This window comes from Corynebacterium rouxii (assembly GCF_902702935.1).
GTDB classification, from domain to species: domain Bacteria; phylum Actinomycetota; class Actinomycetes; order Mycobacteriales; family Mycobacteriaceae; genus Corynebacterium; species Corynebacterium rouxii.
In genome coordinates this window covers 1607042-1664712 of sequence record NZ_LR738855.1, presented here as the reverse complement: position 1 = coordinate 1664712, position 57671 = coordinate 1607042, and the positions used below count along the sequence as shown (strand labels likewise).

The window sequence follows — 57671 nt, the reverse complement described above, 5'->3', positions numbered from 1 at the left end:
TTACTGTTGACGTCACCGGATACCAGTGGAACTGGAAGTTCGGATACGCCAAGGTTGCCGGTGAGCTTTCCCCAACCGGTTCCGATTATGTTGGTACCGACGAGAAGCGTCAGGAAGCAGCTGAGAAGACTAAAGTCGATCAGGGCGGCGACAACCCGAACCCAATCAACGGACGTTCCAAGACGGATACCTCCTACCTTCACTTCAATAAGATCGAAACCTTGGGTACCTCTGAAGAAATTCCAGTTTTGGTTCTTCCTTCCAATACTCCGGTTGAATTCGATCTAGCTTCTGCAGACGTATCCCACGCTTTCTGGGTTCCTGAGTTCCTTTTCAAGCGTGACGCCTACAACCACCCAGAGCAGAACAAGCAGCAGCGTAGGTTCCAGATCGAGAAGATTGAAAAGGAAGGCGCATTCGTGGGTCGTTGTGCAGAAATGTGCGGTACCTACCACGCAATGATGAACTTCGAAATCCGCGTTGTATCTCCTGAGAAATTTGCTCAGTACCTCAAGTTCCGTAACGACAACCCACAGGCAACCAACTCGGAGGCTTTGAAGTCGATCGGTGAGGCTCCATACGCAACCAGCACCCACCCATTCAACTCGGAGCGCGCTACGCGTGATGGCGAGAACTTCGACGATACCGCTGCGGCGTAATTAATAAGGAGAAGTAAGAGAACATGAAGGCTACATCAAAGATCATGTACTCGATGGCAACCTTCCTTGCCATCATGGCGATCATTTACCTCTTCGCCACCATGCACGTTGAAGATTCTGGCTACATGGTTGGCTACGAGTGGGCAGGCGGAGTCTGCATGATCTTGGGTACTTTGCTCACGGTCATGCTGGGCGGCTACCTTCACTTCACTGAGAATCGAATTGACGTTCTTCCTGAGGACTGGGAAGAAGCTGAAGTCGCTGATGCGGCAGGCACCTTGGGATTCTTCAGCCCAAGTTCTATCTGGCCATTGGCTATGAGTGGAGCTATTGCGGTGCTTGGTTTCGGTATCGTTTACATGCACTACTGGTTGATTGCGATCGGTGCTGTTTTGTTGATCTACACGACCACCATGCTGAATCTGCAGTACGGAATTCCTAAGGAAAAGCACTAAGAGCTTTTCTTAACGCTAGTTCTGGCTAGTGCTATCCCTGCTAGAGGGTGGCACTAGCCTTTTCTATTTTCGTATAGTGACGAAATAGGGTTAAGAAGTTGCTGTCGGCGGGGTGGTGTAAAAAGTTCCCGGAAACCGGAGAAATATTTCCCACAGTATTTGAATTAGGTATTTACCGGCTATTGGCGATGAGATTTGTGCAGGTGGTGGGGGTTCGATCAAAAGTTGTAGCCGGCCGATAATCCACCCTTCTCGATGTGAGATAACCCACATATGAACTCGTAGATTTTTGCAAAATAATCACACTCAGTTGCATCGGCGGAAGATAGGGGGAACGTTTGTAAAATGTGGACCATAATTCAACCCCTGTGACCTGCGAAAATAGCGCGTCGGATGTTGATGGTAAAAAGTTCCCGGAAATTTCTAAAAAATTTTGAAATCAAGTTTGCATCACTAACAAAATATTGCGCCTACCAGCAAACTAAAGTTGCGGGGGCAAAAAGTGACTTAGGCCAATCAAAAGACCATACTTATTAGCGTGACGAGCGCAATTGGAAATAAAGATATGGCAGCACCACAACGTGTTGCGGCACTTAACCGACCCAATATGGTTAGTGTCGGCACGATTGTGTTCCTGTCTCAGGAATTGATGTTCTTTGCCGGCTTGTTCGCGATGTACTTCACCTCGCGTGCAAACGGTATCGGTAATGGTTCGTGGAAGGAGGGTGCACACCACCTCAACGTTCCTTATGCTTTGGTGATTACAATCATCCTGGTTTCGTCGTCTGTGACGGCTCAGTTTGGTGTGTTCGCAGCAGAGCGTGGTGACGTATTCGGTGTCCGCCGCTGGTTCTCCTTGACCATCCTGTTGGGTGCGATCTTCTTGGTCGGTCAGGCCTATGAGTACTTCCACTTGGTAGAGCACGGTATGACCATCCAGAGTAGTGTCTATGGATCGTCGTTCTTTATCACGACTGGCTTCCACGCGGCACATGTTCTTGCCGGTGCGTTGGCCTTCGTCGTGGTTTTGCTCCGACTGTCTAAGTCAAAGTTTACGCCAGCGCAGGCAACCGCAGCCATGGTTGTCTCTTACTACTGGCATTTCGTTGACGTCGTGTGGATTGGTCTGTTCATCACGATTTACTTCATTCAGTAACTCACCGTTGTTGCAACATCACCTTGCATAACCGCAAGAAAAACTAAGACCCTCAATTTCCGTATTCGAGACTCTAAGGGAAATGATGGAAACCACCCCTAACCCAATCGACTCAGGCGCTGCCGAGAAGTCGATGACCAACGCCAAGAAAGTCAGGGCACGCCGTAAATTCCGTCGTACGGCTGCTGGCGCTATGGCTCTTGCAATCGGTTTGACCGGTGCAGGCATTTTGGTCAACGCAGTAACTCCAGATGCACAGGTTGCCACCGCGCAGCAAGACGAGCAGGCCCTTATCCAAGAAGGTAAGGATCTCTACGACGTTGCGTGTATCACCTGTCACGGTGCAAACCTTCAAGGTGTGAAGGACCGCGGCCCTTCACTCATTGGTGTTGGCTCCGGTGCAACCTATTTCCAGGTTCACTCTGGCCGTATGCCAATGCTCCGTAATGAGGCACAAGCAAAGCGAAAGACTCCTCGATACTCCGAGGCTCAGACTCTAGCGATTGCTGCTTACGTCGAAGCTAATGGTGGCGGCCCATCTATCGTTTACAACAAAGACGGTTCGGTAGCCATGGAGTCACTACGTGGTGCCAACTACAAAGATGGAATCGATCCAGCCGATGTCGCTCGCGGCTCCGATCTCTTCCGTTTGAACTGTGCATCGTGCCACAACTTCACCGGTCGTGGTGGTGCTCTTTCCAGTGGTAAGTACGCCCCGGTTCTAGATCCAGCTAATGAGCAGGAAATCTACCAGGCAATGCTTACCGGTCCGCAAAACATGCCGAAGTTCTCGGATCGCCAGCTTTCTGCAGACGAGAAGAAAGACATCATCGCCTACATCAAGTCGGCAAAAGAAACCCCTAGCCAAGGTGGTTGGAACCTCGGTGGTCTTGGTCCTGTGACCGAGGGCATGATGATGTGGCTTGTTGGAATCGTGGTCTTGGTGGCCGCTGCCATGTGGATTGGATCGCGCTCATGAGCAATAAACCTGAAATGAATTACACCTCCAAAGAATTGGACGCAATGTCGAACGAGGAACTCGCTCGTCTCGGCACTGAACTTGATGGCGTTACCGTTGCTTACCGCAAGGAGCGCTTCCCAGTCGAAGGCGACCCTGCATCTAAGCGTGCCTCTCGCACCGTTGGAATCTGGTTCGGTATTGGCATCGTTTCCGCCCTTGCTTTCCTTGCTGTTTATCTCTTCATGCCATGGGAGTACAAGGGGCTAGGTGAAGATGGCCTGTGGATTTACACCTTCTACACTCCATTGCTTGGTCTTACCTCGGGTCTTGCGATTCTATCGCTAGGCATCGGCGTGATCTTCTACATCAAGAAGATCATTCCTTCTGAGATTTCTGTTCAGCGCCGTCACGATGGTCCATCTGAGGAGATCGACCGCCGCACGATCACGGCTCTGCTGAATGACTCTTGGGAAACCTCCACCTTGGGTCGTCGCAAGGTATTGAAGTCCATGCTCGGCATCGGTGGTGTTCTCGCAGGTCTTACCATTATTGCTCCGCTTGGTGGCATGGTGAAGAACCCTTGGAAGAAGGGTGAGCTCGGTATTCAAGGTGACGGCACCTTGTGGACTTCCGGCTGGACCTTGCATGAAAAAGGCGTCAAGCTTTACCTAGGTCGTGACACCGGCGTTACAGCTGAGAAGCACGAAACGTCTGTTGGTACTCACTACAGCACCCAAGGCGTGTCCCGCTTGGTTCGTATGCGTCCTGAAGATTTGGCTGCAGCGGCTATGGAGACCGTGTTCCCATTGCCAGAAGAATTCGTCAACGATGGTGATAAGTATGATGCCAGCGCTGATGTTTATGAAGAGCAGATGCACTCTATCCACGGCCCACGTAACGCTGTTATGTTGATCCGTTTGCGTAACAGTGACGCAAATAAGGTAATCGAACGTGAGGGACAGGAAGACTTCCACTACGGCGATTACTACGCATACTCAAAGATCTGCACGCACATTGGTTGCCCAACTTCTTTGTACGAAGCTCAAACCAACCGAATTTTGTGCCCGTGCCACCAGTCGCAGTTTGATGCATTGCACTACGGCAAGCCAGTATTCGGCCCAGCCGCACGTGCGTTGCCACAGCTGCCGATTACCGTTGACGAAGAGGGTTACCTCGTCGCCGCAGGCAACTTCATTGAGCCTGTCGGCCCAGCATTCTGGGAGCGTCGTTCATGAGCAACAAACTAGCCGAAATCGGCAACAACATTGATTCGCGTTACACCGCGGCTTCGGGTATCCGTCGACAGATCAACAAGGTTTTCCCAACGCACTGGTCATTCATGCTTGGTGAAATCGCACTGTACAGCTTCATTATTTTGCTGCTGACCGGTGTTTATCTGACCTTGTTCTTCGATCCATCAATCACCAAGGTGATTTACGATGGTGCATACTTGCCACTTAACGGTGTCGAAATGTCTCGTGCCTACGAGACCGCACTGAACCTCTCCTTCGAAGTTCGCGGCGGATTGTTCATCCGTCAGATGCACCACTGGGCAGCGTTGACCTTCATGGTCTCCATGACGGTCCACATGCTTCGCATCTTCTTTACCGGCGCTTTCCGTCGTCCTCGTGAAGCTAACTGGATCATCGGCTGTGTGCTGTTGTTCCTTGGTATGGCTGAGGGTTTCATGGGCTACTCGCTACCAGACGACCTCCTTTCCGGCGTTGGTTTGCGTATTATGTCTGCGATCATTTTGGCTCTGCCAATCATTGGTACGTGGCTCCACTGGCTCATCTTCGGTGGTGACTTCCCATCTGATTTGATGCTGGATCGCTTCTACATCGCCCACGTTCTCATCATTCCAGGCATTATCCTCGGTTTGATCGCAGCTCACTTGGCTCTTGTTTGGTACCAGAAGCACACCCAATTCCCAGGTGCAGGTCGCACTGAGAACAACGTCGTAGGTGTTCGAATTCTCCCAGTCTTCATCCTGGAAACCTCTTCATTCGGATTGGTTACCTTGGGCGTGCTGGCACTGTTGGCTGGTCTTACCTCCATCAACGCTATTTGGAACCTTGGTCCATACAACCCATCCCAGGTTTCTGCTGGTTCCCAGCCAGATATTTACATGCTGTGGACTGACGGCGCTGCTCGTGTCATGCCTGCATGGGAGCTTTACATCGGCCACTACACAATTCCTGGCGCTTTCTGGGTTGCACTTCTCTGTGGTGTTCTGGTTGGTCTGCTGGTCGGATACCCATTCATCGAGAAGAAGATTACTGGCGACGACGCTCACCACAATTTGCTGCAGCGTCCACGTGACGTTCCAGTACGTACTTCGCTCGGTGTGATGGCTATTGTCTTCTACTTCCTGCTCACGCTGTCTGGCGGTAACGACTTGTTCGCTTACCACTTCGAAGTCTCACTGAACGCAATGACCTGGGTCGGCCGTATCGGCTTGATTGTACTGCCTCCATTGGCATACTTCATTACCTACCGTATTTGTCTTGGCTTGCAGCGTTCTGATCGTGAAGTTCTTGAGCACGGTATTGAGACTGGTGTTATCAAGATCATGCCAAACGGTGCATTCGTTGAGGTACACCAGCCACTTGGCCCAGTCGACGAGCACGGTCACCCAGTGCCACTGCCATACGCTGGCGCTCCAGTGCCGAAGCAGCTTAACGACCTCGGCTTTGGTGGCGAACCAGGCCGTGGTGGTTACTTCACCCCAGACAATGACAGCCTCGCCGCTAAGTATGCAGAGATCGAGCACGAAAACCATCTTGAAGAAATGGCAATGTACAAGAATCTGCAGAAGAACAACCGTGCACAAGATGGAGTCGAAGAAGACTAATTCTGTATAGATTGTTTCGCTAGAGTCTCGAAAAAGGGGCGTTGGTGCAAGATTTCACGCAAGTGGAATCCATCAACGCCCCTTCTTTGTATTTTCCTCCTATATATAGGCATGTAGCGTCGTTCTTAGCCGTAGACAGCGCTTCACAAGTGTTCGATCTACTGGCTAGAAATATGTGGCTTCCTTATATATAGGAGACAGTCTCGTCGTGTAAATGAGGAGAATCTCATAGCTGATGAAAACATCAAGTGTTTCTGATGGTAAAAGTGATTCCAATGATGCATCGGAAAGGGAGTCGGTGATGCGTCAAAATCCATCGGAGACCGCGTTGCTATGGGAATGTAATCGTGCGTTATGGCACTGAATTCGAGTAACATTACAAAAATGTGACAGAACGCACATTAACTTATTTTTAGATTGGCGGTAGTGCTGATGGTGGGGACTTTGACGATGGTAGTGTTTGTGTCTCAGTTTTCTGTTTGTGCAGGTCAGTTGGTTAAAAAGGGGGCGGTTTTATAACAAATCGTTACAAAGGGCGAACCACTTATAAAACATTAAGGAAAGTCTCTATTTCTTTAAATTACGGTTTGATAACAGCTCGTTGCGTATTTTTGCTAGACAAGCCCGTTGTACTTTCGTAACCTAATCGAGACATTGAAATTGAGCCCGAACGATGGGCCGCACGACTTAGATAACTTGAAAAGGTCAATACCTCTGATGATTTTAGGATCGTTGGAGGGTCCGCTAAAAAGGACGACCTCGAAGATTGGGAGAATCTCCGTGGCTAAGCATCGCCGTAACGATAACTCAACCGCACGCAAGGCAGTGGCTACTTCCGCTGCAGTTGTAGGTGCCGCAGCTACGCTTTCAATGCCGGCTCAGGCAGCTGAAGTTGTTGTTCCAAACACCGGTATCCGTTTCGAGGTTCCTGGTATTGAAAACGTTCCTGGAATTGCAAACGTTCCTGGTTCTGATCAGTGGATCCCATCCTTGGCAGGCCAGGGTGCGCCTGCTAACTACTCGGCGCTTGTCGGAGCTCCAATAGCGAGCAACGGTCAGGCAGTTGTGGATGCCGCTCGCTCTCGTATCGGCAGCCCTTACGTTTGGGGTGCGGCTGGACCGAACGCTTTCGACTGCTCAGGCTTGACCTCATGGGCTTATGCGCAGGTTGGCAAGAGTATTCCTCGTACCTCCTACGCTCAGGCAGCCGGCGGTATGCAGGTTTCTCGTGAAAATCTTCAGCCAGGCGACATTATCGCTTTCTACTCTGGTGCATCCCATGTGGGTATTTACACTGGCAATGGAACGGTTATCCATGCGTTGACGGAAGGTACCCCTTTGTCGGAAACCCCTATCGATTACATGCCTTTCTATAGCGCAGTGCGTTACTAAAGAAGCAGTTGGATCAAAGGTCTCAGCATATGCTGGGACCTTTATCTTTTATGTAGAACTCTTGGGACTAGCCACAATGATGATGGCATGTCTATAGTGAGAGAATCGCTTAAGATACTTAAGACTGTGTAGATATCGGGGACCGTTCGTGGCTTTTTCAAAAATGACTCATAGGGTCATGCTTTCAACTTTTATGTCGGCTTCGCTGTTATTAGGAGGCACAGCTGAGGTCGTTGCACCACAAGGGATTGCTCAAGCGGATCCCGTGGATGATCTCATCGCATCGATGGGTGACACTTCCCGCCGCGCTAATGAGAAGAACGAAGAAGTTAAGCAGTTAGAGGTAGGGCTGGAAGAAGGACAGGCCAAGCTAGGGGAACTCAATCAGTGGGCGGCTGACCTGACTGCTCAGGCTGAGCAAGCGGCTGCGACCGAACGTGAATCGCGACAGGTAGTTAATCGTTTGGCTCTATCACGTTATCGGGGCGCGCTCACGGATCCGCTTACGAGTGCATTTGCTGCGCGAAATCCCCAGAACGCGATTGATCGCACGGCGTATTTGGCAACGTTGTCTCAGAAGGCAAATGATACGGTGGCTCGCTTGGGTGCAGTCACTAAGGATGCTGCTGATCGTCGTAATGAGGCCACGATGGCGATTGCGGAGTCTAAGTTCAAGCAATCTGAGTTAGAAAAGAAACATCGTCAGTTGGTGCAAGAACAAGAGGAGCTCAAGCGAATCTCTGAGGATCTTCGTCGCCGCGTGGAATCGTTGAACGCCGCGGATCGTCAGCGTTGGATTGATAAGAATGGTCCAGTTGCTTACAACTTGGATGGTGTGGCGGGCTCGCCTTCGGGTATGAGTGCGCTTGAATCGGCTATGTCGAAGCTGGGTTCGCCCTACGGCTGGGGTTCTGCTGGGCCGTCGCAGTTTGATTGCTCTGGGCTAGTGTATTGGTCTTATCAGCAGCAGGGGAAGACACTTCCTCGAACTTCGCAGGCTCAGATGGCTGGTGGCACGCCAGTGTCGATTAATGATCTTCAACCTGGGGACGTTGTTGGTTATTTCCCTGGAGCTACGCACGTGGGTATCTATGCCGGTAATGGCATGTTGGTTCATGCTTCGGATTATGGCATTCCGGTGCAAGTTGTTCCGGTTAATTCTATGCCGATTTATGGGGCGCGTCGTTACTAGCAGTTTGCTACAGTGTTGGCGTGCCAAGGCTGATATTAGTTACCAACGATTTTCCTCCTACTGTGGGAGGTATTCAGTCCTATCTGCGGGATTTTGTGGCTCTTTTGCCGCCTGAAGATGTTGTGGTTTTTGCGTCCACACAAGATCCGGTGGCAGCGCGGGAATTTGATAAGAGCGTTCCTTATAAGGTAGTTCGATACCCGAATAAACTGATGCTGCCGACACCTCAGGTGAAAAAGCTGATGGTCGATCTGATTAAAAGTGAAGGCGTATCGACGGTTTGGTTTGGGGCTGCGGCACCGCTAGCTGTGTTGGCTCCTGCTGCTAGGGCTGCGGGGGCAATTCAAATCATCTCTACTACTCATGGTCATGAGGTTGGGTGGTCGATGGTTCCAGGTGCGCGTAGTGTGTTGCGTTTTATTGGTAAGCATTCCGATGTGGTGACCTATATTTCGGACTACACATTGCGAAGGTTCCGGAGTGCTTTTGGTCAGCATCCGAGATTTGTTCATTTGCCCTCGGGGGTTGATATCGAACGCTTTTATCCTGTGGATGAAAAACTAAAGTTCGGGCTACGTGATCAATTGGGCTGGGCGGAAGAAGACAAGGTGATTGTGTGCACTTCTCGATTGGTGCCGCGTAAAGGCCAAGATACGCTTATCAAGGCGTTCCCAGAGATAGTTCAGCATTGTCCTGATGCGCGACTGGTGATTGTGGGGGAGGGGCGCATGGAAGGGAAACTACGTCGATTAGCGGGGCGTGATCAAAAGGCGGGCTCGCGTATCTCTTTTGAGGGGCGGGTATCTGAGCAAAAAATGGGTATGATCCTGCGTGGTGCTGATGTGTTTGCTATGCCGTGTCGCACTCGCGGAGGTGGGCTTGACGTTGAGGGGCTGGGAATTGTCTTTTTGGAGGCTCAAGCATGTGGGATTCCGGTGATCGCAGGTGATTCTGGGGGAGCACCAGAAACTGTGACGTCTGCATCCGGTGTTGTGGTTAATGGTCGAGATCCGGTCGGGGTAGCTAACTCCATCGTCGACCTTTTGAAGCAGCCAGCTGCGCTTGTGTCGATGGGATGCGCCGGCCGTCAGCATGTAGTTGACCATTGGACTTGGGAGATTATGGGTGCTCGGTTGAAGTCTTTAGTTCTCTAATTGTGATGAATTAGTGCGGCCTCGTGGCTGCTGCGTTGTGAAGTTCTGCCGCGTCGCCGATATACTTGGAAAGCTATGGCTTGTGCCATTGTGGCGACCGCTGTTGTCTACCATTAACGAGGCGAAACAATGACGAATATGTCAGAATCTGTCACTGTCGGATTCGACATCGGTGGAACCAATATGCGAGCAGCGGCGGTGACGGATTCCGGTTTGATCATCGACTCCGTTTCGGTTCCTACCCCTAAAACTTCTGAAGCTCTGGAAAAAGGCATTATCTCTCTGGTAGCTCAATTGCGGGAAAAGTACGAGGTTTCTGCTGTAGGGCTTGCCGTTGCAGGTTTTTTGGATCCTGATTGTGAAATCGTTCGCTTCGCTCCTCATCTGCCGTGGCGTGATCGTCCAGTGCGTGCGGAATTAGAAAACGTGTTGGGACTTCCCGTTCGTCTCGAGCATGATGCGAATTCCGCAGCGTGGGGAGAGTACCGTTTTGGTGCTGCACGTGGTTCGCGCAACTGGGTCTTGTTCGCGGTTGGCACTGGTATCGGTGCCACACTGATGCACGAGGGTGAGATTTACCGCGGTGCTTTTGGTACGGCTCCTGAGTTCGGTCACCTCACAGTTGTTCCTCAAGGTCGGCAATGCTCCTGCGGTAAGAGTGGATGTTTGGAACGTTATTGCTCGGGTACTGCTATTGAAGCGACAGCGCGTGAGCTCCTCGATGCTGATCGTGGTCGTGACTCTATGGTCGCTGCAGCGTATCGATCAGGCACATTGAGCGGGAAAACTGTGACTGAGGCTGCTCGCCAAGGTGATGCTTTTGCCATTGAGGTCTTTGACGATTTTGCAGAATGGATGGGCCGAGCCCTGTCTATCGTGTGTGATGTTTTGGATCCGGGGCAAATTGTGATTGGTGGCGGGTTGTCCACATCAAGCGATTTGTTCTTGGATAAGGCTACCCAGCACATGGCACAGCAGATTGTCGGGGCTGGGTATCGTCCTCTTCCGACGGTGGTGTGTGCCGAATTAGGCGGCGATGCCGGTATGATCGGGGTATCTGATCTGGCTCGGCATCGCGTCTAGCTTGAGTTCATCGTGTTAGCACATTCGGCTCGGAAAAATAAGGATGAAGCCATGCATAACAAATGGTATTGGACGTTTAAGAACATTTTGTGGGGGCCTATTCTTCGGGTGTACAACCGTCCTGAGATTCATGGGCTAGAAAATATTCCCGCTGAGGGCCCAGCTATCCTTTCCTCAAACCATCAGGCTGTTATGGATTCGTTCTATTTGCCATTGATGTCGCCACGGCAGATCACATTTCCCGCCAAGCAGGAGTACTTTACAACTCCTGGATTTATCGGTTCTTTGCAGCGTTGGTTTTTTACTGCGGTGGGGCAGGTTCCTATCGACAGGACGTCGAAAAGCGCTGGTGATGATCTCCTAAAAACGGCGCGTATGGTTCTTAACCGCGGGGATCTTTTTGGAATCTATCCAGAGGGTACTCGATCTCCTGATGGACGTATCTATCGTGGCAAGACGGGAATGGCTCGCATTGCTCTCGACACTGACGTGGTCGTTGTTCCGATCGCGATGATTGGTTCTCGGGATGCGAATCCTATTGGAACGTGGGTACCACGACCGCACAAGGTGATTATTAAAGTTGGTGAGGCTATTAGTCCACGTGCCTTTGTGAGCGATGCTGGTTATGACCCAGATTCCTATGAAGCAATGCGCTTTTTTACGGATCATGTGATGCAGATTCTTGCGGATCTGACAGGTCAGCAGTATGTCGATTTGTATGCGGTCGATGTCAAAAAGTCGCTTGCTGCGGGTAAGGGATACCCTGAAGGCGCTTAGTGGTGTAGGTGTTGGATAGTCTAGGGTCTGAGAGCTATCCAACACCTTTTGTGAATGTGAGCATCTGTGCGGTTTTTTTATGATACTGAGTTTATCGAAGACGGAGAGACGATCGATCTTGTCTCGATTGGAATTGTGTGTGAGGACGGCCGTGAGTATTACGCGGTGTCGACTGACGCAGATCATTCACGTGCGAACAAATGGGTGCGCGACAATGTCTTAGATAAAATGCCTAATCCGTCGAGTTCGTTGTGGAAAAGCAATGCGATAATTCGGCAGGAAGTCTATGAGTTTTTGACTTCTGCACCCGGTAACACTGAGTTGTGGGCATGGGTAGGGGCGTATGACCATGTGGTTCTGGCTCAACTGTGGGGGGATATGCGTGGGTTGCCTAAGGAGCTGCCGCGATATACCCATGAGTTGAAACAGTATTGGGAGATGGCCGGTCGTCCGCACTTGCCTAAGTTGCCGGAGGGAAATCACGACGCGCTTGTCGACGCCCGCCATAATCTGCAAAAGTTCAAGATTTGTGCTGAATCATTGCCATTGAACAAGCGTAATGTAGTTAACAGATAAAATGTCCATATGGGGGGAATTCTTTTCTCGTCACATGGGAAAATTTGGCCTAGTGGTGAATCTACTTATAGCCAAGACGCTACTTCTTCCTGTTCCGTGCTAAACATAAAGATGTGAGTTGGACAGTAGATATCCCTAAAGAAGCCCTGCCTGATCTTCCACCATTGCCGGATGGACTTCAGCAGCAGTTTGAAGACGTGATTGCTCGCGATGCGAAGCAGCAGCCCAGCTGGGATAGAGCAACTGCCGAGACCGTGCGTAAGATTCTTGAATCTGTACCGCCAATCGTCGTTGCTCCAGAGGTACGTGAGCTCAAGCAACACCTAGCTGATGTAGCAAACGGTAAGGCGTTTTTGCTTCAGGGTGGCGATTGTGCTGAGACTTTTGAGTCCAATACTGAACCACATATTCGCGCTAATATTAAGACACTTCTGCAGATGGCAGTAGTCCTAACTTATGGTGCTTCCACCCCAGTCGTTAAAATGGCTCGTATTGCCGGCCAGTATGCAAAGCCACGATCATCTGACCTAGATGCCAACGGTTTGCCTAATTACCGTGGCGATATTGTGAATGGCGTGGAAGCGACGGAAGAAGCACGTCGCCACGATCCTGCTCGCATGATTCGCGCTTACGCAAACTCTTCTGCGGCCTCCAACTTAGTTCGTGCATTGACAAGCTCAGGTACTGCGGATCTGCATCGTCTCACGGGGTGGAATCGAGAATTCGTAGCAAGCTCCCCAGCCGGAGCGCGCTACGAGGCATTGGCCCAAGAAATTGAGCGTGGACTGCGCTTCATGAGTGCATGCGGTGTTAATGACCATACCTTGCATTCGGCGGATATTTTCTGCTCTCACGAGGCACTTGTGGTTGATTATGAGCGTGCGATGCTACGGCTGGCTGAAGACGAAGCAGGAAACGTAGAACTGTACGATTTGTCGGCACACCAGCTGTGGATCGGTGAGCGTACTCGTGGACTCGATGATTTCCATGTGAATTTCGCGGCCATGATCGCTAATCCCATCGGTATCAAAATTGGTCCTACAGCTACTCCTGAAGAAGTTGTCGCTTACGCTAACAAATTGGATCCGAATTTCGTACCAGGTCGTTTGACGATTGTGGCTCGCATGGGTTACGACAAAGTTCGTGACGTGCTACCGGGCATTGTCAAAGCGGTGGAGGAATCCGGACACAAAGTGATTTGGCAGTCTGATCCTATGCACGGCAATACCTTCACTTCTTCAAATGGCTACAAGACTCGTCACTTCGACAAGGTCATTGATGAGGTACAAGGCTTCTTCGAAGTACACCGCGCCTTGGGTACTCATCCAGGTGGTATTCACATTGAGTTCACCGGTGAAAATGTCACCGAGTGTCTTGGCGGTGCCGAAGATATTACTGACGTTGATCTGCCAGGTCGTTACGAATCCGCATGCGATCCACGCCTGAACACTCAGCAGTCCTTGGAGCTGTCGTTCTTGGTTGCCGAGATGTTGCGTAACTAACGCGTATAAAATTAATGGGCCCGAAGCACAACGTTGCTTCGGGCCCATTAGTGTTTTATTGAAGCCTTCTAAGAGCTCAAGGTTTTGAGTTTGATGGTAGCCCCTGGTTCAGCGCGTCCACCGGCGGGAGTTTGCCAATATACTCGCGCAGAAGATTTGCTCGTCCCGCTTGTGGTCACGCTAAAGCCCGCTGCCTCTAGTTCGCGTTTAGCTTCAGCGTAGCGTTTACCTACAACAGAAGGCACTTCGACCTTGCCTGCAAGAACCAATGAGACTTTGGTATGTGCAGGATCGATGAGGCTACCAGAACTTGGTGTAATCGATGTGATCTCGTCTGCGGAATTTCCTACTTCATTGTCGGAACGAGAAACGGACCCCACTGTAATACCTGCCTCGGCAAGCGCACTGATGGCATCATGACGCGATTTTCCGCGAACATCAGGGATTTCTACAGAGGTAGAAACTTTAAGAGTTACTGAGCTGCCGCGGGGTAGGGTAGTGCCTGCTGCGGGGTCGGTACCAATGGCGTCGCCGCCGGGGATGATGTCACTAAATTCTTCGGCAATGGTGACGTCAAATCCTAGTTTTTCCAGCTCGCTTCGCGCTTGATCAACAGGACGTTCAGCAACATTGGGGATGTTCACAGGTGCCGGACCTTGGGAAAGTGCAACTGACACGGCACTGCCGACTGAGACTTCGTTGCCCGAACCTGGCACAACACGGGCAATTTTTCCTTCGGGCACAGAATCAGAAAATTCGGGAGCGCTTTCGCGGTACTCAAGTGTGCGTTCTTCGAGCAGGCGACGGTACTCGGAGGCCGAACGACTTTGGGGAACATCAGGAACAGTTGGGCGTCCCTGAGATACCAGCAACGTGATGTCGTCACCTTTCACAGCACGTTGACCTTGGTCTGGTTTCGTGCCAGCGATGACATTTTTAGGAACGTCGTCGCTGTATACAGGTTCGGTGATGGCTCCAAAGCCGGATTCCTCGGTAACGGCTACGGCTTGTACTTGGTCGAGGCCAAGGACCTGAGGCACTTCACCGTAGCGTCCAGAACCAAACCACCATGCTCCAAGTGCCACCGCGGTGGCCAATGTAATGACGGCAATAAGCCACAAAACAAAACTGATTTTGGAGCGATTGGTGACGGGCTGATGTGTTGAGGCAGGGATATGCTGTGGAGCTACTGGTTCAGGGGAATAGTCTGGTTTTCGTTGTGCTACTGGCCCGATGGGGGCAGCCGGCTGTGGAGTAATTGGTTGGAAGGCGCGAGTATGCGTGCTGGGGTCTTCGATAGGGAACAGACCTTCAGTTTCTCGCGGCAAGTCCGTGGTCATGAAGTCGGAGGTCGTGAAATGGCCAGTGAGGTGTTCATTGGACCGATAAGCCGCAGCATTGGCTGGTACTGGCACTCTGAATTCTGGGAGACGCAGTTCTTGCGCTACGTCGTCAAGAGCGTTGAGGAATTCTGCTGCATCCGCGAATCGTTCTTCGGGGCGTAGCGCTGTAGCAGAAGCAACGAGAGCGTCGATAAGCGGTGGAATTCCTGCGATCATGGACGAAGGTGCTGGCACTTCACTATCGAGACGCGCATAGGCATGCGCGATTTGATTATCGCCACTAAACGGAGTGGTGCCGGTGAGCAACTCGAACATTACGATGCCAGCGGAGTACACATCGCTTTCGGGGCCGATGTCATCGCCAGAAACTTGTTCGGGGGAAAGGTAGGACACCGTGCCGACGATTTGATTCGAGGTAGCTTGGCTTGCCGACGCCGCCCGGACCAAACCAAAGTCCGCCAACTTCACCTGATGATCGGCGTTGATTAACACATTATCGGGTTTGATATCGCGATGAACCATGCCCGCTGAGTGAGCTACGGACAGGCCTGTGAGTACCGAACGCATGACGGCAACCGCTGCATGAGGAGGCATAGGCCCGCGTTCTGCCAAAAGCTCGCGGAGAGTACCACCGGTGATGAGCTCCATGATGAGGAAGATATTGTCGCCATCGGAGGAAAAGTCATAGACTCCCACTAAACATGGGTGACCCAATTGGGCCATGGATCGAGCTTCTCTACGGAAGCGATCTCTGAAAATCGGGTCATCAAGGTAACGCTGATCCATTACCTTGGCTGCGACAAGTCGATCTAAGCGGGTATCTACACACCGGTAGACCGTTGACATTCCGCCCCTAGCAATAGGAGCCTCAATGCGATAACGGTTTTCGAGCACGTCGCCGATTTTCAGATCTGCCATAGCACATAGTATGGCTGACTGAGGCGGTGATTCGCTAACTCAGGGGGCCGCGTTGCGAGGGAAAACAACACTATTGGCCAGATTCACGATAAATTAGGCAGGGTGAGTAACAATATTGTTCCAAGTTCTGTCCTCCCCGCCGGAGAAAACCTTCTTACCGTTCCGGATTACGCTGAGCGCATTGGCCAGCCAGTCACTCGAGTTTTCGACCAGATTGGTGAACACAAGCTGATCTGTGTCGTGGATAACGGCATTAAAAAAATTCCGGAAGCATTCCTTTCCGAAAAGGGCACAACGAACAAATTCGTCCTCGGCGTTATCGCCTTGCTTTCCGATGGCGGATATACCGACCAAGAAATCTTCGAGTTCCTTTTTACCGAAGACGATAGCCTTCCAGGTCGGCCTATCGACGCCATCCACGGGCACCTAGCTCGCGAGGTCATGCGACGCGCGCAAGCAATGGGCTTCTAATTACTGCACTGATCCGGCCGCGGGATGGGATAACGCTGTGCTTGCATTAAAAATAGAACGCGTCATCCACCACGCTGCCACAGTTGTAGCAAGCATCCATGCAGGATTGTAGAGCTGATGATTTCCACTGCCCGTAAAAGCAAAAGCAACGATGATCGATGCCATCACTGTTAGCTTCTGCAACCACACGGGCGGTGTAAACGTTCCGATGAGCGATACCACACTCGCGTAGTACCACGGCAGTGTCACCGCATTAAAGAAAAACGCCACCATATATCCAGCAGCCGAGCCTTGGATAGCCGCGCGTTCCGACTTACGGAAATACCACCAGCAGCCGATAACGCCTAGTCCCATGAAGACCATGGAGATCTTGCGGATCACTGCGACGACGGCATTGAACGGGAACGGGTCGAGCCACAAAGAACCCACACCTGAGATCAGCGTAGCTACCAAGGAAGGGAATGCTAGAGGGTTAATCACCTTAGTGTTACCACTAAGGGCTGCGATCCATCCCCATGATGCCCCCGATGCCCATGTAATGAGCGCAACGATAGCGATTGTTTCTACCGCTCCCACAACAGCAAAAATCATAAAACGTACGATGCGGGAACGCAGCGTAGGTCTGGCCTGTGCCACAGCGATCCAAACGACAAAAGGAAGAGCAAAAGCAGCAGTTGCTTTCAGCGCCATGCCTACAGCGATGACGGCGATACCAGCGAAGATCCACGCAGGAGAACGTCGTAACGCAAAAACAAAGCCGACGCTGACCAGTCCCACCATGAGTGCCTCGTTGTGCATGCCACCAATCAAATGAAACACCATCACAGGATTGGCCACGCCAAGCCACAGTGCGAACGTCGGATTTCCGCCAATTGCCGCAGCAATCTTTGGAACCGACCATACGATCGCCCCAAAACCCACAAGCGAAACGAGCTTAAATAACAACACGCCAATCGAAATATGGTTGCCGGTGACCGTGGTGATCCATTCACCCAGCCACAGGTGCAACGGGCCGTAAGGGGTAGTCGTGTTGCGCCAATCATGAGATACCTCGTACAAGATAGGGCTGGGATTGACCGCAGCTCCTTGCGTATAGGCATCAAAACCATCACGCAATAAAGTTCCCTGAATCAAGTAGGAGTAAACATCACGAGACATAATTGGCGCAGCAAACAACAAAGGTGCAATCCACAACCAAATACAGCGCGTAACATACTGAAGGGAAACCGCTGATTGCATGACGCGGCAGCCCAAGAGATACCACGCAATGATGAACAAAGCTGTTCCGATCCATAACGTGATATTAGAAAAACCAGCACCGTGGCCATAAGCCAGAAACTCGACGTGCAAAGACTCGAGCAACCCGCCGCGATTTCGAATGGCGCCGCCGCCAAAAGAACCCAAAGCTATCAGTATTGACGCGCAGATTCCTACGCCCACTGGCGACAATGTTGAGCTCGTACGCAGAAGTTTCTGCAAAAAATCCATAGGTGTGTGATCTCCGGGGAATTAGAAGCTTCTCGACGTAGCCTTGATGGCTAGGTGTTTTAGAAACTCTTGGGCTTCTACATCAATAACATCATTGCTGATGTGCGCAAGCCCAGAAGCTCGCAAGGCTGCGATGCGCTCTTCGACCGCATCGGCGGCACCAGAGGAGCGAATAATTGAAGCCAATTGTGCAATATCTTCGGCTCCTGACACTGCGCCTAAGTCACGACGAATCGTTGCCGCCTCGTGGATCGAGCCCGCAGACTCCAAGATCTCTAATGCTTTGGCCACCAATACCGTGCGCTTTCCTTCGCGCAAGTCATCGCCAGCTGGCTTACCCGTAACACTTGGGTCACCAAATACACCTAGAAGATCGTCGCGAAGCTGGAACGCCAAACCGATATCGCGGCCATAATTTCGTAGGCAGTGAACTGTTTGATCATCAGCGCCTGCCAACGCCGCACCAATGTGAAGAGGACGCTCAATCGTATACGCGGCAGTTTTAAAACGATTAACGGTTTCCGCTAGTTCGATGCTCTCGCTACCAGTGGATTCAATGTAAATATCAAGAAGCTGTCCGCCAATAACTTCAGTACGCATGCCACGCCATGCATTCGAAGCACGACGAATCGCAGCATCACTAAGCCCAGAGTTATGGAACATATCATCCGCCCAAACCATGGCAAGATCGCCGACCAAAATAGCGATCGATTCACCAAAGCGTGCCGAATCACCTAGTCGATTCGATTCTGCGTGAGTGCGTTCTGCAACACGGTGCACCGTCGGGTTACCGCGTCTCGTGTCGGAAGCGTCGATAATGTCGTCGTGGATAAGCGCACATGCTTGGATCAGTTCCAGCGAGCTAATTGCTGTGAGTACCGCGCCGGGATTTTCCGTTTTATTGGTTAATCCGCCACTAGCAACAAAACCCGCCCACGCATACGTAGGTCGAATCCGTTTTCCACCGCCAAGGACGTATTCAACCAGCAGCTCGACGGCATTGCTCACTGGAACACCAATCTTGGCTACCTTGCGTTTACGGCCTTCGAAAAACTCCGCGAGTACTTCTTCTACTGCTGCTGGGACCTCCGAAAACGAAGGTAGTGAGTGATGACATGCAGAGATACCGGCGGGGTGCGTAGACAACTGGTTCACATTCCTTAAAAACTGTAAATTCTGTGCAGACTTTAAACCCATATTAGAGGGTGGGGACGCAGCTAAGCCAAGAGCTAAGAAAACTAGGGGTCGTGGTGGTATCGACCCTGTTCACTGAGGGCGTATAAGAACGGCTTCAGTAACTTGTCCTTTCTGAGCGAGTACGGCAACCTACAGTAAAAATGAATAAAATTCCTCCAGGTGGCAATATTTTTCAATTTTTCCCATAAAATACGCCCGTATGTCTGCACAACCGCTACCTGCTGCGTATCAGCGCACAATCACCGATGTCATTTCCATGCCAACACCGGGCCAGGTTCCGTTTTCTGTAGAGTTTATGCCGCCACGAGATGAGGCAGCAGAAGAGCGACTCTGGAAAGCCGCCGAAGCATTTCACGACTTAGGCGCCTCTTTCGTCTCCGTTACTTATGGTGCAGGCGGATCTAGCCGCGAGCGCACAATGCGTGTCGCGCACAAGCTTTCTCGTCATCCATTGACCACGCTCGTTCATCTCACGCTTGTGGAACACACCCAAGAAGAATTAGAAGAAATTCTGTGCACTTATGCGTCTCACGGGTTGTCTAACTTGCTTGCCTTGCGCGGCGATCCCCCTGGCACTGACCCGATGGCTCCGTGGGTTCCTACTGCAGGCGGCCTAGACTATGCCAAAGATTTGATCGACCTAGTGCGCAAGACTGAGCAGACCTCACACTTTCAGGTAGGAATTGCTAGTTTCCCAGAAGGGCATTATCGAGCGCCTAGCATTGAGGTGGATACGCAATTTACATTGGAAAAGCTGCGAGCTGGCGCGGAATTTTCGATTACCCAGATGTTCTTTGATGTCGATCATTACTTGCGCTTACGCGATCGTCTGGTTAAGGCTGATCCCGAACATGGATCAAAGCCGATCATCCCAGGACTTATGCCGATTACCAGCTTGAGGTCGGTTCGTAGGCAGATGGAATTAGCAGGTGCTACTTTACCTGAAGCGTTAGAAAAACGGCTTCTCGACGCAGCGCGCGGTGATGAGGAAGCTCATCGCGACGATATCCGCAAAGTAGGCATTGAAGTCACAACTGAGATGGCGCAGCGCCTTATCTCTGAAGGGGTTCCAGATATTCATTTCATGACCATGAATTATGTTCGAGCAACCCAAGAAGTACTCCATAATCTTGGTATGGCGCCCGCGTGGGGAACACAGCAAGGCCATGACGCTATTCGCTAATTGCGATGGGCTTTCCGCTGTAGAACGGCGAAGGGGCGACGATCTCCTTCAAACATAAAATTCCGAAGGAGATCATCAAAACCGCAAGAGCGGTAGAGGTGAAATGCAGCATTTTTTTCGTCAGGAACTTCAGGGGTGGATAGCAGTATAAGTTCATGGCCACAGTGGTTGATGAGCGCATGGAGTAAGTTTCGGCCGATTCCTTGTCCTTGTGCGCGGGGAGATACATGTAGTTCTGCAAGCTCGAAATATGGTCTAACTACAGGGGGGGCATTTTTGTTCTGCCAAACCACGATGGATTTGTCGATCCCACCAGTGTTCGGATCGGCCTGTGAAGCCGTAACCGATTCCTACGATTCCGTCACCAAATGCGGCGGGATTATTAGCAGAATCATCAATGGCACACACGGCAACAAAGCCTTGCTCTGTAATGGCATTGCGCCATACATGAATTCGTGCTGGGGCAATCGTCGGTGAGTAACCCATTGCCTCGATGTAGAGTCGCACGAAATCAGGGCAATGGTAACTGAAGGCTGGTCCAGGAACTCGAACGATAGTGATGGCCACGTACACTATCAAACCACACCCTTTAGTGGACTGTAGGGAAAGTTGATTATGTATCTTTTCAGTTCCGCAAGAATTGATATAGATGGATATTTTTATCACCAATGTCGAACAAACGTTCCATAATGGTGCTAGGATGAGCTTTAGATGTTGGAACTATTTTCTATGGTCGACACACAGCTTCAAGATGAAAGGGGATACGGTCATGTCGGTCATTATTTCTGCAACAACACGGTTTGCCGGTAAAAGTGGTAAAGGGCATGGCTTTTTAGCAAAGGCTGAATTGATGCTCAATGAATCGCGGAAGTGGGAAGCACAAGGGGATAACGCTTCTGCGTTGGAATATGTATACAGGGCGGGACTGCGTGCCGCGGGGGCGATGGTTGCGTGTAGTCGAATCGCTTCCCGGAAGCGTAAGCCATCTAATGTGTGGGATCAGCTCCGGATGATCGGTCCAGAAGGTATTCAATGGGCTGATCGGTTTCAAAAGTTTTCGCGTACTCGTTCTCGTGTGGTTAATGGCATGGATCCCGGAGTATCTATCGAGGTAGTGCATCGCTTGCAGCTCCTTGTAGATGAGTTCATTGGTTATCTTTTGGCAAGTGAATATTCTGAGCAAGAGGCTGCTTGACCATCTAGGGGTGTTTCGATTCTTGGTTTCTTACCTAGCGGGGAACTTACCTACTAGAGTGAGCGTTAGTAGCTAGTAAAGAGGTTTATTTTTACTTGTAACCAAGACTTGGAGGTCACGGTGGCGCTTTCTGATCATGAGCTGCGTGCGCTCAGGGAGATTGAACGATCTCTTTTGGCTGAGGATCCCAAATTTGGTGCCTCTGTTAGTGGGGTGGGAGTTAATGGTGGTCTAGGCATCGGCGTTTTGCGCTCTGTGGCCATTATGGTGTTGGGTCTCGTTATGCTGGTTGGTGGGGTTGCGCTTAGCCAACACACCCTGTGGTTTATAGCATTGGCAATTGCGGGATTTATCGTGATGCTCGCGGGAGGCATCTGGTTTGTTCGCGGCTCCAAAGGCGGAGGGGAATCATTTGTTTCAGCTCCGCGGGGATCTAAGAACATGTCGCAGAAAACCAAAGGCGGAATCGCTGATCGGATGGAAGAGAACTTCCGTAAGCGTTTCGAAGGATAAATTTATCGGGGAACGTGCAACGCTCGGGTGGCATCACTTAAAAGTGATGCCACCCGAGTTTTTTTATGGAGAGAGATTCCCAAAAGCTCCCCACTTTTCCCCACATCCACTTTTTAAGAGACTACCTATGTGTTTGTTGAGGGCTAAGTTATTGATGTTTTGCGTGTTTCTTGGGGTGTGAAGGGGTGTATTTGGGGATGATTTAATATTTTTTTGAAAGTTTAGGGAGGGGTCCCCATCGTAAAAACTGCAGGTAGTAGAAGTTTTAGCTTGGGGGATTGGTGGGAAATTGCAAAATGTGGTGTAGAAGGTGGGGGAAAGTGGGGTAGAGTGGGCTGCAGTGAAGCGGCGTGGTGTGTTTTCGTTCATGCCGTGATGCGAGGTCGGGTTTTCTTTTTGTCAAAAGGTACTCGGCCGAAGAGGTTCATAGCGTGAAGTTTTAACGAACTTTGTGGTGTGGACCGTAGATGGAAAACAGAATTAAATACCACTGCTGACAAATGCGACGCGGATGGCATGGAGCTGCAAAGGGAGGTGGCCGTATCCCATGTTTTTGGGTACCTACACCCCCAAGCTTGATGACAAAGGTCGTCTTACTCTTCCAGCGAAGTTTCGTGAGGAATTAGCTGGAGGGTTAATGGTTACGAAGGGCCAAGACCATTCGTTAGCCGTATACCCTCGCGAAGAGTTTGCTGCGCGGGCACGGAAAGCTGCTGCTGTGTCAAGGACTAATCCTGAGGCACGAGCTTTTATTCGTAATCTCGCGGCGAGTGCAGACGAGCAGCGTCCTGATGGGCAAGGAAGAATCACTCTTTCTGCAGCACATCGTACATACGCAGGCTTGTCTAAGGAGTGTGTGGTAATTGGCTCTGTGGACTTTCTAGAAATTTGGGATGCAGCTGCTTGGGCTGCATACCAAGAGGAAACAGAGGCTGCTTTCTCTTCTGCGGAAGGTGAGTTCCTCGGTGATTTCCTTTAAGTCAGTGTGAGTATGCGGAGTATACGCATGAACTCTGACTGGACGCCGTGCTCTGGTGTACTTCCCCGATATCAGAGCATGGAGCGTGTCAGTCAGGGCTCTGTGTAGACCCCGCCTTTACTACCTAAAGACCCAACAACATGTGTCTCAGGGCATGTGATTAAGCTCGAGAAAGGGGATAAATGACTCACGGTGAGCCGCAAGAGTTTTCGTTCGATGTTGAGGAAAACCATGGTCACGTCCCAGTTCTTCGAGCCAGAATGGCTGAGCTGATTGCGCCTAAGGTTACAGCGATGGGGTCAGATGCTGTCATTATCGATGCCACTCTCGGCGCTGGTGGGCATAGCAAATATTTTCTTGAAAGCTTCCCAGAAGCTCGAGTTATAGGTCTCGATCGTGATACTAATTCTTTGGCTTCAGCTCGTGAACGACTAAAAGAATTTGGCGATCGATTCCTCGGAATTCACACTCGTTTCGATCGATTTGCTTCGAAATTAGAGGAGCTGGCTCAGTCTGGAAACCCCATTGCATCTACTGCATTGGAAGAAGGTATCAGCGGTGCGCTTTTTGACCTTGGTGTTTCATCAATGCAGCTGGATCAAGCAGAGCGAGGGTTTGCCTACCGTGTTGATGCGCCGCTAGACATGCGCATGGACAACACGATCGGGATCACTGCAGCTGATGTGTTGAATACCTATAGTCATGGTGAGCTGGCACGAATCCTTAAAACCTATGGTGATGAGCGTTTCGCAGGAAAAATTGCAAGTGCAATAGTCCGAGAGCGTGAAAAAGAACCTTTTGAAACTTCCGCGCGGTTAGTTGAGTTGCTTTATGCGATGATTCCTGCCGCTACGCGTCGTACTGGTGGGCATCCAGCCAAGCGAACGTTCCAGGCGCTTCGAATTGAGGTCAACCGAGAATTGGAATCTCTAGAGAATGTACTTCCTGAGATTACGCAGCGTTTGGCTGCAGGTGGACGCGCAGTGTTCATGTCTTACCAGTCGTTGGAAGACAAAATTGTCAAGCGTTACTTCGTAGACATTTCTACTTCGAAAACGCCGCCGGGACTTCCGATGGAGCTACCGGAGTATGCGCCCAAATTCAAAGTTGTGACTCGCGGCGCGGAAAAAGCTACTGAGGCGGAAATTGAGGAAAATCCTCGCGCTGCATCGGTGAGAGTTCGAGCAATCGAAGCTCTGTAGAGAAAACAAAAAATCGCAATGACACAAACAAACGCAGTAGTTTTGGGGTGACCTAGAGATGACCATGACCGACCGTGCGCGTAGGGAGGCCAGCCACCGTTCTCGAGATCTGAGTACTGGGTCGACAACCGGAACTCAGACGTTGACCTACAATCGTTCTGGTTCTCGAGCAGGCTACAATGCGCAGCGAGTAGAAGAACGTCCGCTTCGGTCTCGTAGTTTTAGAAACACCGCTGGTTCTCGTCAGGTGTTCTCGCATCGAGGACGTCGTAATGAAGCTCCCCGAGCTGCAGTAGCGCCCGCGAATGTGAGAAGAGTAGTGGGAATCATCGTGATGCTGGTTTCAAGTGTTGCGGTTTCGCTGTACCTTTCGGGAATCTCAACGGAACAAACATTTGCGATGACACAGCTTCGCGCAAACGATAGCACGTTGTCCAACCAGATTGAGACGCTTAATCGAGACGTCGAAAATGCTTCCTCGACTGCTAACATCGCGCGACGCGCTCAAGAAATGGGATTAGTCGTACCGGATCAAGCAGGCATTTTGGTTCCACAGCATGAGGGGGAAGTAGTAGTTCAGCGAGAACCAGGCGAGAAAACCCACCCAGTCGTCGACGTCAATGGTGATCTCATTGCGCCTAAGGGTGCTTCGAGTGATCCCAATAAGACCAGTGAAGTTGCCGGAAATCTCAACGCAGTTCCGCCAGTTGGTAATGGCGCACCCGCTGCAAACGGTGGAGCGGGGGTAGCCTCGAACGGAGTCAATACGGGAGCAAATGAATCCGCAAACGGTTCAGTTGTTGCACCGTACGCACCAACTGTTCATCGTTAAGCCAACCAATGTAGTGAGGCGGATCTAGGAGTGAATTCGAGCAACCCTGATCGATTCCACGGTAGACCTTCGTGGTCGAGTCGGGACCATTCGCATCGGTTCTCCACGACTCAAGGTGCGAAAGATAAGGATCTGAAACTTAAGCGCGAGGTAAATGCTCGGCAGCGTAGTACTCAAGACTCAGTAGTATCGCATCATCGATTTAGAGTTTTTCGTGTAATAGTTGTGCTGATAGTAGCCGTACTTATCGCGCGCCTTGGTTGGGTGCAACTCGTATGGGGACCGGATCTTTCAGAAAAAGCATCTGCACAGCGCACACGAGTATTTGTCGATGCCGCACGTCGTGGCGAGATTTATGACAACACGGGCCAATTGTTGGCGTATACAATGCAGGCTCGATCGCTGACGGCGTCGCCTAAGCAGTTGCGTAAAGAGCTTGAATACACTGCCAAAATCGAGCTGCAGGACGAAAAAGAGTATTCCAGTTGGGATGAAAATCAGCGGACGAAAAAGATTGAAGACAAGGTAAATAGCTACCTAGAAGAGTATTCAAACGAAATTCCGAAGATCATCAAAGACTCGGAAGCCTCTGCCAACGACATCAAGTCAAAAGACATTCTGAAAAAACTAAAAGCTGATACTAGCTATGAGGTTTTGGTGCGAAACGTTGACCCAGATGTGGCCGAAAATATCGCGCAAAAGTTTCATGGTATCGCTGCCGATCTCCAACAGATCCGTCAGTACCCGAATGGTGCTGTCGCAGAAAATGTGATTGGCAAGATTAGTCAAGATGGACAAGGCCAATTTGGTTTCGAGTCATCGAATAATTCTGTGCTTTCAGGAATCGACGGACGCAAAACTCTCGATGTCGCTGCAAGCGGAGAAGTAATTCCAGGTTCGTTACGGGATGAAGTCCCTGCAACCAACGGGGCCAATGTCACTTTGACGTTGGATTTGGACATGCAGACCTATGTGCAGCAGCAATTGGAACAAGCAGTCTCCAATTCCGGTGCCCAAAGTGCCTCTGCAGTGGTTCTAGATGTAAAGACCGGAAAAGTGCTTACCATGGCAAATTCCGGAACGATCAACCCAAATGGAGATATTGAAAAGCAGCTCAAAGACAATAAGTCTTTTGAGAACACCACCATTTCTTCACCATTTGAGCCTGGATCGGTTGCCAAGATCATTACCGCTGCCGGAGTTATTGAAGATGGCAAATCAACCCCAGATGAAGTTCTGCAAGTACCAGGCAGCATCGAAATGTCTGGCGTAACCGTGCGTGACGCGTGGGAGCATGGCACGGTTGGGTATACCACAACTGGTATCTTTGGTAAGTCCTCGAACGTAGGTACTCTCATGCTCGCGCAGCGATTAGGAGATCAACGGTTTAACGATCTTCTTCATCGTTTTGGAATCGGACAGAATACAGGTATCGAACTTCCTGTAGAGTCACAGGGCCTTCTCCCCGACATTTCCCAGTGGTCTGGTGGTACCTTTGCAAACCTCCCAATTGGACAGGGCATGTCTGTGACACTGCTGCAAATGGCAGGTATCTATCAGGCTCTGGCCAATGATGGGCAGCGAATCGAACCACGCATTATCGAAAAAGTAGTGGATTCCTCAGGTAACGAAGTTGAGCAACAGCCACCTGCAGAAACCCGAGTCGTGTCTGCCCAAACCGCGCGTACTGTGGTTGATATGTTCCGGGGTGTAGTGCAAAAAGACCCCACCGGAGTCAATAGTGGTACTGGTGCAGGCGCAGCTGTTGATGGATATCAAATCAGCGGTAAAACTGGTACTGCTCAGCAAGTAGATCCAAACACTGGTGCTTATTCGAATTCGAATTACTGGATCACCTTTGCGGGAATTGCCCCAGCTGATAATCCGCGATTTGTTGTAGCACTTATGCTCGACAAGCCTCATCGCGGAGTCCATGGCGAAGGCGGACAATCGGCTGCGCCATTGTTCCACGACATCGCATCGTGGATCCTTGATCGTGATAATGTTCCACTTTCGCCACCAATGGAAGGACAACTCGTGTTGCAGGCTCAATAACCAGAGAAGATGCAACGTCGCTTAGCTATTTAACACACAACCTCGTGTTCACTTTGGAATTAAAGCTCCTGCCTATCCTCGGCGAGAGCGTGTAGAAAGGGGCCGATTTGCCTACTCAAACTCCGCAATCATGTACTCTCGAGCGTCTTACTGAACTTGCCGGTGGACGTCTAGTGGGAGAAACAGCAGCGGGCGCAACAGAGATTTCGGCGATTGGACTGGATTCATCACAGCTGCCAGCCGACGCAATCTTTGCTGCACTTCCAGGTACCAAAACCCATGGAGCTCGCTACGCTAGCCAAGGTAAAGCAGCGGCAGCACTAGCTATATTAAGCGACCACGAGGGAACCCAAATACTTGTAGATTCCGGTGAGAAGCGTCCCATAATAGAGGTAGACGATGTTCGCAGAGTTCTAGGAATACTCAGTGCGGAAATTTATGGGCACCCATCTCAGGACATGACAATCATCGGTGTGACCGGCACCAGTGGTAAAACCACGACCAGCTATATCCTTGAACGCGGTTTGATGGCAGCTGGCTTACACGTCGGGCTGATCGGCACTACTGGAACTCGTATCAATGGGCGAAAAGTCCCAACTAAATTGACAACCCCTGAAGCTCCTACTTTGCAGCAGCTCTTTAGCCAAATGAAGGCGGAAGGCGTAAGCCACGTGGTGATGGAAGTATCTAGTCATGCGCTGGCGTTGGGGCGTGTGACAGGGACTCGTTTTAGCGCAGCTGGCTTTACTAACCTGTCACAGGATCACCTCGATTTTCATCCAACGATGCAGGAGTATTTCGAGGCTAAAGCTTTGTTCTTCGATCCGGCTTCGCCGATACATGCTGAAAAGTCTGTTGTGTGCGTAAACGATCGTTGGGGTAAAACCATGGCCGAGCGTGCTGGCGCAGGGACCATCACTGTGTGTACCGAACAAGAGGTAGCTGTCAACCAAGCTGATTATTGGGTGAGCGATATCGACGTTAACCCTGTCGGGGCTCAGTCGTTCATCGTGCATCATGGTGTGCAGTCAACGGATGTGTATTTGCCACTGCCTGGCGGCTTCAATATCGCGAATACCGTAGTTGCGTTGGCTTTGGCGGAATCCGTGGGCGTTGATAAAGACGCCTTTATTCGTGGCATCGCGGACGTCGCAGTTCCAGGACGTATGGAATGCATCGATCGAGGTCAAGAGTTCCTAGCCGTCGTGGACTATGCCCATAAACCAGCAGCCGTAGCTGCAGTTATAGATACCGTCCGCGACCAAGTGCCGGGACGAATTGCGGTTGTCGTAGGTGCAGGCGGCGATCGAGATTCCAGCAAACGGCCAATTATGGGCGCTGAAGCAGCGAGCCGAGCAGATTTGGTCATTGTGACTGACGATAACCCTAGGTCGGAGGATCCCGCGAAAATTCGTGAGGCAGTATTAGAAGGTGCACATGGTGCTGCGGGATCGGCAGATATCCGTGAAATTGGAGATCGTAGAGAGGCAATTCGTACCGCAGTGCAATGGGCTCAGCCTGGCGATGCCGTCATTGTTGCTGGAAAAGGCCATGAAGTTGGTCAGCTCATTAACGGAGTTGATCATCACTTCGATGATCGTGAGGAAGTAGCAACTGCTCTGCATGATCGAGGTTTCAGCGTCGATTAATGGATGAATAGCCGGTTTTCATTGCACTTCATTGTTTTTAAGGACTTGAGAAAATGATTGATCTGACTGTTGAACAGATCGCACGTATCGTGGGTGGAACACTCACGCAAGGCACTAATCCAGAAACCGTAGTGACGGGACCTGTGGAATTTGACTCGCGCAAGGTATCTGAGGGTTCTTTGTTCGTGGCGTTGGCTGGGGCGCGTGTCGACGGTCATGATTTCGTACCAGCTGCATTAGATAGTGGTGCTGCAGCAGCATTGGTAGCGCATCCAGTGAAGACCGATTCTGGATTAGCGCCCGCTATTGTAGTTCCACCAGCGATTGGTCAACAGCAATCGGCCAACAGTTACGCAACTGAACATGATGAAGACGGTTCGGTTGCGGCTGTTCTTCAAGGTATGGGACTTATTGCGCGATCAGTAATCGATACGTTGACTGCTAAGGGGCTAACCGTCATTGGTGTTACTGGTTCGGCTGGTAAAACCTCGACCAAAGACATGTTGGCTTCAATTCTGAGTAATCAGGCCCCTACAGTGGCTCCTCCTGGATCGTTTAATAACGAGATCGGGCATCCATATACAGCTTTACGCTGTACAGAACAGACCCGTTATCTTGTAGCGGAGATGTCGGCACGCGGCATTGGCCACATAGCACATCTAGCGCAGATTGCCCCTCCTAAAATCGGTGTTGTACTCAATGTCGGCACCGCGCATTTAGGCGAATTTGGTTCGCGCGAAGTTATTGCTCAAGCCAAAGGCGAATTGGTGGAGTCACTTCCACATGACGGTGTGGCTGTACTTAATGCGGATGATGATCTCGTTGCAGGCATGCATACTCGAACTGATGCCCAGGTCATCACTTTCTCCGCGAATTCGCAGGACGCGGATGTGTATGCCTCCGATATTGAGCTTGATGATTATGCGCGTGCACGTTTTACTCTCCACATCGGCGAAGCGGAGAGCGTCGTAACGCTCCAAGTCGCTGGCCAGCATCAAGTTTCTAATGCACTGGCAGCAGCAGCGGCAGCATATGCGGCAGGCATAACCATTGACGATATCGCCGAAGCATTAAGCAGTCACCTTGGTGCTTCCGCGCACCGCATGGCCCTTATGCGCCGTAGCGATGGTGCCACCATCATTGATGATGCGTATAACGCCAATACTGAATCGATGCGTGCTGGTCTCACGGCGCTTTCCACTACTGCTCACAACAAGTCACTCAAGGGCGACGTCTCACGCGCGTGGGCAGTACTGGGACCCATGAGCGAGTTAGGGGAGGAATCGGTTGCAGCACACGCTGAAATTGGCAAGCTCCTCAGTGAACTTAATGTGCATGGGCTTATCGTTGTCGGAGACTCTGCCGATTCTTTGGCATTGGCAAATGGAGCCCGACGTAGCAATGTGACTACACTTATGGCTCGCGATACCGCAGAAGCAGCAGATCTACTTGATCAGAATATGGGTTCTGCAGACGTAGCTCTTGTAAAAGCATCAAATGCATATCGTTTGTGGGAAACCGCAGAGATTTTAGCTTCAAAATAAAGAAAGAATAACAGGTGAATCAACAATGACCCAGATCATTATTGCGGGCGCTGTGGGCCTTTTGGTGTCGATCTTTGTTACGCCCATTTTGATTCGGCGCTTTAGTGCCGAGGGGTTGGGACAGGAGATCCGTGAAGACGGTCCTAAATCGCATTTGCGCAAGCGCGGCACCCCCACCATGGGTGGTATCGCAATCTTGATCGGTATTACTGTTGCTTATGCAGTCACGGGGATCGTGGGTCAAGTCACTGGAACTGGTGGTTTTACAGCCTCAGGCCTGCTGGTTTTAGGCCTGACATTAGCGCTCGGTGGTCTTGGTTTTGCTGATGACTTTATCAAGCTCTACATGGGTCGTAACCTTGGCTTGAATAAGAAAGCCAAGTTGATCGGACAGTTGGCGATTTCACTTATCTTTGGTGCGCTTATTCTTCTTTTCCCCAACGCTGATGGGCTAACTCCAGGATCTAGTCACTTAAGCTTCTTGCGTGATTTGCCCACAGTTGACCTTGCTATTGGGCCCAAGGTAGTGGGAATCGTTATTTTTCTTCTATTCATTTACATTCTGATTTCTGCATGGTCTAACGCGGTAAATCTGACCGATGGGTTAGACGGATTAGCTGCGGGCTCAACTGCAATCGTGATGGGTACGTATACCGTTATTACGTTCTGGCAGTTCCGAAACTCGTGCTCGGCAGGAGCACAACCTGGTTGTTACGACGTGCGTGATCCATTGGACCTTGCAATTTTGGCTGCTGCTGGGTTGGGCGCGTGTTTGGGCTTTTTGTGGTGGAATGCGGCTCCCGCCAAGATTTTTATGGGAGATACTGGTTCTCTCGCACTAGGCGGCCTCGTTGCCGGGTTGTCAGTGGCCTCTCGTACAGAGCTTCTCATGATTATTGTTGGCGCCTTGTTTGTACTCGAAGCTGCTTCGGTAGTTATCCAGGTCGCGGGATACCGAACAAAGAAGATTCGTATTTTCCGGATGGCTCCTTTCCATCATCATTTTGAAAACGGTGGTTGGGCCGAAACAACTGTTGTGATTCGATTCTGGCTGATCGCTGCGGTGGCTGCGCTTATTGGTGCATCTATTTTCTATGGTGAGTGGCTATCTCTTACAGGAGTATAAAAATATGTCTGCCACCAAAATGACAGTAAGTATTGAAGAGCTCAAGGTTTTGCTTCCTGAGTTAGCAGGCCGCGTACTCGTTGCGGGTGCAGGTGTTTCTGGGGTCGGAATCACTCAGCTGTTGCGAGAGATGGGGTGTGCTGTCACCGTTGCAGATTCCAATTCTGCGCAGCTGGATAAGCTGGCTCAGCAAACTGGGTGTCAGGTTATTAGTCCAGCTGATGTAGTTTCGAATGGTTTTCGAGATTACACAGTAGTGGTTACTTCTCCAGGTTGGCGACCTGATTCGCCGCTTCTCGTTGCTGCGCAGAGTGCTGGCCTTGAGGTCATTGGCGATGTTGAGCTGGTGTACCGCCTTGATCGTGCTGAGGTATTTGGCCCGAAACGAACATGGATGGTGGTTACTGGCACTAACGGTAAAACCACGACAACGGCCATGCTCGCAGAAATCATGCAACATTCTGGTGCACGTGCTGCCGCCGTTGGAAACATCGGTGTATCGGTTGCGGATGCAGTGAGTACTCAACCGCGTATCGATGTTTTAGTTGCGGAGCTTTCGAGTTTTCAGTTGCATTGGTCTTCGACTTTGATCCCTGACGTTGGGATTTTGCTCAATCTTGCTGATGACCACATTGATTGGCACGGTAGTTTCGCCCAGTATGCACAGGATAAGGCAAAAGTATTAGCTGCTCCCACTGCGATTGCGGGCTTGGATAATGAGCATGTGATGACGGAAATAAGACGCATCCAACGTGCCGAAGATGCTGATCCCATCATCGGATTCACCTTAGGCGAACCAGCAAAAGGCATGTTAGGCCTACGCGATGGACAGCTTATCGACTGTGCATTTGGCGATAACGTGGTGTTGCGGTTTGCGGAAGGAATCGAACCAGCAGGTCCGGCAGGGCTTTACGACGCCCTTGCTGCAGCTGCGGCAGCGCGCTCGATGGGAGTAAGTGCCGCATGTATTGAAGAGGCACTGTCCAAGTTTGAAGTCGCAGGACATCGCGGACAATGCGTGGGGCGTCATAGGGAAGTCGTTGCGATTGATAATTCGAAAGCAACAAATCCACATGCTGCAGATAGCGCACTTGCTGGTTTCTCTTCAGTAGTGTGGGTTGCCGGTGGCCAGCTCAAGGGAGCAGAAATCGATGAGCTCATTGTTCGACATGCCGGACGAATCAAAGCAGTAGCTTTGTTGGGCGTCGATCGTGATGTGATTGAAGATTCTGTTCGGACTCACATTCCTGGTATTCCGGTTCTAAACGTTTCTGAGACTGATCCACGTCGAGCAATGGATGAGGCAGTAGCGTGGGCGGTATCCCAAGCAGAAGCAGGCGATGCGATCGTATTGGCTCCTGCAGCGGCTAGTCTTGATATGTACACCGGCATGGGGCAGCGTGGAGACATGTTCGCTGCAGCGATTGCACAATATTTACACGACTAACATTTTTGTCGGTGAGGAGCACCACAATGAGCACCAACATTTCGAATCGTGGCTCTCGGGTTCGTGACCGGATAGCGAGTTTTTTGGGCGAAATGATGCGCCGACCGCTGACGGATTATTACATCGTGATGTTCGTTATCGCCTTGTTGGTGCTCACTGGCGTTTTGATGGTGGTTACCTCGTCGATGGCAACCTCTGTTTCAGAAACCGGTAGCGCGTGGACTTACGCTACCAAGCAGATTTTGCTCATTGTTATCGGTTTTATCGCCATGATCGGCGTCATGCAGATGCCACCGCGCCAAGTTCGAAAATATGCCGTGTGGCTGATGCGCATTTCGATTCTTCTTCTCATCGTGGTGTTAATTCCTGGCATCGGTACGGGTAAAGAACAGGTCGGGTCGCAGTCATGGATTCCACTTGGGCCCGTCAACATTCAGCCATCAGAGATCGCTCGTGTGGCCTTAGCCATTTGGGGAGCAAGTTTTCTCACCCGTAAACCTAAGGTGTACCTCCGCTTTTATGGGATTGATTTTGATCGCCGCGCGATGTTTGCGGTCATTGCTGGTTTCACCTGTGCATTAGTCATGGCTGAGGGGGATCTTGGTATGACGGCAATGCTCGGATTTCTCACATTGATCATGCTCGTATTTGCAGGGCTTCCACGGGGCTTGATTGTTACAGCGTTGACAATTTCTGGCGTAGCTTTCGTTTTGGCAGTCACAATGCATGGATATCGCGGTCACCGCATCACGGTTTTTATGGATGCGCTTTTTGGTCGATTTGATGATATCGACGGTGTGGCATATCAGTCTTATCAAGGCATTTTATCGCTTGCCGACGGATCCTTCACAGGACTGGGAATCGGACAGTCACGAGCGAAATGGTTTTATCTTCCAGAGGCGAAAAACGACTTCATTTTTGCCATTGTTGGAGAAGAACTCGGTTTTGTCGGGGCTGCCATCATCATCGGATTATTTACTGCGCTCCTGCTGATTGCGTTAAGAATTGCGCTAAGAATTAAAGACAATTTCCTTTCTCTTTCTGTTGCTACTCTTGCCGCGGGTATTTCTTTGCAGGCTTTTATCAACATGGCCTATGTGATTGGCATTCTTCCGGTTACTGGTATTCAACTTCCTTTGATTTCCGCAGGTGGTAGTTCTGCGGTGATTACACTGGCGGCGTTGGGTTTGATTGCAAACTGTGCGCGTTATGAGCCCGAAGCGATTTCAGCGATGCAGTCCTATGGACGGCCAGCCTTGGACCGAGTGTTGTTCTTGCGGGAGCCGGATGTATCCGATATCCGGACACGTCGTTCTACACGGCGATCTTCACAAGGAACACGCCAGTCGGGAGCTCCTAAGAGGCAACCGCCGAAGATCGAGCGCAATGAGCGAGTGAGTTACCGCCAAAGTTCAACAGGTACTTGGGGTTCGAGTGACCGCGATAGAACTGGTAGCGTCGACAAGCAGCGGGGAGCACAGCGCCAACCTCGACGTCGAAATTATCCACAAGACAACAAACGCAGGAGAAGATGAAAGTGAACACTCCACGAGTCGTAGTCGCAGGTGGCGGCACCGCGGGGCATATTGAGCCAGCGCTTGCCGTGGCAGAGTCGCTACGTCAACGAGGTGCAGAGGTTGTCGCACTTGGCACGACAAAAGGACTGGAAACGTCGATTGTCCCTGAACGCGGATTTGAACTACGACTGATCAACCCAGTGCCAGTTCCACGAAAAATAAATGCAGATTTGTTCAAGTTGCCGTTTCGACTATTGGCAACAATTTCTCAAACCCGCAAGATCTTAAAAGAATTCGATACCGATGTGGTCATCGGATTCGGCGGATACGTAGCAGCGCCTGCGTATATTGCAGCAAAACTTCAAAAAATTCCGTTTATCGTTCACGAGGCTAACGCTCGCTCCGGTATGGCCAACAAGCTTGGCGTTCGGCTCGGCGGTATGGGACTTAACGCGGTAGCTAACTCCGGCATGCCAGGAACTGTCGTGGGAATCCCCATCCGATCGTCATTGTCCGGCGACAACACCGCATTGGAACGAGCACAACAATTGTGGGGTCTGGATCCAAAGAAGAAAACCATCTTGATCACCGGTGGTTCCCAGGGTGCCCGTTCCATTAACGCTGCCGTGGCAGAAGGTATCGATGCGGTGTTAGCTGATCCGGACGTTCAAGTTCTCCATGCATATGGGCGTAAGAATTCTGCTCCTGAGGCACAAGAGCGCTATGTGCCAGTGGCATATATCGACGATATGGCCGCCGCCTATGCCATCGCAGATCTTGTGATCGGTCGTAGTGGTGCAATGACAGTAGCGGAAAATACTGCTGCTGGAGTTCCTGCCATTTATGTGCCATTACCGCACGGTAATGGTGAGCAGGGCCTTAACGCACAACCGTTAGTTGAGGAAGGCGCAGCGGTATTGGTTGCGGATTCTGAATTTAATGGTGAGGCATTTAGCTCATTGGTTGCCAAAATTTTAGGTGATCAAGAAACCTACACCACCATGATTACCGCAGCTAAGGAATCTGGCACTGCTAACGCTGCGGAGACGATTGCTGACATCATCTATTCCATTGTGAAAAATCACGATCGCAACAAATAAAAACAGAAGAGATAGAACATGAATTCAATCGACTTAAGCCGTGTCCATATGATCGGAATCGGCGGAGCGGGCATGTCGGGAGTAGCGCGCATCTTGTTGTCTCGCGGCAGCGTTGTCAGTGGTTCCGATGTTAAGGAATCTCGTCCGGTGGCTGCACTTCGAGCAATGGGAGCGACGATTGCGGTAGGGCATAAAGCTGAAAATCTAGCGGTCTCTGGTTCTATGCCGACGGTAGTTGTAACTTCCTTTGCTGCGATCCCACAAGATAACCCTGAGCTGCAAGAAGCACATGTCAATAACATTCCTGTTATTCGGCGATCGGACCTTTTGGGCGAGCTTATGGAGGGGCACCAGCAAGTTCTTATTGCAGGTACTCACGGCAAGACTTCCACGACATCGATGACTGTAGTTGCGCTTCAAGCGGCTGGAAAAGATCCTAGCTTTGCAATTGGTGGGCAGCTGAACAAAGCCGGAACGAATGCCCATGATGGTACCGGCGAAGCTTTTGTGGCGGAGGCCGATGAATCGGATGCTTCGTTGCTGCGGTATAAGCCAGACATCGCAGTAGTGACAAATATCGAGCCAGATCACTTGGATTTCTTTAAAACTTCTGAAGCCTATTTCAAGGTGTTTGATGACTTTGCTGAGCGTGTCCAGCCAGGCGGAACACTTATTGTGTGTTTGGATGATCCGCATGCTGCGGCATTGGGGGAGAAGTTTAAAGATCGTATGACGGTTCGCGGCTATGGGTCATCTGCTGCAGCCCAACAGTATCCAGATGTAGCCCTTACCGTTGTTGAGCACACGGAAGTTGGGCCCGCTGGTACCCGCGCTCGTATCACAGTTGGGGACGATACGGTTGATGTGATTATACGTATTCCTGGACACCACATGGTGCTCAACGCATGTGCAGCTTTGACTGCGGGCGTGACCGCCGGTGCTGAATTGGAACGACTCGCTGCTGGTATTAGTGATTTTAGTGGTGTTCGTCGGCGTTTTGAATTCCATGGTCGTGTTTCTGGTGGAGCATTTCACGATGTAGAAGTCTATGACGACTACGCACATCATCCGACTGAGGTGACAGCCGTTCTTAAAGCTGCACGGCAGCAGCAGGAAGCGCGTGATATTGGGCGAGTCGTGGTGGTTTTTCAGCCACATCTTTATTCTCGTACGTTGGAATTTGCTGCTGAATTTGCTGAGGCATTATCGCTTGCCGATCATGCAGTGATCCTCGACATTTTTGGTGCGCGCGAGCAGCCTGTTGAAGGCGTGGATTCGCGTATTATTTCGGACAAAATGACAATACCTGTCGTCTTTGAGCCCAACTTCTCGGCAGTTGCGGCGCAGGTGAAAAAGATTGCCCAGCCCAACGATATTATCGTCACTATGGGCGCCGGTAGCGTGACCATGCTTGCCGACGAAATCCTTACTGCGTTACGGGAGAGCGAATGAAAAAGCGTATTGCCATTGTGAGTAGCATCGTGCTGCTTATTGTGGCGATTGCTGGCGGTTGCCTGTGGGCTTTTCCCATCATGACCGTCCAAAAATTCGAGATTGATGGTGCTGTGCGTAGCTCTGCAGAAGACGTTGAAACTGCAAGTGGGATTGCAAAAGGTACCAACATTGTTCGAGTTGCAGCTCATGATGCTGCAGGAAGCGTCATACAACTTCCTTGGGTACGTTCGGCTACGGTAACACGGTTATTCCCCAACACGGTTCGTATTGAGGTTGTCGAACGAACCGATGTGGGGTTTGTGGATCGTAGCGATGGGCAACATCTTTTTGATGAAAAAGGTCGTGCGTTTGCTATTGATTCGCCTTCTGAAGGCTCAGTAAGAGTCACGAGCCTATCGCAGGATGACCCCGAGGTTCTTTCTGCTGTGGCGGAGACTATTTCAGCTATTGATCTAGGAGTTCGTTCCACCATCGATCATATCGAGGCACCGGATCGTTATTCGTTAAATCTTGTGTTGCATGATGGACGGCAGATTTTTTGGGGCTCGTCGGAGTCGGCTCATGATAAAGCGGCAACGTTAATGATTGCTTTGAGTAGAGCAGAACAGCGTCTTGATATCAGTGGAGCACCGGTGATAGCCCTCCGTTAGAACTTTGTGATCCCTTCTCACCGAGAATCTATGGGGTCATTCAAAAGGTGTAATTTCCTTTAGTCTTGCACAGGTGTGGCCATGGCGCCACGCCTGTTTTTTATGTATCTCGATGAGATGATTCTTAAAGATAAAGGTGGGGCGCAAGTGGTGTAGTGTGGATCCTCATGTGATGCATGTTTCCGCATGTCAAAACCCTAAAGTAAAGCTTTAGAGTCTAGACACGCCGCCGAAAATGTCCGCCACCTTGGCGTATTTTTCCCTCAAGATAGATGGAAGTGCGTTGTTGTTGAAGCAATGCTGCTCTCCATGGTGTCTGTGGGGTGCGGCGGGGCAATCGGTGCATCGCAAGTGAACGTTTTCCCACAAAAGTGAAAGGCGAGTCTCTTAATGACTTCCCCAGATAATTACCTCGCCGTAATCAAGGTTGTTGGTGTCGGCGGCGGCGGTGTAAACGCCGTTAACCGAATGATCGAAGAGGGACTAAAAGGTGTTGAGTTTATTGCGGTCAACACCGACTCTCAGGCATTGATGTTCTCTGATGCCGATGTCAAGCTCGACATCGGGCGAGAAGCTACTCGCGGCCTTGGTGCTGGTGCAAACCCTGAAGTTGGACGTGCATCAGCAGAAGATCACAAAAACGAGATTGAAGAAACCCTTAAAGGGGCGGACATGGTCTTCGTTACTGCCGGTGAAGGTGGCGGTACTGGTACCGGTGCGGCGCCAGTAGTTGCGGGAATCGCTAAACGCTTGGGTGCACTTACCGTCGGCGTGGTGACACGTCCGTTCAAGTTTGAGGGGCCACGCCGTACCCGCCAAGCAATGGAAGGAATCGATGCACTGCGTGAAGTTTGCGACACGCTCATCGTTATTCCCAATGATCGCCTACTTCAGCTTGGCGACGCCAATATCACCATGGTTGATGCGTTCCACGAAGCAGACCGCGTGCTTCACAATGGTGTCCAAGGTATTACCGATCTGATTACCATTCCTGGTCTGATTAACGTTGACTTCGCCGACGTCCGCTCTGTTATGCACGATGCGGGCTCCGCCTTGATGGGCGTTGGTTCTGCATCTGGTGAGAATCGAGTGCTCACTGCTGCTGAACAAGCAATTAACTCACCACTACTGGAATCCACGATGGAAGGCGCCAAGGGAGTTTTGCTTTCCGTTGCAGGTGGCTCAGACCTGGGTCTGCAAGAAGTCAACGAGGCAGCATCCATGGTCCAAGAAAAAGCAGATGAGGATGTTAACCTCATCTTCGGAACGATTTTCGACGACAACCTCGGCGACGAGGTTCGTATTACCGTGATTGCTACTGGTTTTGACGGTGAAAAGAATTCCCTCGATCGTCAACGCGAAGCTGTGCAGCCAGCTGCTTCACAACCAGCACCCGCGATGGAAACCAATCCAACTCCTGCGCCTGATCGTTCTGCTTCGACGTCGTTGTTCGGAGATTCGGATAGCGCTCCTCGTCATCGCTTGAATGAGGAACCTGCTCCGCGACGCACTTCCCATGATTCTGAGGGAATGTACACGCGCCGCTCGGAGCCTCGCGAATCCTATCGTGATCGGCGTTCTGATGACTTCGATGACGATCTCGATATTCCAGACTTCCTACGCTAATGAGTACATCTGTGCACAACCGTCCTGTTCGTAAGGTTTTCACCAATCGATTAGGAGGGGTATCGCAACCGCCATTTAGCTCTTTTAACCTTGGCGATCACGTGGGTGATGACCCAGCATCTGTGGCTGCTAATCGTAAGCGTCTCGCCTCGATAATTGGTTTACCGAAAACGTCGCTGGTGTGGATGGAGCAAATACATTCCAACACTGTGACTGTGGTAGATGAGGCAAATAAAAACAGCGGTGTTGTACCTGCTACTGACGCAATAATTACCACTGAGCGTGGTCTTGCATTGTGTGTTTTGGTGGCTGATTGTGTACCTGTACTTATCTCGGATACTGAAGCTGGTGTAATTGCGGCGGTCCATGCAGGGCGGCTGGGCGCTCGTAACGGGATCGTCGCAAAAACAGTGGAAGCCATGACAACATTGGGTGCTAATCCTCACAACATGCACGTGTTGATGGGGGCTGCGGCCTCGGGGAAAAACTACGAGGTGCCAATACAGATGGCGGAAGACGTCGAAAAGCATCTGCCAGGTTCCATATGTACAACGCATAAGGGGACCACGGGTATTGATGTTCGAAAAGGGCTTATTAGGCAATTACTTGGGCTAGGAGTGCGGGCAATTGACGCAGATCCTCGCTGTACTATTGAAGATCAAGATTTTTTCTCATATCGCCGTGAGGGTGAAACGGGAAGGCAAGCGGGAGTTATCTGGCTCCCCGAAGAACAAAAATAAATATCAAATCATCTGATTTGTTATTTGTCTGTGTCGCTCTATCGGCACAGGCAAAAATCCACGTAGTTTAATCAATGAGAAGCAGCTCAGTTTAAGAGGGGACACCAACATGTCGTTTGTAAAGAAGACCAAGAATTTCTTCGGCCTCGATGGCGAAGCAGATCCGTACATGGAGCATTCCGACGCGTACTATGACGAGCCTCGCTATGAACCGGCTCCGGCATATTCTGCGCCTCGCTACGAGGAACCAACCTACGCTTCGGCACGCCCGCGCGCTGCTCGTCCCATGCCAACTCACATCGTGCCAGTCCGCCTTCTCACTTACTCCGATGCTGCAATCAAGGTGGGCGACCCCTTCCGCGATGGCGACGCAGTGGTGTTTGACATGAGCGACATGAATAAGGGCGAAGCAAAGCGCATTATCGATTTTGCCGCTGGTCTGTGTTTTGCTCTACGTGGTCAGATGCGCAAATTGGACGGACGTATCTTCGCACTTGTACCAGAGTCGGCGTCTGTGGATGAAAACGACCTCAAACATGCTGCTGGTCTGATTCACTAAGCGTTTCTCGTGTGTATCTCTTGAAAAGAGTGCTCACTTTAGAAACATCATGCCTTAATAGTAAAGCGCCTTTTCTTCGCTAAAACTTTGCCATTGTCCCTCGGCTTAGGTTTAGATGGAGGAAGGCGTTTTTCTATGCCTACTCCTAGTCAATTCGCGGCGGGAGTTTCAGTGCTGCTGATGTGAAAGGTGCGTTGTGCGCGAAGTCCTAGGCATTCTCCTTAATTTGATTAAAATCTATGAATTGATACTTATCGGTCGAATTATCGTTGAGATGATTCGATCCTTTTCTCGTAATTTCCAAGCACCACGGTGGTTCATGATCTTTGCCGAATTTTTATTCGTGCTCACGGATCCGCCAGTGAAATTCCTGCGCCGTTGGATTCCGCCAATGCGTATGGGAAACGTTGCTCTCGACGTCTCCATTTTGGTGTTATTTTTCATCCTCTTCTTTATCAAGTATGCGATCATTGTGGCCATGTAGTGTCTTGGCAATTGTGCGATCTCATGCTTCTATAGCGATGTGGTAATGAGGTGGGGCGAAAAGTCCACCCAAAATAGGGGGTGTTCTCGGTGAGAATGCCCTACTTATGTCCGAAATTGTCGCGATCGGGCATGTTTTGTTAAAAAATCCGCGTACAAGGGCCTGTTTCACGGAAAAAGTTTCTGGAATCGGTAGTATCTGAGTAGATACACACGGAATTGTTGTTGTAAATTCCGCAAAAATCTTGGCATATATGCCGCGAACTACGTAATGTGAACAAATAAGCCCGCGTACGTGAAAGAAGTTTATGTACGCAGATGAATCTCGAAGGGAAGAGTTCCATGCCGCTGACTCCAGCCGATGTGCACAACGTCGCTTTCAGCAAGCCACCAATCGGCAAGCGAGGCTACAACGAGGACGAGGTCGATCAGTTCCTGGATCTGGTGGAGGATACCCTCGCTGAGATTCAAGAAGAAAACGATGATCTTCGTCAGCAGATTGAAGAGTTGCAGTCTTCACCTCGCGCAGAAGACTCGAAGCCGGCTGCTGCACCTGCCGCAGTGAGCTCCCTAGATGAGACTAAGCTGCGTAAGGAAATTGAGGCTAAGGTCGCTGCTGAGTACCAGGCCAAGCTGGCTGATGCTCAAAAGGCTACTGAGCGCGCTCAGGCAGAGTTGAAGACAGCTCGTGAAGAGGCTGACTCTGCGAAGGCAGCCGCTAAGAAGGCTGAAGAGGCTGCACGTGTGGCAGCATCTGCGGCTCCTAAGGCACAGCCAGTTGCAGCTGCAGCTCCGGTTGTAACTGATGGTGGTGCCGCAACCGTTGACACCCATCTGCAGGCAGCAAAGGTCTTGAGCATGGCTCAGGAAATGGCTGACCGCCTTACCGCAGAAGCAGACAGCAACTCCAAGTCGATGCTGAGCGAAGCTCGCGCAGCTGCTGAGAAGCAGGTTTCCGATGCAGAGGCAAAGGCAAAGACCACCTTGGCAGATGCCCGCCAGAAGGCTGAGAAGCAGTTGGCTGATGCTGACGCTCGTTCCAAAGCACTCGTTTCTGATGCGGAAAAGAAGTCCGCTCAGACTCTATCGGATGCTAATACTCGCGCTGAGGCGCAGGTTCGCCAGGCTGAGGAGAAGGCTAATGCTTTGCAGGCAGATGCAGAGCGTAAGCACACTGAGATCATGGCGACGGTGAAGCAGCAGCAGAACGCTTTGGAAAGCCGGATTTCCGAGTTGCGGACCTTCGAGCGTGAATACCGTACTCGCCTCAAGACTCTGCTACAGACGCAGCTCGACGAGTTGGAAAGCCGTGGTACATCGGCCCCAGAAGAGAAGAACGTCTAGTTTTTCTGAGACGACATAGCGCACACGCCCTGTAGGTTTAGTATCTACAGAGCGTGTATTTTTGTTTTCTCGTCTAGTACAACAAGCTAGGACAACAAGATTGAGAATGACCCTGTTGGGGGCAAGAGTTTCTAATTTGACTTCACTGGGTATAATTTCATGATAGACGACGCTGATCCAGCTATCACTGGGGAGTCTTCGGAAGAACCACTTCCTTCACTGTTTTGCGCATTGTGGAAGTGCAGTAGAACCGAACGGGTGGGACCGTCATCTCTTTCACGAACGAAGCGGAGCTTACATCAGATGCCTCTGGTGGAATGCTCAAGCGGGGTGGTACCGCGCGGAAACGCGTCCCCGTACTTTAAGGCAGAATGCTTGCGAAAGTGAAGGAGAAAAATGTCAGACGCAGTTGGTGGAGTATATCCACGCGTAGATATGTCCGGTGGAACCAATGTGTTCCCAGATATGGAACGCCAAGTCTTGGAGTACTGGAAAGACGACGAGACTTTTAAAGCTTCGTTGACTAATCGCGAGGAAAATCCTGAGTACGTGTTCTACGATGGTCCTCCTTTTGCCAATGGTTTGCCACACTATGGACATCTGCTTACCGGCTATGTTAAAGACATCGTGCCTCGTTACCAGACCATGAAGGGCAAATTAGTTAATCGCGTATTCGGTTGGGATTGCCATGGTCTTCCTGCTGAGCTGGAGGCTGAAAAGCAGCTTGGTATCAAAGACAAAGGCGAGATCGAGGCGATGGGTCTTGAGTCCTTTAACAATTACTGCGCGAAGTCGGTCTTGGAGTACACCCAAGAGTGGAAAGACTACGTGACGCGCCAGGCTCGCTGGGTGGACTTTGATAACGGTTACAAGACCATGGATATGGATTTCATGGAATCTGTTATGTGGGCCTTTAAGACCCTCTATGACAAAGGCCTGATCTATCAAGGCTTCCGCGTCTTGCCTTATTCGTGGGCTGAGCACACGCCTTTGTCTAATCAAGAAACGCGTCTCGACGACTCCTACAAGATGCGTCAGGATCCGACCCTGACGGTCACGTTCCCTATCACTGGCGTAAAAGATGGCAGTGCAGCTGATGCCTCTCTCGTAGGCGCATATGCGCTGGCGTGGACCACCACACCATGGACATTGCCATCGAACTTGGCATTGGCTGTTAACCCCCAGGTTAACTATGTCGAGGTGAAGGTAGGTGAACAGGGTGCTGAGGCAATTCGTGGTCAACGCGTGTTGCTGGCTGAGGCTCTCGTCGGCGCCTATGCCAAGGAGCTGGGTGAAGACCATGAAGTGCTTGCGGTTCGTCCAGGCAGTGAGCTCGTTGGTCTGACCTATCAGCCAATCTTTAATTACTTCGCTGACCATGAAAATGCTTTCCAGATTTTGGCAGCAGAATATGTGACCACCGAAGACGGTACAGGCATCGTCCACCAAGCGCCTGCTTTTGGTGAAGACGATATGAATACCTGTAAAAATTATGGCATTGAGGTTGTCATTCCGGTTGATATGGACGGAAAGTTCACTTCTTTGGTGCCGGAATACCAAGGACAGCTCGTATTTGACGCAAATAAGAGCATTATTGCTGATCTTAAAGCTGCAGGTCGCGTTGTGCGCCACCAGACCATTGAGCACTCCTATCCGCATTCTTGGCGCTCTGGCGAACCACTTATCTACATGGCGTTGCCATCGTGGTTTGTGGAGGTCACCAAGGTACGCGATCGCATGGTCGAGCTAAACAAAGAGATAGACTGGATGCCATCTCATATCCGTGATGGCCAGTTTGGTAAGTGGCTTGAAGGCGCGCGTGACTGGAACATTTCCCGTAACCGTTACTGGGGTTCGCCTATTCCAGTGTGGGTATCGGATGATGAAAACTACCCACGTGTAGATGTCTATGGTTCTTTGGAAGAACTTGAGCGTGACTTCGGTGTTCGTCCGGAATCTTTGCACAGGCCGCATATTGATGAACTTACGCGTCCGAACCCAGATGATCCGACTGGTAAATCGACGATGCGTCGTGTTCCAGAGGTTTTAGACTGCTGGTTTGAATCCGGCTCGATGCCTTTTGCTCAAAAGCATTACCCCTTTGAGAACAAAGACTGGTTTGATACCCATTCACCTGCGGACTTTATCGTCGAGTACTCCGGCCAGACCCGTGGTTGGTTCTACACGTTGCATGTTCTTGCCACGGCGTTGTTTGATCGCCCTGCGTTTAAGAAGGTCGTAGCGCACGGAATCGTACTGGGAGACGACGGCACCAAGATGTCGAAGTCGCGTCGCAACTACCCGGATGTTAATGAGGTATTCAACCGAGATGGTTCCGATGCTATGCGTTGGTTCCTGATGAGCTCTCCGATCCTGCGGGGTGGCAACTTGATTGTCACCGAGCAGGGCATTCGTGAGGGTGTACGCCAGGCACTGTTGCCGATGTGGAATGCGTATAGCTTCTTGCAGCTGTATTCTTCTAAGCCAGCACAATGGTCAGTTGATTCCTCTGACGTTTTGGATCGTTATATCCTCGCTAAGCTGCACGATGTGGTAGCTGCCGTCGGTGATGCTTTGGATAACACGGACATTGCACGTGCATGTGACGAGGTTCGTACTTTCTGCGATGCGTTGACCAACTGGTACGTTCGTCGTTCTCGCGATCGTTTCTGGGTGGGTGATACTGAGCATCCAGAGGCGTTTAACACCTTGTACACAGTCCTTGAGACTCTCACCCGTGTGACGGCACCGCTATTGCCTATGGTTTCTGAGGTCATCTGGCGTGGACTCACGGGTGAGCGCTCGGTTCACTTGGCCGACTTCCCTCAGGCCGATCAATTCCCAGCCGATGACGATCTTGTTCGCGCAATGGATGAGGTCCGTGGTGTTTGCTCGGCTACCAGCTCGGTGCGTAAGGCACACAAGCTGCGTAACCGTTTGCCACTGCCTAAGGTCACCGTTGCGTTGCCAGAATCGGCACGGTTGGCAGATTTCGCGGATATCATCCGCGATGAGGTTAACGTAAAGGAAGTTGATCTTACCTCTGACGTCGATAGCGTCGGCCGCTTTGATGTTGTGGTCAACGCTAAGGTTGCAGGTCCTCGTCTAGGCAAGGAGGTTCAGCGCGCTATCAAGGCTGTCAAGTCTGGTAACTATGAGCGTCGTGGAGATGTTGTCGTAGCTGATGGCATTGAGCTTGTTGCTGGGGAATTTACGGAGCGTCTCGTCGCTGCAGATCCCGATTCCACCACTCAGATCGATGGAGTTGATGGCCTCGTGGTTTTGGATATGACATTGACCGAAGAGCTTGAAGCTGAGGGCTGGGCTGCAGACGTTATCCGTGGTTTACAGGATGCTCGAAAGGCTTCGGGATTTGAGGTTTCCGACCGAATCAAGGTTCAGCTTGTCGTTCCTGAAGAAAAGAAGGAATGGGCGCTGCGTCACGCTGACATGATTGCTCGCGAAGTGCTAGCTACCTCTTTTGAGGTTGTCACCGGTGAGCCTGCGGAGCACGCTATTGTAGCAGGTGTTACAGCCACGGTTCAAAAGGTTTAAAATAATTACTTTGTAACCAAGCAAAAGAGGGCAGTGCTGCGCTAAGCGGCACAGTCCTCTTTTGTCATTTCGTCGAAAAGTAGAGGATTAGACAGCGACCGATAAGTCGAACTAATGTTTGGTGTATGCAACGCTGGGTGATTCATGTTGATATGGATGCATTTTTTGCGTCTTGTGAGCAACTGACTCGTCCGACGCTTCGGGGGCGGCCGGTTCTTGTAGGTGGTACGAGTGGTCGTGGGGTGGTTGCGGGTGCATCGTATGAGGCGCGTACTTTTGGAGCCCGATCTGCCATGCCGATGTACCAGGCTAAAGCGCTCATTGGCATGCGTGGAGTAGTGGTGAGTCCGCGGTTTCCGGTGTATCGAGCGGCGTCGCAACGAGTCTTTTCCATTTTGGAGCGTATGGGCGGAATCGTTGAAAAGATTTCTATCGACGAGGGGTTTGTCGAACCGCCTGAGCTTTACGGTGCAAGCGCAAGTGATGTTGATACATGGGCGCAGCGGTTGCGAGCCGCAATCCGTGAAGAGACAGGTTTGCCAGCTTCTGTAGGAGGGGGTGCGGGAAAACAAGTTGCCAAGATTTGTTCCGATCTGGCTAAACCTGACGGTATTTACCTGTGTGCTGCAACGGAGCATGAAGACAAAATGTATCCGCTACCTGTAGGCCGTTTGTGGGGTGTAGGTCCGGTCACGCGGACAAAGTTGCAGCAGCTTGGGGTGGAAACTATCGGCGATCTAGCTCGTATGAGCGAACGGGAAGTTGATATTAGCCTGGGCACAACGGTGGGCAGAAGTTTATGGCGCCTAGCCCAAGGCCACGACGATCGTGAAGTGGCACCACGTGCTATCGCAAAACAGATCTCTGTAGAACACACATACCCAGAGGACCTTGTTACTTCGCGAGCGGTGGATACCGCCATCATTCGGGCGTCACGGGAAAGTCATCGACGATTGCTTGACGACGGTCGTGGGGCACGAACTGTGAGCGTAAAGCTCCGAATGGCGGATTTTAGGATCAAATCGCGTTCAGCAACATTGCCCTATGCGACCGATAATCTAGATACAGTTACTGCCACCGCATTAAAGCTGGCACGATACCCCGATGAGGTTGGTCCAATACGCCTCGTCGGTGTTGGTCTTTCTGGTCTTGAAGATGCCCGCCAAGACATACTTTTCCCTGAATTAGATCGAGTAGTTCCTATTAAAGACACCGATTTTGAAGTAGGGGTAAGCGACCCCCATGATTCTGACTTGGAGATCTCTACTACTGATGAGTCACCCCCAGCAATCGGGTGGCGGGCGACTCAAGATATTTGGCATCCGGACTATGGGCACGGCTGGGTACAAGGATTGGGACACGGCAAGATCACTGTCCGTTTTGAAACCCGCACCACAGGACCTGGCAAAGTGCGCACGTTTGACACTAACGACGCTCTCTTGAGCAGCGCAGATCCTGTCGACAGCCTAGATTGGTCTTAACTACAACAACGTAGCGGGATGCACACCGCTGGCAATGGCGATTGCCAGCAAAACACGAGCTTGTCCTGATCGGAAATACGTTGAGCTTACAGCCCCTTTGGCCGCGAGCGTCTTGCCGCCACCGGCACCGCCGTAGGCGCCCAATACCTCGCCTCGGGGGACTCGGGTAGAAATGACAACAGGGATCCCCGCATCAAGTGCCTCACCAAGTGCAACCCCAATGTCAGTTCCGACATTGCCAGACCCCATGGCTTCAATGACAAGACCTTGGGCGCCGGCAGCGAGTGCTGCGTCGATAAGCCGTCGGGGCGCGCCGGGGTAGGCGGGGATGATATCGACTACAACATCGCCTAGTGCAGTGGGTGCAATGGGATCGGCTCGTCGAGGTTCTTCTGGGCCATTAGTCGCGAATGCTAAATCGTCTGAAGTGTGCCATTTAATGCAACCACGCGCTGGGATCACTGCGTGGCCGAATACGATCAAAACGCCGATGTCTCGCGCTGAGGTATCGGATGCGATCATGATTGCTTCAAACAGATTTCCGGGGCCGTCAGCTTCTGGATGGTTAAAAGGTTTTTGTGCTCCGGTGAACACCACGGGGCGAGAATCGCTATGGAAAGTATCAACGGCGATGGCGGTTTCTTCCAGGGAATCCGTCCCGTGCGTAACCACGACGCCAACGACTGTGTCATCTTCTAAAGCATTATGCGTTGCTGCGACAATGTCATCGATATCGCGTAGCGTCATGGAAGAAGAATCAAGTCGATGTAATTCACGAGTCTCAATATCGAGTGCTCCGGCAAAGCGCTGACGAATGGGTGCAACAAGTTCGTCGCCTGAAACGGTAGGGATAAGCGCACCATTGGGGTCTGCGGTACACGATAGTGTGCCACCGGTAGTAAGGACTATGACTTTGGGCAATGATTCAGTTTCGCTGCTCATGATCTACAACACTGCCATATTTTCCGGTGAGAAATGTAGCAATAAGGGGCGCCGTATGTGAGAATGGCTCTTTCGACGGCTACCATGCCTTAGTAGACCGACTGCTCGGGTGCATGTGGTGGACCGAAGAATTCGATTGGCATCATCACGGCAACGAGCCGACAAGAGGAGTATTTGTGAAGCTATCTAAGATCGTGGCAGCGACTGCTACTGCAGCAGCAGTAATCTCTCTTGCTGCATGTTCCGACGATTCGTCGGACTCCAAGACCTCGCAGAGTGCAACCTCCAGCGAAGCCTCGTCTGCCGCTGAAGCAGCTCCTGCAGAATTACCAACTGCTGAAGAACTCAATGCAATTTTGGCAGTGGCAACTGATCCTGCTGCTCCCGTGGAACAAAAAGTTGCCACAGTTCAGGGTGGAGAGACTGCCCCCGAGCTGTTTGAAACCATGACTGCTTCTAAGCAGGAATCTGGCGCTAACTTCCAAGTGGTGCCGCCAATTCTTCCGGGTTATACTCCCAATTCAGTTCTGGCAACCGTGAATTTCACGTTGCCTGACAAGGAAGCACAACCAGCTGAGAATGTTGAGTTTATTTATGAAAATGGTACGTGGAAGCTTTCCCAGTCGTGGGCTTGTACGCTGATTAAGAACACTGTGGCTCCCGAGCAAATCCCAGCAATGTGCGCTGATCCAGCTGCCCCAGCACCAGAAGGGCAACCGGCACCAGAGCAGGCTCCGGCACCTGCCGCGCCAGCACCTGAGCAGGCACCCGTAGCTCCTGCTCCTCAGTAATAGCTTTTTATATTAACAACGGGGCTTCGTTAGGCTTTCATATTTGCAGTGAAAGCGCGTAAACGAAGCCCCGTTTGATGCTGTTTATGGGGTAGAAAACTCCACGGACGTTGTGGAATCTTGAACGACTCGCACATCTTTATCGCGCTCGCCGTAGATCACCCGAGTGGTGTAGCGGAGTGCTCCTTGGGCAGGAAGCGGTTGAGAAAGATTAAGACGAAGGTTGCCAGTGCTGGTGGTATTTGCGTTGAGGACCTGCAATGTGGTGCCTTGGGCCTCGATTGCTCCGAGCGCAGGGCGTTGTGAGATCGCAACATCGAGTTCAACATCATTGCCTTTGAGAGACTTTAACGTAAACGTGGTGGTCTGCAGCATTGTTGCTTCACCTGTAACGCGTGAGTCCACGGTCCAACGGGCGGAGGGGCCAATTGGCTCTTCGGGGAAAATGATGGGGATGTTGACCATCTTCATTAAGAACCGTTCCATAAGTGCTCGGCCATTATCGCTGGCATCTACCGGAGCTGCGAGATTAACTGAGCTAATACGCCCATTGTCGGCTCCGAACCAACCCAGCTGGAATCCGTCTGCAGATGCAATATCGTGTGCATGCTCGAGGTCATCGATATCAGGATTACTAATCACAGCGGTGGCTGAGCGTTGGGAATCATCACGAGCAGCTGACAGTGCGGCATCGACGGTTAGCGTGGTCACGTCACCGCCTTTAGGGGCTGTTGGATCTAGCTGAGCTGCACTTTCAGTGTGCTGTGTTAAACCATCTGAGATCTTGATACGTCGATTCGTTTGCACCCCATCATCGTGATAGGTCACGAGTTGTTGGGGTGCATTGCCATAGTCAAGAACGGTAATTCGAGGAGTATCTACAGGTGCGCCGATTGCTTGTTCCACTTTTGGACGAGCCGACTTTGATGAAGGGGTATCAGAGCTACACGCACTGAGACTAAGTGCTGTAACAGTGACAAGACACATGCTCATACTTACTTGGCATAAACGGCGAGAAAATGTTGGATTTTGTAGGCGCACCAGCGTCATTTTAGCGGGGTTAGCCTGTCGGTTGTTAGTTTGAGGTGGATTTTTGCCAAGATATAAGGCGTGAGTCTAACGGACAGGAGTAATCCAGAGGCACGACGTCAAAAACAAAGCCAGACGTGGGTTGGTGTCATGGCAGTCATCATCGCGCTCGTGGCACTTGTTGATCAACTGGTAAAAGTGTGGATGCTTTCGGCATTGCGTGATGGGAACATCATCTACCTAATAGAGGATTGGTTCCGGTTGCGGTTGCTGTTTAATTCCGGAGCGGCATTTTCTATTGGAGAAAACGCTACTTGGGTATTCACGTGTATCCAGTTGATTTTTGTCATTGGAATCGTCGCTACGATGCGTAAAATCAAAGATCCGTGGCAAGCTGTCGGCCTCGCGTTGATTGCGGGGGGTGCGTTAGGCAACCTTATTGATCGGTTATTTCGAGCGCCAGCATTTTTTATCGGCCATGTTGTGGACTTTATTTCGGTAGGAAATTTTGCGGTTTTTAACATTGCCGATAGCGCCATTAGCTGTGGCGTGGTTCTTGTTGTTATCGCAATGCTGTTGGAAAGCCGTAAGGAGGGGAAGGAATGAGCCGTGAACAAAGATCGTTGCCGGTCCCTGAGGGGTTAGCAGGCATGCGTGTCGACGCCGCCCTGAGCAAGCTTTTAGGTATTTCTCGAACCGCGGCTGCGGATCTTGCTATTGCCGGCGATGTAGTTGTCGATGGACATTGCGTCGGAAAATCAGACCGCTTGTCTGAGGGGCAGTGGCTCGATGTCACACTTCCTGAAGTCCGCGATCTTACGCCACGCGAAGAACTCATCGAGGGTATGGACATCTTGTACTCCGATGATGATGTGATTGCCGTGAATAAACCAGTCGGTGTCGCAGCTCATCCCACCTTGGGATGGGAAGGACCGACCGTGATCGGTGGTCTTGCTGCTGCAGGTTTTCGGATTTCTACCTCGGGTCCGCCAGAACGCAAAGGAATCGTGCAGCGCCTCGACGTTGGTACCTCTGGCGTGATGGTTATCGCGGCTTCGGAACGCGGATATTCTGTACTCAAGCGAGCTTTCAAAGAACGTACGGTTACTAAGACCTATCACTCGCTAGTACAAGGGCATATGGATCCGCTGAGCGGTACGATTGATGCGCCCATTGGGCGGCACCCTTCGGCTGGCTGGCGTTTTGCCGTGACAACGGACGGAAAGCACGCTGTTACTCACTATGAAACAATTGAGGCATTTGCAGAGGCGTCGTTACTTCGTATTCATCTAGAAACAGGACGCACCCACCAAATTCGTGTGCACATGTCTGCACTGCACCATCCTTGTTGCGGCGATCCCATGTATGGATCGGATCCTGCGCTTTCTGAGCGTCTGGGTCTTGACCGGCAATGGCTGCATGCTGTGTCTTTGGGTTTTCACCATCCAGCGGACGGGCGATGGGTAGAAATCGAGTCGCCGTATTCGAATGATCTGCAGCATGCGCTCGATGTGCTAAGAAGCGAGTAATGCAGACGTGGATTCCTTTGATCGCCGTCGCATCGTTGCGGCTCTGTTGAGTATTGCATTGTTAATGCTTGGGGTTGCGGTGCTGTCGACCTCAGATAAAACGGCAAAGCCAATGAATATCAACGGCGATCAACTAGGACGGAATCGGGACGAAACGAGCCAAGACTATGCCATTCGAGCGCAGAAAACACTCGAGACGGCGTCGGAACCAGCCTTTGCACTCGTCGCGTTTCCACAGCTTATCGACGCCAATACAGCAGGGGATATAGCAGAAAAAGCCGGTATCATGCGGGTCAATGCCGTACTTCTCGGGCAAGGGCCCGCATTAGATCTGCCCGAACCAACGGGAAATGCCAACCGTGGTCACGTTATTTCTGAACAATGCCGGATGCGTGGTGGTGATCCGGAAACTATTGCGGCGCTCGTAGTGTATGCGCCGGGCGATCAACTCCGGCGCGTGGCTGCGTCGAAACGCGTTGCGACGGTGGAGGTTCTTCCACCTGACGCTGCATGGGGGCGAATCGGTCTACTCGCTCCTGTTGTGGAGTCGTAACGTTCTGTGGCGACGCTGTAGGAGGACGTCGCCAATGTACATAGCGACGGAAATCCAAATGATGCCAAAACCTACCCATTTCAGTGGTTCGATATGCTCATTGACCACAAAGACAGCCCACAGCATTTGGAATGTGGGCGTCATGTATTGCAACATGCCGATCGTTGAAAGCGGAATGAATTTCGTGGCCAATCCGAAAAGAAGTAGTGGGACTGCGGTAATGGCACCAGCGCTAATAAGTAATCCTGCATGCTCTGGGCCGTGGGAAACGAAAGTACCTGGACCGGTTATTTCGAGGTAAATGATGTAGCCCAGAGCCAGAGGCAACAGCACGAAGGTTTCTGCGGTAAGTGAAGCAGCTGCAGAGATTGTGACTTTCTTTTTTACTAGCCCATAAAAGCCGAAGGAGAGCGCGAGACTTAAAGAAAGCAGGGGAGCGCTGCCGCCGAAGACGGAAAGAACCACAACGGCAGCCGCAGCGATCACCACGCTCAGTGATTGCAAAGGGCGTAGGCGTTCTCGAAGGAAAGCAACACCCAAAACGACGTTGACAATAGGATTAATAAAATAGCCAAATGCTGCGTCAGCCACGTGACCGGTATTAACCGCAATTACGTAAATAAGCCAGTTGGCGGCAATGAGAATCGAGGCTAGCGCTAGGCGTAACCATTGACTTTTCCCTGCAGATAACAGCTCGCGCCACTGGCGGGTTATCACGACCACGATGGCCATGAACACGCCTGTCCACAAAATTCTGTGCGCGATAATTTCTAATGGCGCGGCCGGAAGAAGCAGCGGGAAAAATGCTGGGAAGAGGCCCCAGAGTAGGTACGCCAGAATTCCGTAGATCATTAGGGAACACTTACCCTTCCTGTGAGGTGGGTAGCAAGTTTTGCCCCCGATAGCTCACCCAAAAATATTAATGAAAATTATTGTTAATAGCCTGTGTGCTGGGCACTCGTTTTGATGAAGTAGAACCATTAGACTGTCTGGCTATGGCCAAAAAATCTTCCTTTGTTCACTTACATAACCACACCGAGTATTCCATGCTCGACGGAATGGCAAAGGTGGACATGTTGGCAGAAGAGGTTGTCCGACAGGGCATGCCTGCAGTTGGTATGACAGACCACGGCAATATGTTCGGATCTGATGCTTTTTACCGAGCGATGAAAGCCGCCGGTGTAAAACCCATCATCGGAATTGAAGCATATATGGCACCAGGCTCGCGCTTACACAAAGAACGCGTGCGTTGGGGCGAACCACATCAAAAGTCTGACGACGTCTCCGCGTCGGGTGCTTACCTTCACCAAACCATGCTTGCAGAAAACGTAGAGGGCCTTCACAATCTTTTCTACTTATCCTCGATGGCATCGTACGAAGGCCAGTTGGGTAAATGGCCTCGCATGGATGCTGAGCTCATCGCAGAACATGCCACCGGCATTATTGCGACTACCGGTTGTCCCTCCGGTGATGTTCAAACGCGTCTTCGCTTGGGGCAGTTCGACGAAGCCCTCGAAGCTGCCGCCATGTGGCAAGACATTTATGGCAAGGAAAATTACTTCCTAGAGCTCATGGACCACGGCCTCGAGATTGAGAATCGAGTCCGCTCAGAGCTCTTAGAAATTGGCCGAAAACTCGATCTGCCTCCGTTGGTAACCAACGACTGCCACTATGTGTTGGAATCGCAGGCCCCCGCGCACGAAGCAATGTTGTGTGTGCAAACAGGTAAGACCTTAAGTGACCCCGATCGATTCAAATTCGACGGATCGGGCTACTACATCAAAACTGCTGAGCAAATGCGGGAAACGTGGGATTCATTGGTTCCACAAGCATGTGACAACACGCTGTGGATTGCAGAGCGTGTTCAAGACTATGGCGAGATTTGGGAACCACATCCCCATGATCGTATGCCTATTGCAGATGTGCCAGAGGGGCACACCCCAACCTCATGGTTGCGCCACGAGGTGCACGAGGGCTTGCGTATGCGATTCAATGGTGGAGAAGTGCCACAAAACTACATTGAACGTGCTGAATTCGAAATCGATGTTATCGATATGAAGGGCTATCCTTCCTACTTCCTTATTGTGGCCGAGCTCATCAAACACGCACGTTCCATTGGCATTAGGGTAGGACCAGGTCGTGGTTCCGCGGCTGGTGCACTAGTTGCTTATGCATTGACCATTACTAACATCGATCCTATGGAGCATGGCCTTCTCTTTGAGAGGTTCTTGAACCCAGAGCGTCCCTCTGCACCAGATATCGATATTGACTTCGACGATCGCCGACGCGGTGAGATGATCCGATACGCGGCTCAACGATGGGGCGAAGACAAGATCGCCCAAGTGATCACGTTCGGTACCGTGAAAACCAAACAGGCGCTGAAAGACTCAGCACGAGTGCAATATGGTCAAGAAGGCTACAAAATGGCCGACCGTATTACCAAGGAACTCCCGCCAGCAATCATGGCGAAGGATATCCCATTATCCGGAATCATGGATCCAGAGCATCCTCGATATGGCGAGGCAGGTGAGGTGCGTCATCTGATTGAAACAGATCCAGATGTGCGCAAGATCTACGACACCGCTCGTGGCCTTGAAGGCGTCGTACGACAGGCCGGTGTGCACGCCTGCGCCGTGATTATGGCCAGCGTGCCGCTGCTTGAGCATATTCCTATGTGGAAGCGTGCTAACGACGGCGCCTTGATTACCGGCTGGCCGTATCCTGCATGTGAAGCCATCGGATTGTTGAAGATGGACTTCCTTGGTCTGCGTAACCTGACCGTGATCGGTGACTGTCTAGAAAACATCAAGATCAATCGGAATGAAGAACTTGATCTTGAAGGTCTACAAACCGACGATCCCAACGTCTATAAGCTGCTATCCAGTGGCGATACTTTGGGCGTGTTCCAGCTTGACTCCGGTGGCATGCAGGAATTGCTGAAACGTATGCAACCAACGGGCTTCAACGATATCGTGGCGTCTCTCGCGCTGTATCGCCCGGGCCCTATGGGTGTGAACGCGCACTGGGACTATGCAGATCGTAAAAATGGTCGAAAGCCTATCGAACCGATCCACCCAGAACTTGAGGAACCACTGAAGGAAATTCTTGAAGAAACCTATGGTCTGATCGTGTATCAAGAGCAGATCATGGAGATTTCTCGCAAGCTGGCCAACTACACTGCTGGCGAAGCAGATGGATTCCGTAAAGCAATGGGTAAGAAGAAACCTGAGGTGCTGGCCAAGGAGTACAAGAAGTTCTCTGAGGGTATGTTCTCCAATGGTTATTCTAAAGCAGCTGTCGACGCGTTATGGGGAACAATTGAGCCGTTCGCATCCTACGCGTTTAACAAGTCTCACGCGGCAGGCTATGGGTTAGTGTCCTACTGGACCGCCTACCTTAAGGCCAACTACACCGCGGAATATATGGCGGCGTTGTTGACCTCGGTGGCAGACAAGAAGGACAAGTCTGCGATCTATCTTTCCAACTGCCGGCATCTTGATATTTCGGTGTTGTCTCCAGATGTGAATGAGTCCCACCTAAACTTCATGCCAGTTGGTGAGGACATCCGCTTTGGTCTTGGCGCAGTGCGTAACGTGGGTGAAGATGTTGTGGCTGCGATTATTAAGGCACGCGAAGAAAAAGGTCCTTTCACCGATTTTTCGGATTACTTAGACAAAATCGATATCACCGCATGCAACAAGCGTGTGACCGAATCCTTGATTAAGGCCGGCGCTTTTGATTCTATGGATCATCCTCGCAAGGGCTTGCTTCTGATTCATGAGGATGCAGTTGATGCGGTTACCAGCACGAAGAAGGCTGCGGATAAGGGGCAGTTCGATCTCTTTGCAGGTCTTGGTGCAGATGCTGACGAGGTCAATAACGTTTTTGCGGTTCAAATTCCGGATGCACAGTGGGATAAAAAACATCAGCTTGCACTCGAGCGAGAAATGCTTGGTCTTTATGTCTCTGGTCATCCGCTCGATGGATACGAAGAAGCACTGGAAGCACAAACCGATACCCCATTGACCACTATTTTGAGTGGTGAGCTACGTAATGGTGCAGAAGTCACAATTGGCGGAATCATTTCCGGCGTGGATCGTCGCTACTCTAAGAAAGACGGATCTCCGTGGGCAATCGTTACGATGGAAGATCACCATGGTGCACAGGTGGATCTGCTTGTGTTCAACAAGATCTATGCCATTGTCGGTCCGCAGATCGTGGAAGACAACATCATCCTTGCTAAAGCTCACGTGAGCATTCGCGACGATCGTATGTCGCTGTTTTGTGATGACCTCAAGGTCCCAGAATTGGGACCGGGTAATGGCGCTGGTCTACCGCTGCGTCTTACCCTCCGAACTGATCAATGCACTATGGAAAACATTGCCAAGCTCAAGCAGGTGCTCTCTAATAACAAAGGAGATTCCGACGTATACCTGAATGTGGTTCACGGCGAAGAAAAAACAGTGATGATTTTGGGCGAACACCTGCGAGTTAATCGCAGCGGAAATCTCATGGGCGACCTGAAAGCCACCATGGGTCCGGGCATTTTGGGGTAGGGGTTAGGCAGCAGTAGTACCCCCGTGGTTAAAATTGTTGCCCATGAGTAAAGAAGCAGAAAACCAGCAGGTCACCTTCGGCACAATTCACGCCGCTGATATTCAAATGGCACAATCGCGAATTTCTGCTTCTATTGCTCCAACTCCTCTGCAGTATTGCCCACGGTTGTCGCAAATGACGAGATGCGAAGTCTATCTCAAGCGCGAAGACCTTCAAGATGTTCGTTCCTATAAGATCCGTGGTGCTGTTAATGCGATCTCGCAACTGACAGAGGAACAACGCGTGGCAGGGATCGTGGCGGCGTCGGCAGGCAATCATGCCCAAGGCGTGGCCTTTGCTTGCCGAACCATGGGGATCAAAGGTCGAATCTACGTTCCAGCAGCAACGCCTAAGCAAAAACGCGACCGCATCATGGTCCACGGTGGTGACGCTGTAGAACTCGTCGTCACCGGTGCCAACTTTGATGAAGCGGCAGCTGCTGCTCGCGAGTGCGCCCGCGTCGAAGGCGCAACAATGGTAGAACCTTTTGATAACCGCGATACCGTCATCGGCCAAGGAACCGTAGCGGCAGAAATCTTGGCGCAATTAACAACTCTGGGTAAAACGCTTGATACCGTCGTCGTGCCTGTTGGCGGTGGCGGATTGCTTTCCGGCGTTGTTAGCTATCTTGCTGATATGGCGCCACGCACTGCGATTGTTGGCGTAGAGCCGGAGGGCGCGGCATCTATGCGAGCTGCACTGGATGCACACGGTCCTGTGACTTTGGACAATGTTGATCCATTTGTCGACGGTGCCGCTGTGAAACGTATCGGTGATCTTAACTATCACATCATCGAACACAACCAAGGTCGTATTCA

Annotated in this window: 48 protein-coding genes and 1 pseudogene (2 of these 49 running past the window's edge); 42 read left to right on the top strand and 7 right to left on the bottom strand. The window is 51.1% G+C overall.

Annotated elements, in window-relative coordinates; all coding sequences use genetic code 11:
• From ctaC to CIP100161_RS08145, 13 genes are all read left to right on the top strand, one after another.
• Nucleotides 1-659, top strand: the 3' portion of a protein-coding gene (gene ctaC, locus CIP100161_RS08205; RefSeq protein WP_155873490.1) for an aa3-type cytochrome oxidase subunit II. It extends 430 nt beyond the left edge of the window; only the last 659 of its 1089 coding nucleotides appear in the window; its start codon lies beyond the left edge, outside the window; its stop codon occupies nt 657-659.
• 23 nt (nt 660-682) lie between these two features.
• A complete protein-coding gene (gene ctaF / locus CIP100161_RS08200) occupies nt 683-1114 on the top strand; it encodes an aa3-type cytochrome oxidase subunit IV (protein WP_003852216.1) in 432 nt (143 codons plus the stop codon).
• A gap of 538 nt (nt 1115-1652) precedes the next feature.
• The gene (gene ctaE, locus CIP100161_RS08195) at nt 1653-2270 is read left to right on the top strand and encodes an aa3-type cytochrome oxidase subunit III (protein ID WP_155873488.1); all 618 of its coding nucleotides are present in this window, start codon (nt 1653-1655) and stop codon (nt 2268-2270) included.
• A gap of 82 nt (nt 2271-2352) precedes the next feature.
• Nucleotides 2353-3249 (top strand): cytochrome bc1 complex diheme cytochrome c subunit, encoded by an 897-nt coding sequence (gene qcrC, locus CIP100161_RS08190; RefSeq protein ID WP_174775776.1) that lies wholly within the window; start codon nt 2353-2355, stop codon nt 3247-3249.
• Nucleotides 3246-4466 carry a cytochrome bc1 complex Rieske iron-sulfur subunit gene (gene qcrA, locus CIP100161_RS08185; protein ID WP_155873486.1) on the top strand — a complete coding sequence of 407 codons (1221 nt, stop codon included), beginning with the start codon at nt 3246-3248 and terminating at the stop codon, nt 4464-4466. The genes qcrC and qcrA overlap by 4 nt, the downstream gene beginning before the upstream one ends.
• Nucleotides 4463-6085 (top strand): cytochrome bc1 complex cytochrome b subunit, encoded by a 1623-nt coding sequence (gene qcrB, locus CIP100161_RS08180; RefSeq protein WP_155873485.1) that lies wholly within the window; start codon nt 4463-4465, stop codon nt 6083-6085. Before qcrA ends, qcrB begins: the two co-directional genes overlap by 4 nt.
• 780 nt (nt 6086-6865) lie before the next feature.
• The gene (locus tag CIP100161_RS08175) at nt 6866-7477 is read left to right on the top strand and encodes a C40 family peptidase (RefSeq protein WP_155873483.1); all 612 of its coding nucleotides are present in this window, start codon (nt 6866-6868) and stop codon (nt 7475-7477) included.
• A 148-nt stretch (nt 7478-7625) separates the two neighbouring features.
• Nucleotides 7626-8669 carry a C40 family peptidase gene (locus CIP100161_RS08170; RefSeq protein ID WP_155873481.1) on the top strand — a complete coding sequence of 348 codons (1044 nt, stop codon included), beginning with the start codon at nt 7626-7628 and terminating at the stop codon, nt 8667-8669.
• A 20-nt stretch (nt 8670-8689) separates the two neighbouring features.
• On the top strand, nt 8690-9823 hold the full coding sequence (locus CIP100161_RS08165; RefSeq protein WP_155873479.1) for a glycosyltransferase family 4 protein: 1134 nt from the start codon (nt 8690-8692) through the stop codon (nt 9821-9823).
• A gap of 129 nt (nt 9824-9952) precedes the next feature.
• The gene (locus CIP100161_RS08160; RefSeq protein ID WP_155873477.1) at nt 9953-10906 is read left to right on the top strand and encodes an ROK family protein; all 954 of its coding nucleotides are present in this window, start codon (nt 9953-9955) and stop codon (nt 10904-10906) included.
• Nucleotides 10907-10957: 51 nt separating this feature from the next.
• Nucleotides 10958-11683 (top strand): lysophospholipid acyltransferase family protein, encoded by a 726-nt coding sequence (locus tag CIP100161_RS08155; protein WP_155873475.1) that lies wholly within the window; start codon nt 10958-10960, stop codon nt 11681-11683.
• A 66-nt stretch (nt 11684-11749) separates the two neighbouring features.
• Nucleotides 11750-12259: a polyadenylate-specific 3'-exoribonuclease AS gene (locus CIP100161_RS08150; RefSeq protein WP_155873473.1), complete on the top strand. Its 510-nt coding sequence runs from the start codon at nt 11750-11752 to the stop codon at nt 12257-12259.
• Between the two features lie 113 nt (nt 12260-12372).
• Nucleotides 12373-13761 (top strand): class II 3-deoxy-7-phosphoheptulonate synthase, encoded by a 1389-nt coding sequence (locus CIP100161_RS08145; protein ID WP_155873471.1) that lies wholly within the window; start codon nt 12373-12375, stop codon nt 13759-13761.
• Nucleotides 13762-13829: 68 nt separating this feature from the next.
• Here CIP100161_RS08145 and pknB read toward each other — a convergent pair whose 3' ends face one another.
• Nucleotides 13830-16022 (bottom strand): Stk1 family PASTA domain-containing Ser/Thr kinase, encoded by a 2193-nt coding sequence (gene pknB, locus CIP100161_RS08140; protein ID WP_155873469.1) that lies wholly within the window; start codon nt 16020-16022, stop codon nt 13830-13832.
• Nucleotides 16023-16124: 102 nt separating this feature from the next.
• Between pknB and CIP100161_RS08135 the strand changes: the two genes are divergently transcribed.
• Nucleotides 16125-16493 carry an Rv2175c family DNA-binding protein gene (locus CIP100161_RS08135; RefSeq protein WP_155873467.1) on the top strand — a complete coding sequence of 123 codons (369 nt, stop codon included), beginning with the start codon at nt 16125-16127 and terminating at the stop codon, nt 16491-16493.
• Here CIP100161_RS08135 and CIP100161_RS08130 read toward each other — a convergent pair whose 3' ends face one another.
• Both CIP100161_RS08130 and CIP100161_RS08125 read right to left on the bottom strand, forming a co-directional pair.
• On the bottom strand, nt 16494-17981 hold the full coding sequence (locus CIP100161_RS08130) for an alpha-(1->6)-mannopyranosyltransferase A (RefSeq protein ID WP_155873465.1): 1488 nt from the start codon (nt 17979-17981) through the stop codon (nt 16494-16496).
• Between the two features lie 21 nt (nt 17982-18002).
• Nucleotides 18003-19178, bottom strand: a complete 1176-nt coding sequence (locus CIP100161_RS08125) for a polyprenyl synthetase family protein (protein ID WP_155873463.1) — start codon at nt 19176-19178, stop codon at nt 18003-18005.
• Nucleotides 19179-19377: 199 nt separating this feature from the next.
• On the opposite strand from CIP100161_RS08125, the gene metF reads away from it, so the two are divergent.
• Complete coding sequence (metF, locus tag CIP100161_RS08120; RefSeq protein ID WP_155873461.1) at nt 19378-20361, top strand: methylenetetrahydrofolate reductase [NAD(P)H]; 984 nt, start codon at nt 19378-19380, stop codon at nt 20359-20361.
• Here metF and CIP100161_RS08115 read toward each other — a convergent pair.
• Nucleotides 20358-20937: pseudogene (locus tag CIP100161_RS08115) on the bottom strand (GNAT family N-acetyltransferase). The gene metF and the pseudogene CIP100161_RS08115 overlap by 4 nt on opposite strands.
• A 73-nt stretch (nt 20938-21010) precedes the next feature.
• Between CIP100161_RS08115 and CIP100161_RS08110 the strand changes: the two are divergent.
• The 21 genes from CIP100161_RS08110 (at nt 21011) to CIP100161_RS08010 (ending at nt 47413) form a co-directional block, all read left to right on the top strand.
• On the top strand, nt 21011-21556 hold the full coding sequence (locus CIP100161_RS08110; protein ID WP_232053132.1) for an SAV_6107 family HEPN domain-containing protein: 546 nt from the start codon (nt 21011-21013) through the stop codon (nt 21554-21556).
• A 120-nt stretch (nt 21557-21676) separates the two neighbouring features.
• Nucleotides 21677-22069: a DUF3040 domain-containing protein gene (locus CIP100161_RS08105; RefSeq protein WP_155873459.1), complete on the top strand. Its 393-nt coding sequence runs from the start codon at nt 21677-21679 to the stop codon at nt 22067-22069.
• Nucleotides 22070-22616: 547 nt separating this feature from the next.
• Entirely contained in the window at nt 22617-23048 is a 432-nt protein-coding gene (mraZ, locus tag CIP100161_RS08100; RefSeq protein WP_003852170.1) for a division/cell wall cluster transcriptional repressor MraZ, read from the top strand.
• A gap of 182 nt (nt 23049-23230) precedes the next feature.
• Nucleotides 23231-24250, top strand: a complete 1020-nt coding sequence (rsmH, locus tag CIP100161_RS08095; RefSeq protein WP_155873457.1) for a 16S rRNA (cytosine(1402)-N(4))-methyltransferase RsmH — start codon at nt 23231-23233, stop codon at nt 24248-24250.
• Nucleotides 24251-24308: 58 nt separating this feature from the next.
• On the top strand, nt 24309-25082 hold the full coding sequence (locus CIP100161_RS08090; protein WP_155873455.1) for a hypothetical protein: 774 nt from the start codon (nt 24309-24311) through the stop codon (nt 25080-25082).
• A 30-nt stretch (nt 25083-25112) separates the two neighbouring features.
• Complete coding sequence (locus CIP100161_RS08085) at nt 25113-27137, top strand: peptidoglycan D,D-transpeptidase FtsI family protein (RefSeq protein WP_155873454.1); 2025 nt, start codon at nt 25113-25115, stop codon at nt 27135-27137.
• Between the two features lie 107 nt (nt 27138-27244).
• Nucleotides 27245-28786 carry a UDP-N-acetylmuramoyl-L-alanyl-D-glutamate--2,6-diaminopimelate ligase gene (locus tag CIP100161_RS08080; protein ID WP_155873452.1) on the top strand — a complete coding sequence of 514 codons (1542 nt, stop codon included), beginning with the start codon at nt 27245-27247 and terminating at the stop codon, nt 28784-28786.
• 53 nt (nt 28787-28839) lie between these two features.
• Nucleotides 28840-30330, top strand: coding sequence for a UDP-N-acetylmuramoyl-tripeptide--D-alanyl-D-alanine ligase (locus CIP100161_RS08075; RefSeq protein WP_155873450.1), 1491 nt, complete (start codon nt 28840-28842; stop codon nt 30328-30330).
• A gap of 25 nt (nt 30331-30355) precedes the next feature.
• On the top strand, nt 30356-31456 hold the full coding sequence (gene mraY / locus CIP100161_RS08070; RefSeq protein ID WP_155873448.1) for a phospho-N-acetylmuramoyl-pentapeptide-transferase: 1101 nt from the start codon (nt 30356-30358) through the stop codon (nt 31454-31456).
• A 4-nt stretch (nt 31457-31460) separates the two neighbouring features.
• Nucleotides 31461-32903 (top strand): UDP-N-acetylmuramoyl-L-alanine--D-glutamate ligase, encoded by a 1443-nt coding sequence (murD, locus tag CIP100161_RS08065; protein WP_155873446.1) that lies wholly within the window; start codon nt 31461-31463, stop codon nt 32901-32903.
• 26 nt (nt 32904-32929) lie between these two features.
• Entirely contained in the window at nt 32930-34438 is a 1509-nt protein-coding gene (gene ftsW, locus CIP100161_RS08060) for a putative lipid II flippase FtsW (protein WP_155873444.1), read from the top strand.
• Nucleotides 34439-34440: 2 nt separating this feature from the next.
• Nucleotides 34441-35520, top strand: coding sequence for an undecaprenyldiphospho-muramoylpentapeptide beta-N-acetylglucosaminyltransferase (murG, locus tag CIP100161_RS08055; RefSeq protein WP_155873442.1), 1080 nt, complete (start codon nt 34441-34443; stop codon nt 35518-35520).
• Between the two features lie 18 nt (nt 35521-35538).
• Entirely contained in the window at nt 35539-36972 is a 1434-nt protein-coding gene (murC, locus tag CIP100161_RS08050) for a UDP-N-acetylmuramate--L-alanine ligase (RefSeq protein ID WP_155873440.1), read from the top strand.
• Nucleotides 36969-37625, top strand: a complete 657-nt coding sequence (locus CIP100161_RS08045) for a cell division protein FtsQ/DivIB (RefSeq protein WP_155873438.1) — start codon at nt 36969-36971, stop codon at nt 37623-37625. Before murC ends, CIP100161_RS08045 begins: the two co-directional genes overlap by 4 nt.
• 390 nt (nt 37626-38015) lie before the next feature.
• The gene (gene ftsZ, locus CIP100161_RS08040; RefSeq protein ID WP_155873436.1) at nt 38016-39251 is read left to right on the top strand and encodes a cell division protein FtsZ; all 1236 of its coding nucleotides are present in this window, start codon (nt 38016-38018) and stop codon (nt 39249-39251) included.
• On the top strand, nt 39251-39991 hold the full coding sequence (gene pgeF, locus CIP100161_RS08035) for a peptidoglycan editing factor PgeF (protein ID WP_155873434.1): 741 nt from the start codon (nt 39251-39253) through the stop codon (nt 39989-39991). Before ftsZ ends, pgeF begins: the two co-directional genes overlap by 1 nt.
• 109 nt (nt 39992-40100) lie before the next feature.
• Nucleotides 40101-40550 carry a cell division protein SepF gene (locus tag CIP100161_RS08030; protein ID WP_155873432.1) on the top strand — a complete coding sequence of 150 codons (450 nt, stop codon included), beginning with the start codon at nt 40101-40103 and terminating at the stop codon, nt 40548-40550.
• A gap of 196 nt (nt 40551-40746) precedes the next feature.
• Nucleotides 40747-41034: a YggT family protein gene (locus tag CIP100161_RS08025; protein ID WP_155873430.1), complete on the top strand. Its 288-nt coding sequence runs from the start codon at nt 40747-40749 to the stop codon at nt 41032-41034.
• A gap of 341 nt (nt 41035-41375) precedes the next feature.
• Nucleotides 41376-42377, top strand: a complete 1002-nt coding sequence (locus CIP100161_RS08020) for a DivIVA domain-containing protein (RefSeq protein WP_155873428.1) — start codon at nt 41376-41378, stop codon at nt 42375-42377.
• Nucleotides 42378-42773: 396 nt separating this feature from the next.
• Complete coding sequence (gene ileS, locus CIP100161_RS08015; protein WP_155873426.1) at nt 42774-45932, top strand: isoleucine--tRNA ligase; 3159 nt, start codon at nt 42774-42776, stop codon at nt 45930-45932.
• Nucleotides 45933-46057: 125 nt separating this feature from the next.
• The gene (locus CIP100161_RS08010; RefSeq protein ID WP_155873424.1) at nt 46058-47413 is read left to right on the top strand and encodes a DNA polymerase IV; all 1356 of its coding nucleotides are present in this window, start codon (nt 46058-46060) and stop codon (nt 47411-47413) included.
• Here CIP100161_RS08010 and CIP100161_RS08005 read toward each other — a convergent pair whose 3' ends face one another.
• On the bottom strand, nt 47414-48355 hold the full coding sequence (locus CIP100161_RS08005) for an asparaginase (RefSeq protein WP_155873422.1): 942 nt from the start codon (nt 48353-48355) through the stop codon (nt 47414-47416).
• A 176-nt stretch (nt 48356-48531) separates the two neighbouring features.
• Between CIP100161_RS08005 and CIP100161_RS08000 the strand changes: the two genes are divergently transcribed.
• Nucleotides 48532-49146, top strand: coding sequence for a hypothetical protein (locus CIP100161_RS08000; RefSeq protein ID WP_155873420.1), 615 nt, complete (start codon nt 48532-48534; stop codon nt 49144-49146).
• An 84-nt stretch (nt 49147-49230) separates the two neighbouring features.
• On the opposite strand, the gene CIP100161_RS07995 is transcribed toward CIP100161_RS08000, so the two are convergent.
• Nucleotides 49231-50196 (bottom strand): DUF6263 family protein, encoded by a 966-nt coding sequence (locus tag CIP100161_RS07995; RefSeq protein WP_155873418.1) that lies wholly within the window; start codon nt 50194-50196, stop codon nt 49231-49233.
• Nucleotides 50197-50256: 60 nt separating this feature from the next.
• Here CIP100161_RS07995 and lspA point away from each other — a divergent pair, with 60 nt between their 5' ends.
• Genes lspA through CIP100161_RS07980 form a run of 3 tightly spaced genes read left to right on the top strand, consistent with a single transcriptional unit; the run spans nt 50257 to nt 52257 of the window.
• A complete protein-coding gene (lspA, locus tag CIP100161_RS07990; RefSeq protein WP_155873416.1) occupies nt 50257-50781 on the top strand; it encodes a signal peptidase II in 525 nt (174 codons plus the stop codon).
• Nucleotides 50778-51704, top strand: coding sequence for an RluA family pseudouridine synthase (locus CIP100161_RS07985; RefSeq protein WP_155873414.1), 927 nt, complete (start codon nt 50778-50780; stop codon nt 51702-51704). The genes lspA and CIP100161_RS07985 overlap by 4 nt, the downstream gene beginning before the upstream one ends.
• A 7-nt stretch (nt 51705-51711) precedes the next feature.
• Nucleotides 51712-52257, top strand: coding sequence for a hypothetical protein (locus CIP100161_RS07980; protein WP_155873412.1), 546 nt, complete (start codon nt 51712-51714; stop codon nt 52255-52257).
• Here the strand turns inward: CIP100161_RS07980 and rarD are convergent.
• Complete coding sequence (rarD, locus tag CIP100161_RS07975; RefSeq protein WP_155873410.1) at nt 52231-53109, bottom strand: EamA family transporter RarD; 879 nt, start codon at nt 53107-53109, stop codon at nt 52231-52233. The two genes, CIP100161_RS07980 and rarD, sit on opposite strands and share 27 nt — an antisense overlap.
• 143 nt (nt 53110-53252) lie before the next feature.
• Here rarD and dnaE point away from each other — a divergent pair, with 143 nt between their 5' ends.
• Nucleotides 53253-56813, top strand: a complete 3561-nt coding sequence (gene dnaE, locus CIP100161_RS07970; protein ID WP_155873408.1) for a DNA polymerase III subunit alpha — start codon at nt 53253-53255, stop codon at nt 56811-56813.
• A gap of 43 nt (nt 56814-56856) precedes the next feature.
• Nucleotides 56857-57671 carry the 5' portion of a threonine ammonia-lyase IlvA gene (gene ilvA, locus CIP100161_RS07965; RefSeq protein ID WP_155873406.1) on the top strand. 484 nt of this gene lie beyond the right edge of the window, so 815 of the gene's 1299 nt are visible here — the first part of the coding sequence; it begins with the start codon at nt 56857-56859; its stop codon lies beyond the right edge, outside the window.

Bases quoted from the DNA above. Each gene is read 5' to 3' on its own strand.
- CIP100161_RS07985 (WP_155873414.1), top strand. From the start codon at position 50,778: ATGAGCCGTGAACAAAGATCGTTGCCGGTCCCTGAGGGGTTAGCAGGC.
- CIP100161_RS08045 (WP_155873438.1), top strand. From the start codon at position 36,969: ATGAAAAAGCGTATTGCCATTGTGAGTAGCATCGTGCTGCTTATTGTG.
- CIP100161_RS08160 (WP_155873477.1), top strand. From the start codon at position 9,953: ATGACGAATATGTCAGAATCTGTCACTGTCGGATTCGACATCGGTGGA.
- CIP100161_RS08130 (WP_155873465.1), bottom strand. From the start codon at position 17,981: ATGGATTTTTTGCAGAAACTTCTGCGTACGAGCTCAACATTGTCGCCA.
- rarD (WP_155873410.1), bottom strand. From the start codon at position 53,109: ATGATCTACGGAATTCTGGCGTACCTACTCTGGGGCCTCTTCCCAGCA.
- qcrC (WP_174775776.1), top strand. From the start codon at position 2,353: ATGATGGAAACCACCCCTAACCCAATCGACTCAGGCGCTGCCGAGAAG.
- ctaF (WP_003852216.1), top strand. From the start codon at position 683: ATGAAGGCTACATCAAAGATCATGTACTCGATGGCAACCTTCCTTGCC.
- ftsW (WP_155873444.1), top strand. From the start codon at position 32,930: ATGAGCACCAACATTTCGAATCGTGGCTCTCGGGTTCGTGACCGGATA.
- CIP100161_RS08155 (WP_155873475.1), top strand. From the start codon at position 10,958: ATGCATAACAAATGGTATTGGACGTTTAAGAACATTTTGTGGGGGCCT.
- metF (WP_155873461.1), top strand. From the start codon at position 19,378: ATGTCTGCACAACCGCTACCTGCTGCGTATCAGCGCACAATCACCGAT.
- murD (WP_155873446.1), top strand. From the start codon at position 31,461: ATGTCTGCCACCAAAATGACAGTAAGTATTGAAGAGCTCAAGGTTTTG.
- CIP100161_RS08020 (WP_155873428.1), top strand. From the start codon at position 41,376: ATGCCGCTGACTCCAGCCGATGTGCACAACGTCGCTTTCAGCAAGCCA.
- pknB (WP_155873469.1), bottom strand. From the start codon at position 16,022: ATGGCAGATCTGAAAATCGGCGACGTGCTCGAAAACCGTTATCGCATT.
- mraY (WP_155873448.1), top strand. From the start codon at position 30,356: ATGACCCAGATCATTATTGCGGGCGCTGTGGGCCTTTTGGTGTCGATC.
- mraZ (WP_003852170.1), top strand. From the start codon at position 22,617: ATGTTTTTGGGTACCTACACCCCCAAGCTTGATGACAAAGGTCGTCTT.
- CIP100161_RS08125 (WP_155873463.1), bottom strand. From the start codon at position 19,178: ATGGGTTTAAAGTCTGCACAGAATTTACAGTTTTTAAGGAATGTGAAC.
- CIP100161_RS08010 (WP_155873424.1), top strand. From the start codon at position 46,058: ATGCAACGCTGGGTGATTCATGTTGATATGGATGCATTTTTTGCGTCT.
- CIP100161_RS08005 (WP_155873422.1), bottom strand. From the start codon at position 48,355: ATGAGCAGCGAAACTGAATCATTGCCCAAAGTCATAGTCCTTACTACC.
- CIP100161_RS08075 (WP_155873450.1), top strand. From the start codon at position 28,840: ATGATTGATCTGACTGTTGAACAGATCGCACGTATCGTGGGTGGAACA.
- ileS (WP_155873426.1), top strand. From the start codon at position 42,774: ATGTCAGACGCAGTTGGTGGAGTATATCCACGCGTAGATATGTCCGGT.
- qcrA (WP_155873486.1), top strand. From the start codon at position 3,246: ATGAGCAATAAACCTGAAATGAATTACACCTCCAAAGAATTGGACGCA.
- murC (WP_155873440.1), top strand. From the start codon at position 35,539: ATGAATTCAATCGACTTAAGCCGTGTCCATATGATCGGAATCGGCGGA.
- CIP100161_RS08090 (WP_155873455.1), top strand. From the start codon at position 24,309: ATGACCATGACCGACCGTGCGCGTAGGGAGGCCAGCCACCGTTCTCGA.
- dnaE (WP_155873408.1), top strand. From the start codon at position 53,253: ATGGCCAAAAAATCTTCCTTTGTTCACTTACATAACCACACCGAGTAT.
- CIP100161_RS07995 (WP_155873418.1), bottom strand. From the start codon at position 50,196: ATGACGCTGGTGCGCCTACAAAATCCAACATTTTCTCGCCGTTTATGC.
- qcrB (WP_155873485.1), top strand. From the start codon at position 4,463: ATGAGCAACAAACTAGCCGAAATCGGCAACAACATTGATTCGCGTTAC.
- pgeF (WP_155873434.1), top strand. From the start codon at position 39,251: ATGAGTACATCTGTGCACAACCGTCCTGTTCGTAAGGTTTTCACCAAT.
- CIP100161_RS08030 (WP_155873432.1), top strand. From the start codon at position 40,101: ATGTCGTTTGTAAAGAAGACCAAGAATTTCTTCGGCCTCGATGGCGAA.
- ftsZ (WP_155873436.1), top strand. From the start codon at position 38,016: ATGACTTCCCCAGATAATTACCTCGCCGTAATCAAGGTTGTTGGTGTC.
- rsmH (WP_155873457.1), top strand. From the start codon at position 23,231: ATGACTCACGGTGAGCCGCAAGAGTTTTCGTTCGATGTTGAGGAAAAC.
- CIP100161_RS08110 (WP_232053132.1), top strand. From the start codon at position 21,011: ATGGATATTTTTATCACCAATGTCGAACAAACGTTCCATAATGGTGCT.